The 56,251-nt window shown below is 70.5% G+C and carries 53 protein-coding genes (1 of these 53 cut by a window edge); 19 read left to right on the top strand and 34 right to left on the bottom strand.

The features are described 5' to 3' along the window. The 4 genes in view from Q9G87_RS53275 to Q9G87_RS53260 are tightly spaced (at most 45 nt apart) and all read left to right on the top strand, a layout consistent with a single transcriptional unit that may run on beyond the window. A protein-coding gene (locus tag Q9G87_RS53275; RefSeq protein ID WP_305924366.1) for a SigE family RNA polymerase sigma factor crosses the window boundary here: on the top strand, positions 1–297 show its 3' portion. 213 nt of this gene lie to the left of the window's left edge; the window shows 297 of its 510 coding nt (coding positions 214–510); its start codon lies beyond the left edge, outside the window; the stop codon is at positions 295–297. Beyond that, positions 294–1,484 carry a hypothetical protein gene (locus tag Q9G87_RS53270; protein WP_305924365.1) on the top strand — a complete coding sequence of 397 codons (1,191 nt, stop codon included), beginning with the start codon at positions 294–296 and terminating at the stop codon, positions 1,482–1,484. The genes Q9G87_RS53275 and Q9G87_RS53270 overlap by 4 nt, the downstream gene beginning before the upstream one ends. Before the next feature lie 45 nt (positions 1,485–1,529). Then, entirely contained in the window at positions 1,530–2,108 is a 579-nt protein-coding gene (locus tag Q9G87_RS53265) for a TetR/AcrR family transcriptional regulator (RefSeq protein WP_305924364.1), read from the top strand. Between the two features lie 11 nt (positions 2,109–2,119). Then, on the top strand, positions 2,120–2,884 hold the full coding sequence (locus tag Q9G87_RS53260) for an SDR family NAD(P)-dependent oxidoreductase (RefSeq protein ID WP_305924363.1): 765 nt from the start codon (positions 2,120–2,122) through the stop codon (positions 2,882–2,884). Positions 2,885–2,890: 6 nt separating this feature from the next. On the opposite strand, the gene Q9G87_RS53255 is transcribed toward Q9G87_RS53260, so the two are convergent. Next, on the bottom strand, positions 2,891–3,730 hold the full coding sequence (locus tag Q9G87_RS53255; protein WP_305924362.1) for a PhzF family phenazine biosynthesis protein: 840 nt from the start codon (positions 3,728–3,730) through the stop codon (positions 2,891–2,893). A 65-nt stretch (positions 3,731–3,795) separates the two neighbouring features. On the opposite strand from Q9G87_RS53255, the gene Q9G87_RS53250 reads away from it, so the two are divergent. After that, positions 3,796–4,788: a type 1 periplasmic-binding domain-containing protein gene (locus Q9G87_RS53250; protein WP_305924361.1), complete on the top strand. Its 993-nt coding sequence runs from the start codon at positions 3,796–3,798 to the stop codon at positions 4,786–4,788. 95 nt (positions 4,789–4,883) lie between these two features. On the opposite strand, the gene Q9G87_RS53245 is transcribed toward Q9G87_RS53250, so the two are convergent. Beyond that, positions 4,884–6,398, bottom strand: coding sequence for a golvesin C-terminal-like domain-containing protein (locus Q9G87_RS53245; RefSeq protein WP_305924360.1), 1,515 nt, complete (start codon positions 6,396–6,398; stop codon positions 4,884–4,886). 156 nt (positions 6,399–6,554) lie between these two features. Between Q9G87_RS53245 and Q9G87_RS53240 the strand changes: the two genes are divergently transcribed. From Q9G87_RS53240 to Q9G87_RS53230, 3 genes are all read left to right on the top strand, one after another. Continuing rightward, complete coding sequence (locus Q9G87_RS53240) at positions 6,555–8,498, top strand: family 10 glycosylhydrolase (RefSeq protein WP_305924359.1); 1,944 nt, start codon at positions 6,555–6,557, stop codon at positions 8,496–8,498. Between the two features lie 55 nt (positions 8,499–8,553). Beyond that, complete coding sequence (locus Q9G87_RS53235; RefSeq protein ID WP_305924358.1) at positions 8,554–9,645, top strand: sensor histidine kinase; 1,092 nt, start codon at positions 8,554–8,556, stop codon at positions 9,643–9,645. A 98-nt stretch (positions 9,646–9,743) separates the two neighbouring features. Beyond that, positions 9,744–10,889, top strand: a complete 1,146-nt coding sequence (locus Q9G87_RS53230) for a monooxygenase (RefSeq protein ID WP_305924357.1) — start codon at positions 9,744–9,746, stop codon at positions 10,887–10,889. Here Q9G87_RS53230 and Q9G87_RS53225 read toward each other — a convergent pair. The 7 genes from Q9G87_RS53225 to Q9G87_RS53195 all read right to left on the bottom strand — a co-directional run bounded on the left by Q9G87_RS53225 (position 10,886) and on the right by Q9G87_RS53195 (position 18,666). Beyond that, entirely contained in the window at positions 10,886–12,307 is a 1,422-nt protein-coding gene (locus Q9G87_RS53225; protein ID WP_305924356.1) for a pyridoxal phosphate-dependent decarboxylase family protein, read from the bottom strand. The genes Q9G87_RS53230 and Q9G87_RS53225 overlap by 4 nt on opposite strands. 81 nt (positions 12,308–12,388) lie before the next feature. Beyond that, positions 12,389–12,811 (bottom strand): hypothetical protein, encoded by a 423-nt coding sequence (locus tag Q9G87_RS53220; RefSeq protein WP_305924355.1) that lies wholly within the window; start codon positions 12,809–12,811, stop codon positions 12,389–12,391. Between the two features lie 38 nt (positions 12,812–12,849). Then, on the bottom strand, positions 12,850–13,173 hold the full coding sequence (locus tag Q9G87_RS53215) for a PadR family transcriptional regulator (protein ID WP_305924354.1): 324 nt from the start codon (positions 13,171–13,173) through the stop codon (positions 12,850–12,852). Between the two features lie 74 nt (positions 13,174–13,247). Then, positions 13,248–15,761 carry a glycoside hydrolase family 9 protein gene (locus tag Q9G87_RS53210; protein ID WP_305924353.1) on the bottom strand — a complete coding sequence of 838 codons (2,514 nt, stop codon included), beginning with the start codon at positions 15,759–15,761 and terminating at the stop codon, positions 13,248–13,250. A 138-nt stretch (positions 15,762–15,899) separates the two neighbouring features. Then, complete coding sequence (locus Q9G87_RS53205) at positions 15,900–16,496, bottom strand: GNAT family N-acetyltransferase (protein WP_305924352.1); 597 nt, start codon at positions 16,494–16,496, stop codon at positions 15,900–15,902. Between the two features lie 21 nt (positions 16,497–16,517). Beyond that, positions 16,518–17,996 carry an APC family permease gene (locus tag Q9G87_RS53200; protein ID WP_305924351.1) on the bottom strand — a complete coding sequence of 493 codons (1,479 nt, stop codon included), beginning with the start codon at positions 17,994–17,996 and terminating at the stop codon, positions 16,518–16,520. 37 nt (positions 17,997–18,033) lie between these two features. Beyond that, on the bottom strand, positions 18,034–18,666 hold the full coding sequence (locus tag Q9G87_RS53195) for a GOLPH3/VPS74 family protein (RefSeq protein ID WP_305924350.1): 633 nt from the start codon (positions 18,664–18,666) through the stop codon (positions 18,034–18,036). 237 nt (positions 18,667–18,903) lie between these two features. Here Q9G87_RS53195 and Q9G87_RS53190 point away from each other — a divergent pair, with 237 nt between their 5' ends. Beyond that, entirely contained in the window at positions 18,904–19,707 is an 804-nt protein-coding gene (locus tag Q9G87_RS53190) for an N-acetylmuramoyl-L-alanine amidase (RefSeq protein ID WP_305924349.1), read from the top strand. A gap of 54 nt (positions 19,708–19,761) precedes the next feature. Here the strand turns inward: Q9G87_RS53190 and Q9G87_RS53185 are convergent, their stop codons facing one another. Then, positions 19,762–19,947 (bottom strand): hypothetical protein, encoded by a 186-nt coding sequence (locus tag Q9G87_RS53185; protein WP_305924348.1) that lies wholly within the window; start codon positions 19,945–19,947, stop codon positions 19,762–19,764. Positions 19,948–20,223: 276 nt separating this feature from the next. On the opposite strand from Q9G87_RS53185, the gene Q9G87_RS53180 reads away from it, so the two are divergent. Further along, on the top strand, positions 20,224–21,042 hold the full coding sequence (locus Q9G87_RS53180; protein WP_305924347.1) for an SAM-dependent methyltransferase: 819 nt from the start codon (positions 20,224–20,226) through the stop codon (positions 21,040–21,042). Here Q9G87_RS53180 and Q9G87_RS53175 read toward each other — a convergent pair. Further along, positions 21,032–21,550 carry a Rossmann-fold NAD(P)-binding domain-containing protein gene (locus Q9G87_RS53175; protein ID WP_305924346.1) on the bottom strand — a complete coding sequence of 173 codons (519 nt, stop codon included), beginning with the start codon at positions 21,548–21,550 and terminating at the stop codon, positions 21,032–21,034. The genes Q9G87_RS53180 and Q9G87_RS53175 overlap by 11 nt on opposite strands. A 72-nt stretch (positions 21,551–21,622) precedes the next feature. Beyond that, complete coding sequence (locus Q9G87_RS53170) at positions 21,623–24,832, bottom strand: BTAD domain-containing putative transcriptional regulator (protein ID WP_305924345.1); 3,210 nt, start codon at positions 24,830–24,832, stop codon at positions 21,623–21,625. 142 nt (positions 24,833–24,974) lie between these two features. Between Q9G87_RS53170 and Q9G87_RS53165 the strand changes: the two genes are divergently transcribed. Further along, on the top strand, positions 24,975–25,796 hold the full coding sequence (locus Q9G87_RS53165; protein ID WP_305924344.1) for an AfsR/SARP family transcriptional regulator: 822 nt from the start codon (positions 24,975–24,977) through the stop codon (positions 25,794–25,796). A 57-nt stretch (positions 25,797–25,853) separates the two neighbouring features. On the opposite strand, the gene Q9G87_RS53160 is transcribed toward Q9G87_RS53165, so the two are convergent. The 8 genes from Q9G87_RS53160 to Q9G87_RS53125 form a co-directional block, all read right to left on the bottom strand. Continuing rightward, positions 25,854–27,722, bottom strand: coding sequence for an ABC transporter ATP-binding protein (locus Q9G87_RS53160; protein ID WP_305924343.1), 1,869 nt, complete (start codon positions 27,720–27,722; stop codon positions 25,854–25,856). Between the two features lie 5 nt (positions 27,723–27,727). After that, positions 27,728–28,273, bottom strand: coding sequence for a TlpA family protein disulfide reductase (locus Q9G87_RS53155; RefSeq protein ID WP_305924342.1), 546 nt, complete (start codon positions 28,271–28,273; stop codon positions 27,728–27,730). Between the two features lie 14 nt (positions 28,274–28,287). Beyond that, on the bottom strand, positions 28,288–28,803 hold the full coding sequence (locus tag Q9G87_RS53150) for a MauE/DoxX family redox-associated membrane protein (RefSeq protein WP_305924341.1): 516 nt from the start codon (positions 28,801–28,803) through the stop codon (positions 28,288–28,290). A gap of 14 nt (positions 28,804–28,817) precedes the next feature. Beyond that, a complete protein-coding gene (gene lepB, locus Q9G87_RS53145) occupies positions 28,818–29,261 on the bottom strand; it encodes a signal peptidase I (protein ID WP_305924340.1) in 444 nt (147 codons plus the stop codon). 286 nt (positions 29,262–29,547) lie between these two features. Beyond that, positions 29,548–30,750: a tetratricopeptide repeat protein gene (locus Q9G87_RS53140; protein WP_305924339.1), complete on the bottom strand. Its 1,203-nt coding sequence runs from the start codon at positions 30,748–30,750 to the stop codon at positions 29,548–29,550. Then, positions 30,747–32,087 carry an AAA family ATPase gene (locus Q9G87_RS53135; protein ID WP_305924338.1) on the bottom strand — a complete coding sequence of 447 codons (1,341 nt, stop codon included), beginning with the start codon at positions 32,085–32,087 and terminating at the stop codon, positions 30,747–30,749. The genes Q9G87_RS53140 and Q9G87_RS53135 overlap by 4 nt, the downstream gene beginning before the upstream one ends. Before the next feature lie 95 nt (positions 32,088–32,182). Next, positions 32,183–32,728, bottom strand: coding sequence for a GNAT family N-acetyltransferase (locus tag Q9G87_RS53130; protein ID WP_305924337.1), 546 nt, complete (start codon positions 32,726–32,728; stop codon positions 32,183–32,185). Then, positions 32,725–33,129, bottom strand: a complete 405-nt coding sequence (locus Q9G87_RS53125; RefSeq protein ID WP_305924336.1) for an ATP-binding cassette domain-containing protein — start codon at positions 33,127–33,129, stop codon at positions 32,725–32,727. The genes Q9G87_RS53130 and Q9G87_RS53125 overlap by 4 nt, the downstream gene beginning before the upstream one ends. Positions 33,130–33,225: 96 nt before the next feature. Between Q9G87_RS53125 and Q9G87_RS53120 the strand changes: the two genes are divergently transcribed. Further along, positions 33,226–35,223, top strand: a complete 1,998-nt coding sequence (locus tag Q9G87_RS53120; protein WP_305924335.1) for a zinc ribbon domain-containing protein — start codon at positions 33,226–33,228, stop codon at positions 35,221–35,223. 209 nt (positions 35,224–35,432) lie between these two features. Here Q9G87_RS53120 and Q9G87_RS53115 read toward each other — a convergent pair whose 3' ends face one another. The 3 genes from Q9G87_RS53115 to Q9G87_RS53105 all read right to left on the bottom strand — a co-directional run bounded on the left by Q9G87_RS53115 (position 35,433) and on the right by Q9G87_RS53105 (position 38,504). Beyond that, positions 35,433–36,200 (bottom strand): sulfite exporter TauE/SafE family protein, encoded by a 768-nt coding sequence (locus tag Q9G87_RS53115; RefSeq protein ID WP_305924334.1) that lies wholly within the window; start codon positions 36,198–36,200, stop codon positions 35,433–35,435. A 109-nt stretch (positions 36,201–36,309) separates the two neighbouring features. Next, complete coding sequence (locus tag Q9G87_RS53110; protein ID WP_305924333.1) at positions 36,310–37,527, bottom strand: MFS transporter; 1,218 nt, start codon at positions 37,525–37,527, stop codon at positions 36,310–36,312. Positions 37,528–37,550: 23 nt separating this feature from the next. Beyond that, positions 37,551–38,504 carry an NAD-dependent epimerase/dehydratase family protein gene (locus Q9G87_RS53105; RefSeq protein ID WP_305924332.1) on the bottom strand — a complete coding sequence of 318 codons (954 nt, stop codon included), beginning with the start codon at positions 38,502–38,504 and terminating at the stop codon, positions 37,551–37,553. A 72-nt stretch (positions 38,505–38,576) separates the two neighbouring features. Between Q9G87_RS53105 and Q9G87_RS53100 the strand changes: the two genes are divergently transcribed. After that, positions 38,577–39,497, top strand: coding sequence for an AEC family transporter (locus Q9G87_RS53100; RefSeq protein WP_305924331.1), 921 nt, complete (start codon positions 38,577–38,579; stop codon positions 39,495–39,497). 60 nt (positions 39,498–39,557) lie between these two features. Further along, entirely contained in the window at positions 39,558–40,277 is a 720-nt protein-coding gene (gene pyrH / locus Q9G87_RS53095; RefSeq protein ID WP_305924330.1) for a UMP kinase, read from the top strand. On the opposite strand, the gene Q9G87_RS53090 is transcribed toward pyrH, so the two are convergent. The 3 genes from Q9G87_RS53090 to Q9G87_RS53080 all read right to left on the bottom strand — a co-directional run bounded on the left by Q9G87_RS53090 (position 40,264) and on the right by Q9G87_RS53080 (position 41,991). Further along, positions 40,264–41,412: a methyltransferase domain-containing protein gene (locus tag Q9G87_RS53090; RefSeq protein WP_305924329.1), complete on the bottom strand. Its 1,149-nt coding sequence runs from the start codon at positions 41,410–41,412 to the stop codon at positions 40,264–40,266. The two genes, pyrH and Q9G87_RS53090, sit on opposite strands and share 14 nt — an antisense overlap. Beyond that, positions 41,412–41,546: a hypothetical protein gene (locus Q9G87_RS53085; protein ID WP_305924328.1), complete on the bottom strand. Its 135-nt coding sequence runs from the start codon at positions 41,544–41,546 to the stop codon at positions 41,412–41,414. Before Q9G87_RS53085 ends, Q9G87_RS53090 begins: the two co-directional genes overlap by 1 nt. A 280-nt stretch (positions 41,547–41,826) precedes the next feature. Then, positions 41,827–41,991 (bottom strand): hypothetical protein, encoded by a 165-nt coding sequence (locus Q9G87_RS53080; protein ID WP_305924327.1) that lies wholly within the window; start codon positions 41,989–41,991, stop codon positions 41,827–41,829. Between the two features lie 275 nt (positions 41,992–42,266). Here Q9G87_RS53080 and Q9G87_RS53075 point away from each other — a divergent pair, with 275 nt between their 5' ends. From Q9G87_RS53075 to Q9G87_RS53065, 3 genes are all read left to right on the top strand, one after another. Further along, positions 42,267–43,610 (top strand): helix-turn-helix domain-containing protein, encoded by a 1,344-nt coding sequence (locus Q9G87_RS53075; protein ID WP_305924326.1) that lies wholly within the window; start codon positions 42,267–42,269, stop codon positions 43,608–43,610. Further along, positions 43,607–44,212 (top strand): YdcF family protein, encoded by a 606-nt coding sequence (locus Q9G87_RS53070; RefSeq protein ID WP_305924325.1) that lies wholly within the window; start codon positions 43,607–43,609, stop codon positions 44,210–44,212. Before Q9G87_RS53075 ends, Q9G87_RS53070 begins: the two co-directional genes overlap by 4 nt. A 115-nt stretch (positions 44,213–44,327) precedes the next feature. Further along, entirely contained in the window at positions 44,328–45,143 is an 816-nt protein-coding gene (locus tag Q9G87_RS53065; protein WP_305924399.1) for an SAM-dependent methyltransferase, read from the top strand. A gap of 67 nt (positions 45,144–45,210) precedes the next feature. Here the strand turns inward: Q9G87_RS53065 and Q9G87_RS53060 are convergent, their stop codons facing one another. The 7 genes from Q9G87_RS53060 to Q9G87_RS53030 all read right to left on the bottom strand — a co-directional run bounded on the left by Q9G87_RS53060 (position 45,211) and on the right by Q9G87_RS53030 (position 53,651). Beyond that, positions 45,211–48,498, bottom strand: coding sequence for an ATP-binding protein (locus Q9G87_RS53060; RefSeq protein WP_305924324.1), 3,288 nt, complete (start codon positions 48,496–48,498; stop codon positions 45,211–45,213). A gap of 63 nt (positions 48,499–48,561) precedes the next feature. Beyond that, entirely contained in the window at positions 48,562–49,764 is a 1,203-nt protein-coding gene (locus Q9G87_RS53055) for a cytochrome P450 (RefSeq protein WP_305924323.1), read from the bottom strand. Positions 49,765–49,858: 94 nt separating this feature from the next. Then, positions 49,859–50,587 (bottom strand): class I SAM-dependent DNA methyltransferase, encoded by a 729-nt coding sequence (locus Q9G87_RS53050; protein ID WP_305924322.1) that lies wholly within the window; start codon positions 50,585–50,587, stop codon positions 49,859–49,861. Between the two features lie 38 nt (positions 50,588–50,625). Beyond that, complete coding sequence (locus Q9G87_RS53045) at positions 50,626–51,468, bottom strand: ABC transporter permease (RefSeq protein WP_305924321.1); 843 nt, start codon at positions 51,466–51,468, stop codon at positions 50,626–50,628. Continuing rightward, positions 51,465–52,433, bottom strand: coding sequence for an ATP-binding cassette domain-containing protein (locus Q9G87_RS53040; protein ID WP_305924320.1), 969 nt, complete (start codon positions 52,431–52,433; stop codon positions 51,465–51,467). The genes Q9G87_RS53045 and Q9G87_RS53040 overlap by 4 nt, the downstream gene beginning before the upstream one ends. Positions 52,434–52,446: 13 nt before the next feature. Then, complete coding sequence (locus Q9G87_RS53035) at positions 52,447–53,013, bottom strand: NADPH-dependent FMN reductase (RefSeq protein ID WP_305924319.1); 567 nt, start codon at positions 53,011–53,013, stop codon at positions 52,447–52,449. Between the two features lie 161 nt (positions 53,014–53,174). Beyond that, a complete protein-coding gene (locus Q9G87_RS53030) occupies positions 53,175–53,651 on the bottom strand; it encodes a hypothetical protein (protein WP_305924318.1) in 477 nt (158 codons plus the stop codon). A 189-nt stretch (positions 53,652–53,840) separates the two neighbouring features. On the opposite strand from Q9G87_RS53030, the gene Q9G87_RS61125 reads away from it, so the two are divergent. Continuing rightward, positions 53,841–54,029 (top strand): winged helix-turn-helix domain-containing protein, encoded by a 189-nt coding sequence (locus Q9G87_RS61125; RefSeq protein WP_371825975.1) that lies wholly within the window; start codon positions 53,841–53,843, stop codon positions 54,027–54,029. Here the strand turns inward: Q9G87_RS61125 and Q9G87_RS53020 are convergent. Further along, positions 53,995–55,017 (bottom strand): LacI family DNA-binding transcriptional regulator, encoded by a 1,023-nt coding sequence (locus Q9G87_RS53020; protein ID WP_305924317.1) that lies wholly within the window; start codon positions 55,015–55,017, stop codon positions 53,995–53,997. The two genes, Q9G87_RS61125 and Q9G87_RS53020, sit on opposite strands and share 35 nt — an antisense overlap. A gap of 219 nt (positions 55,018–55,236) precedes the next feature. On the opposite strand from Q9G87_RS53020, the gene Q9G87_RS53015 reads away from it, so the two are divergent. Then, on the top strand, positions 55,237–56,085 hold the full coding sequence (locus tag Q9G87_RS53015; protein ID WP_305924316.1) for a carbohydrate ABC transporter permease: 849 nt from the start codon (positions 55,237–55,239) through the stop codon (positions 56,083–56,085). The last annotated feature ends 166 nt before the right edge of the window (positions 56,086–56,251 follow it).

Genomic DNA, 56,251 nt, shown 5'->3' with positions numbered 1-56,251 from the left:
TGGCGGGCGGTCGGGCGGCGCGGCGAGGTGGTCCAGGCGAGCCTGCCCGAGTCGGCGGACCGGGACCTCAACCACCAGAGCGAGTTACGCATGGTGCTGCGGTCCGCGCTTGCCAGGCTGACCGTGCGGCAGCGCGCGGTGCTGGTGTTGCGGTATTTCGAGGACCTGCCCGAGAAGGACATCGCACGGACGCTCGGCTGCTCCGTCGGCACGGTCAGGAGCACCGCGCACAGGTCCCTGGCGCGTCTGCGCCAGATCGCCCCCGAGCTGGCACAGGAACTGGAGGTGGCCCGGTGACTCGACTGCTTCGCGACACGCTGCACGAGTGGGCCGACGAGACCCGCGTCCCGCACGACCTGGCCGACCGGGCGCTACGGAGGCGCGCCTGGAAGCCTGCGGGCGCGGCCGTGTTGGTGATGGCGCTGGTGGCCGCCGTCGCGGTATTCGTCACCGGACAGCGCGCACCCGAGGTGACGGTACGCCCCGCCGACGGCGTCACGCTCCCGGCCCGGCCCTCGCCGGCGCCGACCGATGTGCGGGCCGACACCGAGCACAGCCCGCCGACCGGGTTCATCGCCGCCGGCCGGCTGGCTGTTTCCGCGTACTACACCTACCGTCGCGAGCCGGTCGCGGACGGATGGGAGCGTGTGGAGCGGACGTGGTCGCTTTATGACCCGCGCACCGACGGCTACGAAAAGACCTCCTGGGTCTGGGTGGACGCCGCTCCCGGCCTGCAGGTCGCGGCCGTGTTGGAAGGGGATCTGCTCGGCAAGCGGCTGGGCATCCTCGACATGAACACCAGGCAGATCCTGAAGTGGTTCGACCTGGAGCATGCGGCGGCGGCCGTCTCCTGGTCCCCCGACGGCACCAAGGTCGTCGCCACCACCTACTCCGGCTACCCGGACATCGCGCCGACGGAGAACGAGAGCGTGGGTCCGGTCCCTGCCAGCGGCGCCCGCACCGGCTACTACATCCTCGACGTCGCGGCCGGCACGGCCGATTACCACCAACTGGCGCCGATGCCCGACGACGGGAGCCCGTTCAACATGAACGGCCGCCAGGACCTCGGCTGGACGCTGGACGGCGCCATGCTGTGGGCGCCCACCAGCACCACACCGGACCGGGTGTTCTACAGCCTCGACGGCCAGCCCCGCGACGCGCCCGAGGGCCAGCAGTACGTGGGCTACTCGTCCCACTCGGCCGTCTCGCCCAACGGCCGTCTCGTGCTCGGCCCCGACGGCCTGCCCACCATGATCACTGATCGTGAGACCGGCCGGATCGTCGGCCGCCAGAACGTGCTGCAACTGCACGCCTGGGCCGACGACGACAACGTGCTCGCGCTCGGTTGCGCCGGCTCGTGCGAGAACGAGTTCAACAACGGCCTGGTCCTGATGAGCGTCGACGGGAAGCGGATGACCCAGCTTGCCGCCAACCGGGACAGCAACAAGGACGGCGCCTGGCGCTGGGTGCTCACACCTCGCTAGGCTTATTTTTGACCGATCGTTCTCGATAGTGTTAGCGTTGCCGCTGTGGCACGGAGCAAGGAGTTCGACCCCGAGATCGCGCTGGGGAAGGCGCTCGAGCTGTTCTGGGAGCGCGGCTACGAGGCGACGTCGATGGCGGACCTCGTGGCGCACCTCGGCGTCGCGCGGGCCAGCATCTACGGGACCTTCGGCGGCAAACGGGAGCTTTACCTGAAGGCGTTGGAGCTCTACCTGGCCCGCCGCGACGTGGTGGCGCCGCTGTCCCAGCCGGGTCCCGCGCTGCCCGCGCTGCGTGCGTTCCTCGACTCCTACGTCGCGGAATGCCTGGCAGACGAGGCCCGGCGGGGCTGCATGGTGGTGAACACGGCCGTGGAGTTCGCCTCCCGCGACCCCGTCGTGTCCCGCAAGGTGACGGCGAGCTGGACGGAGCTGGAGACCGCGCTGGCCTCCACCCTGGTCAGGGCTCGTGCTCAGGGGGAGATCCCTGCGGGCAAGGATCCGCACGCGCTCGCCCGGTTCCTGCTCGTGCTGCTGCAGGGCGTCAGGGTGCTCGGCCGGGCCGACCCGGACCCGCGACGGCTGCGTGACGCGGTCAACCAGGCCATGACAGCCATCCAAATTTGAGAACGATTGGTATGGAATTGAAGAGATTCGAGGACAAGGTCGCGCTCGTTACCGGCGCCACCGGGGTCGTGGGCGGGGCGGTCGCGCGGGCGTACGCGAAGGAGGGCGCGGCTGTGCTGGTCGCCGGGCGCGACTCCGGGCGGCTGGCCGCGCTGGTGAAGGGGATCAAGGCGGACGGCGGACGGGCGAGCGCGTTCGCCGCGGACGTCACCAGATCCGCCGAGGCCGCCGCCATGGTCACCGCCGCCGTTTCCCGGTACGGCGGGTTGAACGTGGCCTGCAACGCGGCCGGGATCTTCGGCATGCTGGCGCCGGTGGCCGACTACGACGAGAACGTCTGGGACGACGTGCTCGCCGTGAACCTGAAGGGCGTGTTCCTGTCGATGAAGCACGAGATCGCCCACATGCGCGCGCACGGCGGCGGCGCCATCGTCAACGTCGCCTCCAACCTGGGCGCGCACTGGCGGCTGCCGGGGGCCGCCGCCTACGCCGCCTCGAAGGCCGCGGTGAGTCACCTGACCCGCACCGCCGCCCGCGACCACATCGCCGACGGCGTCCGCGTCAACGCCATCAGCCCCGGGCCGATCGACTCGCCGATGTCGACCCGCCCGGGCGAGACCCGCGAGGAACGGGACGAGCGCCTGCGCGGCGCGCTGCCCATCGGCCGGGTCGCCACCCCGGAGGAGATCGCCGCCGCTGTGCTGTGGCTGTCGTCTCCGGAGTCGAGCTTTGTCGTCGGCCAGGATCACGTGATCGACGGCGGCGCCACCGCCTGACCGGCGCTACGGGATGGGCACTGCGGTGCCGGAGACCTTGACGCGTGTGTCGCCGGGAATCGCGGTGCACGTCAGCAGGCTGGGCCGCCCCATGTCGACGCCCTGATGAATGGTGACGACGGCGCCGTCTTCGAGGTGTCCCAGAGCGCGTAGGTAGCCGGTGAAGGCGGCTGCCGCCGCGCCGGTGGCCGGGTCCTCGACCACGCCGCCGGGCGGGAACGGGTTGCGGGCGTGGAAGACCGTGGGGGCTTCGGCCCAGAAGAGGTGGACGGTGGTCCAGCCCAGTTCTGCCATGATCTTGCCAAGGGCTTCGAAGTCGTAGTCGAGGTCGGCCAGGCGGTCCCGCGAGGCCGCGGCCAGCACGAGGTGGTCGTTGCCGGCGTTGGCGACATGCGCCGGGTAAGTGGGGTCCAGCTCATCGGCCGACCAGCGCAGTGCGGCCAGTGCGAGCCGTACCTCATCTGCAGAAGCCAGGCGGGTGGAGGTGGGTGGGCTGGTCAAGGTGGCGGTGATGCCGCCGGCCGGGCCTGCGGCGATCTCCACCGGGACCGGGCCTGCCTGGGTGGCCAGGTGCACGGTTCCGGGACCGATCCGCTCGCCGAGCGCGACCGAGGTCGCGATCGTCGCGTGGCCGCAGAAGGCGACCTCCGCCAGAGGGCTGAAGTACCGGATCCGATACTGGCGCTCTCCCGTGGGAAGCAGGAAGGCCGTTTCGGAGTAGCCGACCTCGGCGGCGATGGTGAGCATCTCCGCGTCTGACAACCCCTGGGCGTCCAAGACCACTCCGGCGGGGTTGCCCCCGGAGGGAGTGGTGGTGAAGGCGGTATATCTCAGGACTTCGGTCACCCGACCATCATCGCGCCTGGTGCCCCCTGAACAGACGCCGAGGTCGATGATGTCAGGCTGGTGGTGTGCCGAACGTCGCCGACCGACGACTCCGGATCGGAGTGCCCCTGTCCCTGTCTGGAAAGTACGCCCGATTTGGTGAGCAGGTCGGGCTGGGGCTCGACATCTGGCGAGGTTTCCACCCGTCCATGGAGTTGATCGTCGAGGATGACCGAAGCGATCCGGAGGTGCTGGAGGGCATGCTCCGCCGGCTGTCGTCGCGGTGTGACCTCCTTCTGGGGCCGTACTCCACTCGGCTCATGCGCCGGGCGGGCCGGATCGCCGTGGAACTGGACCGGCTGATCTGGAATCACGGGGGTTCGGGCGATGACGTGGAAGCGGCTCATCCCGGACATGTCGTCTCGGTCCTTACGCCGACGAGCCGGTACGCCGAGCCCTTCGTGCGGCGCCTGGACCATCGGGACCCGCTGTGGATCGCCGAGGGCAAGGGGAGCTTCGGCCGGCAGGTGGCGGCGGGGGCGCAGGCGTGCGCGGATGAGCTCGGCATTCCGGTGATCCGGGTCGGGCCCGGGGACGCTCTTCCGGAGGGCGGCTCGTGGAATCTGCTCTGTGCTGGGTCGTTTGACGAGGACGTCGAGGTGATCGGGCGGGCCGGGAGTCCGCGGGTCGTTTGTGCCGTGGCAGCGGGCGTGCGGGAGTTCGGCGACGCCGTGGACGACCCTCGAGGGATCTACGGGGTCGGGCAATGGTTCCCGGGGAGCGGTGGCGAGGCCGCCATCGGGATGAGCGAGCGGGATTTCGTCGAGGCCTATCGGGAGCGGGCCGGGGTCCTGCCCGACTATCCCGCCGTCCAGGCCGCAGCTGCCGCGATCATCGCGACCCACTGCGCCGAGGAGGCGGGAAGCGCTGAGCGTGAGGAGTTGTGGGCGGTCGCCGGCGCGCTGGAGACCAGCACGTTGTTCGGCGCCTTCGCGATCGACCCGCGCACCGGCCTCCAGGTCGGCCATCGGGCGGTGCTCACCAGGTGGGAGGCTGATGGGCCTGTTGCCGTGGGCTGAGCGAAGGGCAGGGCCCGCACCCGCTTGGGCGGGCGCGGGCCGTACGAAGGGTGGGCCCGCACCTGCCGGAGCGGGCGCGGGCCGTATGAAGGGTGTCAGAGCCGGCTGATGCGGACCGCGTCGGCGATGACGAGGCCCGTGCCGGAAGTCCAGCGGCTCACGCCGACCACGTTGTACGTGCCCGCGTTGAGGGAGAACGTGCCGATGCTGCGCCACGCCCCGCCGCCGGAGCGTTGGTCGACGTACACGGTCTGGTTGCCGCCCGAGGCCGCCACGATGTACGGCGCCGAGCTGTTGTACCCGGGATCAGCCGGATGCCAGACCTCGACCCGGTACGTGCCGGCGCTGGGGATCGTCGCCGAGTACCAAGCCGGGTCGCTGGCGGCGACCGGGTCGGCGAAGCGATAGTCGGCGCCGTAGCGCTGGCTGGAGTAAGCGGAGGTGCCCCAGTTGGCGCTGGCGGTGAACTGCCCGGCCGTGGCGTTGTCGACGGTCGTCGTCCACGTCGGGGTGCCGCCGCCGGTCACGTAGTTCATGTACGTGGTCCAGTTCCAGTGCGAGCCCGGGTCGGTGTGGGTCGCGCCGGGCACCTCGTTGTGTCCGATGATGCCGGTCCTGGTCTTGGGGATGCCGTACTTGTCGCACAGGGCCTTGGTCAGGGCCGCGGAGGCCCGGTACATCGCGTCGGTGAACCACGAGGCGTCGTTGACAAAGCCCTCGTGCTCGATGCCGATGGACCGGGTGTTGTAGGTCCAGTTCCCCGCATGCCAGGCGATGTCCTTATCGCGGACCATCTGGGTGATGGCGCCGTTGGAGGACTTGATCACGTAGTGCGCCGAGACATTGGCGCTGGGGTTCTGGAACCAGGAGATCGCCCCCGCGTACGAGCCCTGGGTGACGTGGACGATCACCCGGTCGATGTTGTAGCTGGACTCGCGGCTGGAGACGGTGTAGTTGCCGGAGTTGGCCGGCACCCAGGCGGCCGGCGGGTAGTCGGGGCTGGCGACCTCGGCCTGCGCGTTCAGGTCGCGGGCCTGGGCCAGGTCGCCGCGGTCGGCGGTGACCTCCTGCGGCTTGACCTGCACGCCGCGGGCGTCGATGCCGAGGCCGAGCTGCTCGTACACGGCGTCGGCGTACAGGCGGGCCAGCTCGGGCGAGGAGGCGTTGCCGTACTTGGCGACGGCCTTGTACCAGCGGCCGAGGTCCTTCCTGGCGGTCTCGTCGAGGCCCAGCGCGTCGGCGTGGGAGCGCAGGACTGCCGCGCCGCCGAGGATGTTGGCCTCATCGTCCTTGCGCAGCTTCTCGGCCGGGAGCTTGGTGAGCTCGGCGGCCTTCTCGAGCGAGTGGTTGGTCGGGTTGCTGACCAGGTGCATCAAGCCGTAGCCGGCGCTGGCGCTGGGCTCGCCGTTGTGGCCGTCGAGGTGGGTCTCGGCGTAGGCGAGCGCGACGAGCAGGTCGCGCGGCACGTCGTACTCGGCCGCCGCCTTGGCGAAGGCGGCGGGCAGCGGGGCCTCCTTGGCCGCGGCCATGGTGGGCTGGCCTGCGGCGATGAGGAGGACGGCGAGAATCGAGGTGGCCAGGGCTGCTAATCGCGTGCGGGCGAGAGTCATGGGTGCTCCTCGTTCACAAGGGTGACGGGAGCAACGTATGGCATGTCCTGACTGATGTCGATAATTGACATTACTTAGGAGTTAGGTGAAACTTTCCACCCACAGCTTTTGTGAAGACTATTGCGCTTTAGTGTCATAGCCCTGAAACTTCCCTTCGTGACCGCGCTTCTGCGTACCGTCTTAGCGGCGCTCACCGCCGCACTCGTCAGCATCGTCACTCCCACCGCCTCCGCAGCCGCCGCCGCCTGCACGATCGATCCCGCCACCCCCAAACGCCAGCTCAGGGCCATGTGGATCTCGTCTGTCGCGAACATCGACTGGCCCAGCCGCACCGGACTGAGCGCGGCGGCGCAGCAGGCCGAGTTCCGCGCCTGGCTGGACCTGGCCGTCGCCAAGCGCATGAACGCCGTGGTCGTGCAGGTCAGGCCGACGGCCGACGCGTTCTGGCCGTCGCCGTACGAGCCGTGGTCGCAGTGGCTGACCGGCACTCAGGGCGGCAACCCCGGGTACGACCCGCTGGCCTTCATGGTCAACGAGGCCCACGCCCGCAACCTGGAGTTCCACGCCTGGTTCAACCCGTACCGGATCGCCAACCACGACGACCCGACCAGGCTCGTCTCCACGCACCCCGCGCGGCAGAACCCGTCCTGGCGTTTCGCCTACGGCGGCAAGCTCTACTACAACCCGGGCATCCCGACGGTACGCGACTTCATCGAAGACGCGATCATGGACGCCGTCTCGCGTTACGACCTCGACGGTGTGCACCTCGACGACTACTTCTACCCCTATCCGGTCAGTGGCCAGAGCATTCCGGACACGGCCACCTACCAGCAGTACGGCGGCTCGTTCGGCAACATCGCCGACTGGCGGCGCAACAACGTCAACCTCCTCGTCCGCGAGCTCGACCAGCGCATCCACGCCGCAAAACCGCACGTGTCCTTCGGGATCAGCCCGTTCGGGATCTGGCGCAATTCCGGCACCGACCCGCTCGGCTCGCGCACCTCGGGGCTGCAGTCGTACGACTCCATCTACGCCGACAGCCGGCAGTGGGTGAAGCAGGGCTGGGTCGACTACATCGCGCCGCAGATCTACTGGCACATCGGCTTCTCCACCGCCGCTTACGAGGTGCTCACCGCCTGGTGGTCCGACGTCGTACGCGACACCGGCGTGCAGCTCGTCGTCGGCCAGGCCGCCTACCGCGCCGGCGCCTCCGGCCAGGACGCCGCCTGGCAGGACCCGGCCGAGCTCAGCGACCACCTCACCGACAACAGGAAGCATCCCGAGGTCGTCGGCGACGTCTACTTCAGCGCCAAGGACGTCAAAGCCGACCGGATCGGCGCGATCACCAGGCTAGTCAACACCCACTACACCAAGCCCGCGCTGCTTCCGGCCCGCGGCTCGGCCGCCGCCCCCGCCGCGCCGGTCATCACCTCCGCCACCCAAGGGACGAACGGCGTCCAGCTGACCTGGAGCGGCTCGGGCACTTCGTACGCCGTCTACCGCGTCGCCGGCTCCCCGTCGGCCGCCGACCCGTGCTTCTTCGCCGACGCCCGTAACCTGATCACCACTACGAGGAAGACCACCTTCACCGACCCGCCCGCCGGCGGGACGCAGACCTACTACGTGACCGCGCTCAACAGGACGCACCAGGAGAGCGCGCCCAGCGCCGGCCGGGTCGCCTCCGGCGGCTCGGGGTACAGCGTGGTGATCGACAACGCCGAGTCCGGCTTCACGGCCAGTGCCAACTGGGGGACCTCCACGTACTCCACGCAGGTGCACGGCAGCGACTACCGGTTCGCCGACCCGGTCGCGGCCAGCGATCCCGCCTGGTTCCAGGCCTCGATTCCGAGCGCGGGCGACTACCGGGTGGAGGTGTGGCATCCGGCCAACGCCGGCTACAACAGCGCGACGCCGCACATCGTGGCCGCGTCGGGGGGCAACCAGACGGTCACCGTGGACCAGCGGTCGGGGGGTGGTGCGTGGCGCAGCATCGGCACGTTCTCCCTCAACGCGGGCACGTACAACGTGGTCGGCGTGAGCCGCTGGACCTCCACGACCGGGTACGTCATCGCCGACGCCGTCCGCATCACCAAGCTCTGATGCCGGGGCATTGAGGAGGCTGGGCAGGCCGGGTCGGCGATCGTACGATGAGCCGGTGGACGGTGCCCGTCCGCGGCCTGCCGACGTGGTCGCGGTCCTGGTCGCGGCAGGCTTGACGCTGGCGATCGACTCCGCGGGCCCGCTTCTGCCGATCCTTCTGGCCACCGCGCTGCCGGTGTTGTGGATGCGCCGCGCGCCGCTCACCGTGGCGTGGATCTGCGCGGGCACGGCGCTCGCGCTGCCCGTGCTGTGCCTGCTGGCCCCGTCCGTCGTGCCGCCGCTGTACGACGTACTGGTGTGGCCGCCGTCGTGCGCGTTCGCCGGGTATGCGGCGATGCGCTTCGCCAGGCATCGCCGCACCCTGCGGTGGCTGCCGGTGATCACGCTTGCCCTGGCCGTGTCACTGCTCGCCGGGTGGCCGGCCGCCGCGCCCCTCGTCCTGCGTACCGAGGCCGTGATCGCGCTGGCGGTGATGTACGGCCTGTACACGGAGGTCAGGGCACGGCTGGAGCGGGTCCTGGCCGAGCGCGCCGAGTGGGTGGAACGCGAGCGGCTGGCCGGCGAGATCCACGACGTCGTCACCCACCGCGTCAGCCGGATGGTGCTGCAGGCCGGGGCCCTGGCGGCGGCCTCGGCCGACGAGCGCGGCCGGGCGGCGGCGGAGGAGCTGCGCGCCACGGCCGGCGAGGCGCTGGAGGAGCTGCGTCACATGGTGGCGTTGTTGCGGCGCTGCACCGGGGAGGGCTTCGATGTAGGGCTGCCGCTGCCCGACCTGCGGTCGCTGACCTCGGAGTCGGCCTGCGCGGGGGTGCCCGTGGAGCTGGTGGTGAGCGGGACGCCGGTGCCCGTCTCCGGCGCGGTGGGGCGGACGGCGTACCGGGTGGTCCAGGAGGCCCTGGCGAACGTTCGCGACCACGCGCCCGGCGCGGACGCCCGGGTGGAGGTCCGTTACCTCGCGGGCGTCGTGCGGATCAGCGTACAGAACACGCCGCCGGACAAGGAGGCGACCGCGTTCGGCTGGACGGACGTGGGCGGTCTGCACGACGTGCGGCAGTGGGTCGAGCTGGCCGGCGGCACGCTGGAGGCCGGTCCGGTGGTGGACGGCGGCTTCCACGTCGAGGCCACCCTCCCCATCTCCCCACCCTGACCGACCACGGTCTGATGGGCGACGTCATCCCAACGAAGGAGCAAAAGGGTTCCAGGGAAGGATGCCCGGCGGACCTAGGCCAGGCCAGTGTGATTTCCATGAACCGACTAGCCCGGACGGCCGCCGTCCTCGTCGTGGCCGTCCTGCTCGCCTCGTGCGGCGCGTCCACCACCACGGCCACCACCCCGGCGGCCGGCGGGCACTCCAGCCATTCTGGCCACACCGCCGCGTCCACGCCCACCGCCTCCCCGCTGCGGGCCGGCGAGCGGTTCGTCTCACTGACGATGGAGGAGCCGTACACGCCGGGCCCGCCCAACGGCGGCACGGACGACTACCGGTGTTTCCTCATCGACCCGAAGCTGGCGAACCGGATGTTCCTGACCGGCGCCCAGTTCCAGCCCCAGAACACCGACCTCGTCCACCACGCCATCTTCTTCAGGCTCAACCCCGAGCAGGCCGCGAAGGCCCGCGAGCTCGACGCCGCCACCCCGGGCCAGGGCTACACCTGCTTCGGCGACTCGGGCGTCGACGAGGCGTCATGGGTGGCCCACTGGGCGCCCGGCACGAACGAGACGCTCCTCGACGCGAAGTACGGATACGAGCTGCCGCCGGGTAGCCAGCTCGTCATGCAGGTTCATTACAACCTGCTGGGCGTCGACGGCAAGCCGGGCACCGACCGTTCCGGGATCCGGCTGCGCCTCACCGAGCAGTCGCTGACGCCGCTCGAGACCGCGCTGTTCCCCGCCCCGGTCGAGCTGCCCTGCACGCCGAAGGAGTCGGGCCCGCTGTGCGACCGGGCCGCCGCGGTGAAGGACGTCATCGGCAGGTTTGGCAAGGAGATCGAGGATCAGCTGACCGAACTCGCCGAGTTCTGCCGCCCGGCCAGGCCGGGCCCCACGCAACACTGCGACCTGCCCATCGGGGGCCCCGCCACCGTACACGCCCTGGCCGGCCACATGCACCTGCTCGGCCGCGCCATCAAGGTCGAGCTCAACCCCGGCGCGCCTGGGGCCCGCACACTGCTGGACGTCCCCGACTACAACTTCGACGACCAGTCGCTGCGCGTGCTCCCCGCGCCCGTCCAGCTCAAGAAGGGCGACGTCGTCCGGGTGACCTGCACCCACGACGCCGGCCTGCGCGCCCTGCTGCCGCAACTCCAGAAGCAGCCGCCCCGGTACGTGGTGTGGGGCGACGGCACCAGCGACGAGATGTGCCTCGGCATCGCCATCGTGTCCCTCACCTAGGATCCGTAGACCACCGACAGGAACCGGACCAGGACCGCCTCCCTGCTCGCCGCCGGCAGCGCGTCCAGGACCGTGTTGACCACCGCCATCTCCGGCTGTCCCGCCCCTGGCCGCAGGTCCACCCCCACGGACGCGGCCAGGTCGGCGAAGGTCGCGTCGTCTAGTGCCTCCAGATCCAGGCCCGCCACCAGCTCGACCAGTCCTTCGGGCAACACGACGGGCCCGCGCTCCTTGGCGGCCGCGGCCGCCTCGGCGATCACCTTCAGCATGGCGTCCACCCCGGCCAGCGTCACGCCGGTCACGGTGATGTGCAGGTTGGCCGGGATGCCCGCGTACGACAGCTGCGGCTGCAGGAACCAGCCCCGCCTCCGGGCCTCGTCCGCCAGGACGAACACGTCGATTCCGTCCCCGGTGAACGCCACCAGCGACGACTCGGGCTCGCCCAGCACCCGCAGCCCGGGGATCGCGGCGATGCCCTCGCAGAGCCGGGTCGTGGCCTCCAGCGTGACCCGGCCGAGCTCCTCGTACCCCTGCCGGCCCAGCGCCTGCAGCGTGGCCCAGGCGCCGCCGAGGGGGCCCGCCGATCTGGAGCTCTGGACGGTCGCGTTGATGATCGTGTAGCCGGGCCAGCCCGCCGAGGCGAAGTACGCCTTGCGGCGCATCGCGGGATCGGCGAAGAGAACCACCGAGGCGCCCTTGGGGGCGTACCCGTACTTGTGGAGGTCGCAGGAGATGGACGTGACGCCGGGCACGGACAGGTCGAACGGCGGGATCGCGGCACCGGCCGCGCGCAGCCACGGCAGCAGCCACCCGCCCACGCACGCGTCCACGTGGCAGGGGACGCCGGCCGCCGACGCCACGGCGGCGACCTGCTCGATCGGGTCGATCACACCTTGCGGGTAGGACGGCGCCGAGGCGACGACCAGGATCGTGTCGTCGTCGATCGCCTGCTCGACGTCCGCCGCCCGCACCCGGTACGTGTCCAGGTCCACCGGCACGGCGACGACCTCGACGCCGAGGTAGTGGGCGGCCTTGTGGAAGGCGGGGTGGGCGGTCACGGGGACCACCAGGTTCGGGCGCGAACGCCCGCCCAGGTCGCGCGCCGCCTTCACGGCCAGCATGATCGACTCGGTGCCGCCGCTGGTGAAGATGCCGTGCCCGCCTCCAAGCAGGTCGGCGACCGCGCCGACGACCTGCCGCTCCATCTCGACCACGCTCGGGAACGCGGTCGGGTCGAGGCAGTTGACCTCCAGCATCTCGAAGTACGCCCGCGCCGCCGCGTCGTTGACCTCGGCCCGCCCGGTGTCGTAGACGTAGGCGGTCACCTGGCCGCCGCGCACCGGTAAGTCGTGCTCCTTCATCCTGGCCACCTCAGCCAGCAGGTCCTCGGCGGTCCGTCCGGTCAGGGGGAGGTTCACGGGAGCTCCTTCGTGGTGCGGCCGTGCGCGAGACGGCGAACGACCGAACATAATTCCGCCGCGCTCTCCCGGTCAATGGTCTCAGTCCGGCGCCCAGTACTTCTCCATGATCTTGTCCAGGTGCCGGACCACGGGCCGCCAGCTGGCGGGCAGCGTGTAGCGAGTGGCGTGCCGCCCCATGTAGGCCAGCCGGTACGCGATGAAGTCCGCCCCCGGCGGCCGCGTTTCCGACCGGCCGATCCGCAGATCCTTCAGGTCCGCCCGGAGCCTGCGCTCCTCCTTGGCGGTGAGGCACTTGTCGATGGTCGGCCCCGTGCGGCGGTCCAGTCTCACGCAGCCGTTGCCGTACACGATCACGTGGTCCTGGAGCCCCGCGAAGCCGCCCTCCTTCCTGAAGTCGACCAGCACCTTCTTCTGCGCGGGCACGGCCATGGCCGGCGCCGCGGCCGCGCTCACGGCCAGGACGAGCACCGGCAGGAGCATGACTTTCCAGATCCTCCTCATGCATCCTTGGACGCGTCGCGGCCGCGAATGGACCGCCGTCATGGAGTGGAGGGACGCAGGACGAGGGACGCGGCCGCCTGCATGCGTCTGGCCTCGGCCTCCACCAGCGCCTGGCCCTCGTCGGTGATCCTGAAGTAGCGGCGGTTGCGGCCGTTGACGACCTCTTCGCGGTCCACGGCGATCACGCCGCGCTCGTTCAGGCGCTCCAGGATGCCGTAGAGGGTGCCGACCGACGGCTGGACCCGGCCCCCCGACAGCTCCTTGATCGACTTGCTGATCGCGTGTCCGTGCAGCGGCCCCGCGCGCAGGGCGGTGAGCACGAAGTACATCGGCTCGCTGACTTCAGACGTTCCCCTCGGCATAGCTGACCTTATTCCGTTGAACGGAGCGTCTGCAATGCCTGTGCCCGGCGGCCCGCAGGCCGCCGGGCGGGCGATCATCGGCAGCGGTCGCCGTTGAGGTGGAACACCTCGGGTGCCGGGTTCGGTCCCCACGGGTTGGCGCCGGTGAAACCGAAGGTCACGGACTTGCCCGGCCTGATCTGGTTCTGGCCTTTCGCCGTCACCACCGAGCCGGACTGCGACAGCTGCGCGCCCCAGTCCTGCCGGACCCGCTGGCCGCTCAGGAAGGACCAGCGCAGGCTCCAGCCGTTCACGGTGTGCCTGCCGGTGTTCTCGATCACGACCTGGGCGGTGAACGTGCCCGAACCGTGCGCGGTGTAGCGCACCCGGCAGTCCGAGCGCTGCCCCTTGTCGGCCAGGAAGGCCGACACCCAGGCCAGCGGGGAGTTCCAGTTGATGGTCAGCTCGTTCGTCGACCACGACTCGATGTGGTCGATGTAGCAGAACTGCGGCTTGCAGCCCTGGAGCAGCCGCTGCGCGAGCGGGTCCTGGATGCTGGAGTTCGGGCCGCCGGACAGCGTGCCGCGCGGCGGGTTGGGCAGCGCGGGGTCGAGCTGGTGGGCGTACCAGCGGCTGTGCTGGTTCTTCGAGGCCACTTCGCCGTAGCCGGTCACGTACGACTGGTTGAGCGCGTTGCGGCCCAGGATGTAGTCCATGCCCTCGCGCACGGCCGACCGGTACTTCTCCTGCCCGGTCAGGTCGAACGCGGTGGCCATGACGACCATGTTGTTCAGCACCAGGTTGTTGGAGCCCCAGTCGAAGTCCGGCGGGTTGTACGGCAGGCCGTACGGGTGCGCCTTCTGGATCGCCAGGTACTTCTCGGCCCCCTCGATCACCGACTGCCGCACCCGCGCCCGGTCGGGCAGCCCGTTGGGCACGGTCGCCAGGTCCAGGCGGCCGAGCTGGGCGGTGTTGCCCCAGTCGAAGCCGCGATCACGCCAGATGTCGCCGGTGTGGTGCGGCGAGGCCAGGACGAAGTCCTTGAACTCCTTCTCGCCTGTCGTGATGTACAGCTCGGCCGCCGCCCAGTAGAACTCGTCGGTCACGTTGTCGTCGTTGTAGGCGCCGCCGCCGGTGCCGTCGTTCGGGTCGGCGTACTTGGCCGGGTTGGCCTTGGCGGCCGCCCACGCCTTGCGGGCCGCCTGGAGGTTCTTGGCGGCGAACGCGGCGTCGTACGGGGCGAACAGCCGGGCCGCCTGCGCCGCCGTCGCGGCCAGGTTGAGCGTGGCGGCCGTCGAGGTCGGGTGCAGCTCGCGCAGCTGCGGGTCGAGGTGCGGCAGCAGCGGGAGCCCGGTCCAGTTCTGGTCGTGGATCTTGTGGTGCGCCATCCCGGCCGACGGCTTGCCGTCCGGCACCTGCATGCTCAGCAGGAACTCCTGCTCCCACCGGGCCTCGTCCAGGATGTCGGGCCTGCCGTTGCCGCTCTCGGGGATGTTGAGCTGGCCGTCCTTGAAGGCCGCCTTGTCCCGCTCGTACGCGGCCATGAGCTGGTAGACCGAGATGCCGCCGTTGACGACGTACTTGCCGTGGTCGCCGGCGTCGTACCAGCCGCCCTTGACGTTCAGCGAGTAGTCGCAGACGCCCGGCTGGCACGGCACACTCACGTCGCCCTGGTTGGGCGCCACGCCGACATGCCCGGCCGGCCTGCCGTATCCCGGCCGGAGGTTGTCGAGGATCTCGATGCCGCTGCGCTGGGTGTAGTAGAACTTCAGCGCGTCCGCGGGCAGCTGGTCGTAGATGCCGGTGTCGATGTCGAACGGCCGGCTGGTCTCACCGTCCGCCGTGATCGTGTAGTCCTTGCCGGGCTTGGGGTATCCGCTGAAGTCCAGCGTGTGGACGTTCTGCCCCGAGCTGGAGTCCACGCCCCTGGGGGTGGTCTTGCCCTGGGCGACGGTCTCCTTGGCGGCGTTCTTGAGCTCCCAGTCGAGCGCGGTGGTCGCGGTGGTGACCACGGTCGCCTTCTTGGGGCCCGTGGGGAGGTAGCCGACCATGTTCACGCGGACCCGCGGGCCCGTGTCCGGCTCGTAGACCTCGGGCTCCGCGCCGCCCTTGAGCGACACGTCGTCCATGCAGAACCTCCAGGGCTCGGCGCTGCCGCCCAGCTGGAACACGACCTGGGAGTTCGGCAGCGACGCGGGAGCGGTGAACGTGTAGGAGTAGGAGTTGCCCGAGACGCTCATCTCGGGAGCGGCCGACAGATACTGCGTCCACGGGTCCACGGGAAGCTGGATCAGCGCCCTGCCGACCTTGGCCGGGGTCGCGGAGGCATAGAACTTGTAGGCGTACGTCTCGCCTTCCACCAGCGGGATGTCGTTCTGGCCGATGATCACGTCCCACGGGTTGGCGGTGCCGCCGGGGATGTCGGCGCAGAGGCGTCCCTCGTCGACGGCGAGCGTGACGTTGGCGGTGCCCCACCAGGGGGCGGTTCCGGCGTCGAAGGTGCCGTTCACGATCTGCTCGGGTCCCTCGTCCGCGGCGTGCGCCGCCGTGGCGGGGGACAGGGCGACCATGGTGAGGAGGGCCAGTAAGGCGGCCCGGCTTCGTGTCATGGAGGTCCTTCGGGGGGTTGGGAGCGCTCCCATTAGAGCGATCCGATCCTCCTTTCCCACCGCCGCCGCGTCAACGGGTCCGCACCATCGGTCCTTGAAGACTGTGAAAGTTTCACGATCGGCCGCGGCCTTGCCGGGTCACGAGCCGCCCGGTCGCCACATCGGCCAGAACATCGTCCCGTCCGGCAGCGCGAACGGGTCGCGGACCTGATAGCCGTGGCGGGCGTAGAGGTCCCTGCTGCCGGTGCTGCTGGCCTCCAAGTACGCCGCCACGCCGCCCATCCGGCCGTGGTGGTGCCGCAGCAGCGCCGAGCCGAGCCCTTGGTTCTGCCGGTCAGGATGCACCGCCAAGAACGCCAGGTAGTGGTGCGGTTCCGCCGGATGGTGCTCCTCGAACAGCGCGTCGAGCACGCGGAAGTGCTCGACCCACTCGCCTGCGCACTCGGCCAGCCGGCGGTCGTAGTCGGGCGGGGCGGGCAGCGGCGCGGTGTGGGGGAACCAGACGGCGGCCGCGTGAGCGTCGTCGATGAGGTGGATCTCGCCGTGCTCGAGGGCGTGGTCCACGAAGATCCGGAAGTTGGCGGTCAGGATCTTGTGCCGCTCCCTGCGGTCGGGCACGAGGTAGCTCACCACCTTGAGCTGGGCGAACGCCGTCGCGATGAGCTCGGCTACCTGCGGCGCGTCCTCTTCGGCCGCGCGCCGGATGTCCGGGCGCATGACGAAGGTCTCTCCCATGGCCTATCCCCTCTCGTCAGATCAGGTGATGTCCCGGGCAGTGGCCGCCTTGGCGCCCATCCCCACGTGAGAGTAGACCGCGGGTTGCCTGGACCGCAGCCTGATCGCCCACAGCAGACCCACGACGGCGGCGACGCCGTAGACCGCGGGCAGGATCCAGGCGAGCGGGTCACCCCCGGGCACGCCCAGCAGCGTCGCGAAGTTGTCCAGCGCCAGCCACACCATCACGGCCAGCGCGATCGCGGCGGGCACCGGAGCGATCAACCGCCGCCCGATCGTCTCGCCGCTCGGCTCGCGGAGGAAGAACGCGATGATCGCGACGGACGTCACGAAGATCAGCAGCAGCACGCCGAACCCGCCGAACGAGCCGCCGTAGAAGAACAACTGCACCAGCGGGTCGAGCCCGAGCAGTGCGTAGACGGCGATGACGACCAGCCCGAACACGCTCTGCGCGATCGAGCCCGCCTTGGGCGCCCCGCTGCGGGCCCGCGTGCGGCCGAAGACGGCAGGCAGCACCCGCTCGCGCCCGAGCGCGAAGAAGTAGCGGGCGGTGGTGTTGTGGAAGGAGATCATCGCTGCGAACAAGCTGGTCGCGAAGAGCACCCTGGCGATGTCCACCACCGTGCCGCCCAGGTGCTGCGCGGCGAGCACGAAGATGGTGTCGGCCTGGTCGCGCTGCGCTGTGGCCACGATGTCGGCCGGGCCGGTGGCGACCGTCATCGCCCAGGACGACAGCGCGTACAGGCCGGCGATGATCGCCACGGCTGAATACGTCGCCAGCGGCACGGTACGCCGCGGCTCGCGGCTCTCCTCCGAGAACACCACGGACGACTCGAACCCCACGAATCCGAGCGTCGCGATCACCAGCAGCGCCCCGACGCCCGGCTCGAACAACGCGCCAGGCGACAGGGCCTCCATGGAGAAGCCCGCCGGCGCCGGGTTGAGCAGGTCGGCGAGGTCGAACAGCAGGATGGCCGCCACCTCGGCGGTGAGCAGAACGGCCAGCAGTCGGCCGTTGACGTCCACCCGCATCACGCCCAGTGCCGCCACGAGCGCCCAGGCGATCAGCGACACCACCCACCAGGGTGGCGTGAGGCCTGCCCACCGTTCGATGAGCGGGGTGGTCGCCGCGCCGAAGGCCCCGTACAGCCCGACCTGCAGCGCGTTGTACGCGATCAGCGCCACCCAGGCGGCCGCGATGCCGGCCGGGCGGCCGAGCCCGCGGGCGACGTAGGTGTAGAAGGCGCCGGCGTTGGCCATGTGCCGCGCCATCGCCACGTACCCGACCGAGAACACCGCCAGGACGATGCCCACGACCAGGAACGCGATCGGCAGCCCGGTGATCTCGGTGATCGCGTACGCGGTGGTGACCACCCCGGCGACGACGGTGAGCGGCGCCGCGGCGGACAGGACGAAGTAGACGACCGAGGGTGCGCCGAGCCGGTCGGCGGCGAGTGCGCCGGTGATCGGGTCGGGCACGACAGAGTGCACGGTGCGCATCGTGTTCCTTTCTGGGGTCCGTGGGGGGTCGGGCCGGTCAGATGCGGTACGTGAGGACGGCGTCGCCCACGGCGGCGCCGACCTGGCGGCTCAGGTCGCTGAGTGGCTGGGGCATCGCGGCCAGCAGCGTGGTCAGGTAGTGGCGGGCGGCCCGCCGGCCGGACGGCTCGTCGAGCACGGTGTCGGTCAGGTCGCACGCGTCCACGAGCGTCGCCAGCGCCATGTCCTGCGGGGACAGCGGCTGGCGCCGGGCCAGCCCCAGTCGCAGCCGCGTCGCGGGCCACATGGCGCGGCTGAAATCGGTGGAGAAATAACGGACTTGTTTGCGCTTGAGTAGTTTTGGGGTTTCACGTTGGAGCAGTCCGGCCGTCTCCAGCCGTCCGCTCACATCCGCCACCGAACGTTGTGCCAGATATGCGAGCCACGTACGTATGTCTGTGTGGTGTGCGGAATTGATCATTTCGGACAGCGCGTTATCGGCCACCTTCTCCTGGACCGGCCGCGGGTCGACCACGCCGAGGCGCACGCCGCGCACGGCGATCCGCTGCGCCAGCACCAGCTCCGCGATCAGGGCGCCGGCCAGGCCGAGCGCGATTCCCTGGAGGTGCATGCGCGGTTTGCCCGAGCCGGTCGTATCCCAAGCGACGAGGAAGAAATCATCGGCAAGCACCTTGAATCGGTCCGCTCATTATCACTCGTTGGGGATGACTGGCTGAGGGCGCGGCGAGGGTGGCCGCCAGCGAGAATATCTATCAAGAAGGCCATCGCCCGGGTAGGCCCATTTATTGCAAGTCCGGATATTGACGGAATTAACGCTCAATGTGCCTATTTATCCGGTCGGGGATGCGAATGGCCCAGGTTGGCCGCGTAGTGGGCGGGCCGACAAGCGCCCGGTACGGTCGGGACCATGCGCGCGTACCTCGTGGCACTCACCACGCTGGCGGCGCTGTCCACCGCGTGCGGCGGCGTCGTGCCCACCGCGCACGAGACGGCGCTGCCCGCCGGACCGTCTCCCGCAGACTCGCCCGGCACCCGCTCGCCCGCCGCACGGGCGCTGGACGGGAAGGTCGTGGTGCTCGACCCCGGACACAACGGCGGCAACGCCGCGCATCCGGAGGAGATCAATCGCCAGGTCGACATCATCACCGGTCGCAAGGCCTGCAACACGACCGGCACGCAGACCGACGATGGATTCCAGGAGCACGCCTTCACCTGGGACGTCGCCGGCCGGCTCAAGCCGATCCTGGAGCGCATGGGCGCCAAGGTCGTGCTCACCCGGCCCAACGACAAGGGCGTCGGCCCGTGCGTCACCGAGCGGGCCGCCATCGGCAACGAGGCCAGGGCGGACGCCGTCCTGTCCATTCACGGTGACGGGGCCGAGCCGAGCGGACACGGGTTCCACGTGATCATGCCGGGGCTGCTTCCCGGGCACAACGACGACGTCGTCAAACCGTCCCGGCGGCTCGGGTTCGCCGTGCGCGACGCCTACCGCAAGGGCACCGGCATGCCTTACTCCAACTACCGGGGCCGCGACGGGCTGGAGACCCGGACCGACCTGGGCGGGCTCAACCTGTCCAAGCGACCGGCGGTGTTCATCGAGTGCGGCAACATGCGCAACCCCGGCGACGCGGCCAAGATGTCCGATCCCGCCTTCCGCCAACGCATCGCCACCTCCCTGGCCAACGGCATCAAGCGCTTCCTGACCGAGTAGCCCCGTACGCCCAACGGCTGCATCGGCGGGCCGACCTCGACGGCGGAAGAGCCCTCAGCCGTCGCGGCAGAGTGGCTTGCCTCCCACCACGCACGCGATGTCGCCGAGCTGGCAGCTCAGCAGGGTGCCGTCCATGCCGAGCACGAGCACGAGGTCGCGTCGAGATGGATGTGCCAGCATGACCCTGCCGACCACGCCATTGTCCAAGACAACGGTCGGGCGGCCTGCCGCGATCTCCATGCCCTCGTGACTCCTCTCCGATGCGGAACCCTCCTCACCAGGATGCACAGGCCGGTGTCCAAAGCGCATCGGCCATCCGGCTGTATTTACGGTCATCCTCGGCGTTACAATCCCGCCCCGGCGACCACCGTCGCGCGCACGCCTCAGGCGATCTCCTTAGCCCTGCCAGGTGGCACCTCAGTAACGAGAACGTGTTCTCTTCCGGCTGACCGTCCTGCCGGAGGAGCCGAGTAGGATTGGTGCCACGTAGCACCTGGCAAAGGAGACGGCACACACGTGACCGAGCTAGAACGCGTTCCGCCCGGCATCGACCCGAGTGTCCCGAGTTCTGCCCGGGTGTACGACTACTTGCTTGGTGGCAAGGACAACCTCGCCATCGACCGGGCGGTTGCCGAGAGGGTTCTCGCGGTGGCCCCGGACACACGCCTGGTGGCCAGGGCCAATCGGGTCTTCCAGGTCGAGGCCGTTCACCACCTGGCCGCGCTGGGCGTGCGGCAGTTCATCGACCTGGGCACCGGCATCCCGACCTCGCCCAGCATCCACGAGACCGTCCGCAAGGTCAGCCCGGCCTGCCGGGTGATCTACGTGGACTACGACCCGGTGGTGCGCATGCACGCCGAGGTGATGCTGGCCGACGCCCCCGGCATTGCCTCCATCCAGGCCGACCTGCGCCGCCCCTCGGACATCCTCGACGACCCCAACGTCACCGGCCTGATCGACTTCGACCAGCCGGTCTGCGTGCTGATGGTCGGCGTGCTGCACTTCGTGATGGACGCAGAGGATCCCGCCGGCATCGTGGCCACCTTCAGGGAGCGGATGGCGCCCGGCAGCTTCCTGATCATCTCCCACGCGATGGCGGAGAGCGACCCGGAGGCGATTGCCCAACTCCAGATGGCGACCGCCGGGACGTCGGCCCAGGGCAGGTTCCGCGGGCACGAGGAGGTGCTGCGGCTGTTCGACGGGTTCGAGCTGATCGGGCCGGGCCTGGTGCCCGTGCACGAGTGGCAGGTCGACCCGGCCGACGATCGCCTCCCGCTGCTGGACGACAAGCCGCGGCTCCTGATCAAGTGCGGGGTCGGGCGGCTCAAAGCCTGATCCCCCAGTTGCGCATGTCGCCGCCGACCGCGGCCAGCTCGCCGGCCAGCACATACGCGCCCACCACCGCCAGGCCGGTGCCGAAGCCGCCCAGGGTGTTGCCGTACGCCGAGTCGCCGAGCAGCACCACGCGACCCTTGCTGTAGCGGTCGATCCTGACCTGGCTGATCGAGTCGAGGTAGACGTCGCCGGCGCGGTGCACCGCCTTCATGACGGCGGGAACCTGCCAGCCCACACCCGCATAGACCCGTGCCAGGATGTCCTTCTGCTGCCCGGCGTCGTAGCGGTCGTAGTCCAGCCGGTCGGAGGCGAAGTCGGACTCGGGGCCGAAGGCCAGGCGGCGCACGGCCGAGTGGATCCCGTCCGCGCCCACGACCAGGTCGAACCTGCGGGGCGAGGAGCGCTCGAAGGTCACGTGCACGCCGGTCGGGGTCTCGGTGTTCGCGTCGACGATCTCCTGGTCCGTGCCGCCGGTCTGGAGCCTGCGCACGTCGTCCAGGATGCCCATGCGGGCCAGGACCGTACGGTGGGTCTCGCCCTTGAAGTCGACGGCCTGGCCGCCGAGGCGCAGGACCGGGGCCTACCGGCTGACAGCCGCCGCACCCCTTGTCAGCACCGACAGTGCGTCGTCTTGCCCCATGGCCGCGCCCTTGGCGTACGCCGCCGCGAACGCCTCCGGACCGAGGACGCGGGTGGCGGCGGCCGCGACCTCGGCGACGTCCCGGTCCCCGGCCACCGTCGTGCCCCGCAGCGCCACCGCCACCCCGAGCAACACCGCCGCCTTCTCACCTGCCTGTGGCGAGGCGCCGGCGAAGAGGGCGTTTCCAGCGAGACCCTCGGCGACGTCGGCGAGGTCGGTCACCAGCGGTGAGGCCAGCGCCGCGGCCAGCGCCTCGTGGTGCCTGCGGCCCGCCTCCGCCACGTCACCGCGGGCCTGCGCCAGCCGCCCGAGCGCCGTCAGCACGCGTGACCTGCTGCCCGTGGCGGTGAACACGCCGCCCTCAGAGGAGACCTCCAGCGCGGCGGCCAGCCGATCGTCCGCACCGGCCAGGTCGCCCTGCCACCGGGCGATCTCAGCCAGCCGCAGCTGAACCTCCGCCGTGAGCCCCGGCCTGCCCATCGCCCGCGCCAACTCCTCGGCACGCTCGCAGTCGGCGCGTGCCGCCGACGCGTCCCCGGCACGCAGGCGAGCGTCGGCCCGCCGCCTCAGCACGTCCACCAGCTCATCCAGCGCGCCGAGCTCTTCGAGGAGTCCGATCGTGTCCTTCCACAGCCCCATGGCGCGTGCCCAGTCGCCACGCCAGCTCGCGATCAGCGCCAGCGAATCCAGCGCCTGCGCCTTCCCCCAGCGCTCACCCACCGCGCTGAAGTCCGCCAGCACCGTTTCCAGCTCCCGCTCGGCGCGCCCGACCGCCCCGTTCAGCAGTGCCAGCAACGCGTTGCCGAGCGCTTCCAGCGCCCGGCTCCACGGATCGGCGCTTATCCGCCGACGCCGCCCGGCCGCTTCCGGCTCGGGCGGGCCCACGATCATGCCCCACAAGGCGGGGCCGAACCGGGAGCGCATCGGCCGATCCAGCGAGCCGATGATCGCCCGTGCCCGCTCCCAGTGCGGCGACCCGGTGTCGGGCAGGGCGTGGAGCACGGTCAGCACGTACTCCTCGCCGAGCCCGGCGGGCGGCTCCGGCCCGATCGTGTCGAGGAGGCGTACGGCGGGCGCGGTGGCCTGATCACGCCGCCCGCTCAGCCACCAGTACATCGCCAGCGCCGCCACCAGCCGCAACGCCGTCGCTGCGTCGTGCTCCACGCTCCAGCGCAGCGCCGCTCGCAGGTTGGCGTTGTCGGCCGACAGCCGGGCCAGCCAGTCGAGCTGTTCGGCCCGATAGAGGTGCTCGTCGGCGCGGCGCGCCAGCTCCAGGAACCAGGTCGCGTGGGCCTGCCGCAGCCGTTCCTCCTCGCCTGCCTCGGCCAGCCGCTCCGCGCAGAACAGGCGGATGGTGTCGAGCATCTGGTAGCGCTCGCCGTCCGTCTCGACCAGCGACTTGTCCACCAGGCCCGCGAGCGGCCCGGTGGCTTCCTCACCACAGACCCGCTCGATCGCCTCGAGGGTCGCACCCCCTGCGAACACCGAGAACCGCCTGGCCAGCTCCTGCTCCTCGGCGTCGAGCAGGCTCCAGCTCCACTCGACGACCGCGCGCAACGTCTGGTGGCGGGCGGCGGCCGTGCGGTCGCCGCGCGAGAGCAACCTGAACCTGCCGTGCTCGGCCAGCCGAGTGGCGATCTCTTCCACGCCGAACGTCCGCACCCGGGCCGCCGCCAGCTCGATGGCCAGTGGCAGGCCGTCGAGCGCTGCGCAGATGCGGAGCACCGCGTCCACGTTGTGCGGTCCGACCGTGAAGCCCTGCCGCACGGCCGCCGCCCGGTCGGCGAACAACCGGACGGCGGGGTAGCGGTACGGGTCCTCGGCGTCGGGCGGAGGGGTGGGCAGGGGCGCCAGCGGGACCAGGTGCTCGCCGGTGATGCCCAGTGGCTCCCTGCTGGTGGCCAGGATGGTGAGGCGGGGGCAGGAGGCCAGCAGGCGGCGGGCGAGCGTGGCCGCCTCGGTGATGACGTGCTCGCAGTTGTCCAGGATGATCGTCAATTCCTGCTCGGCCAGCGCCGTCACCAGCCGTTCGGCGGGATCAGGCGGCTCAGCGGCATGGGGAGACCTGGCGGTGACGGGCGGCCGAAGCGCGGACTCCCGCAGCCCGAGCGCCCCGAGCACCGCCGCCGCCACCTGCCCCGACCCGTACGCCCCCGCCAGGCGGCCTGCCGGTCCCGCGGCGTCGACCGGCGCCAGGTGGCCGGTTGGACCCGTGGCGTCGACCAGCGACAGGTCCACGAAGCACGCCTCCCGACCGGGTCCGGCTTCGATGGCGAGGCGGGTCTTGCCCGTGCCGCCGGGGCCGACGATCGTCACCAGGCGGGCCTCGCGGAGCGCGTCGAGGCGGGCCAGCTCCTCCTCTCGCCCCACGAAGCTGGTCAGCTGGGTCGGCGGCGGCGTCCGGGCGGCCCGTTCGCGGTGCCGTTCGCCCCGCAGGATCTCCAGGTGCAGGGCCGCGAGCTCGGGCGACGGATCGGCGCCGAGTTCGTCGGCGAGGAGCCGCCGCGTGTCCTCGTACACCGCCAGTGCCTCCGCCTGCCGACCGGCCGCCAGCAGCGCCCTCATCAGCAGCCCCCGCGCCCGCTCGCGCAGCGGATGGGCGGCCACCAGCTCCCGCAGCGCCCCCACCGGGCTGGCCTCCGGGAGTGCGAGCTCGGCCTCCAGCAGGTCCTCCAGGGTCGCCAGCCGCAGCTCCTCCAGGCGCCGTGACTGCGCGGCCGCGAACGGCGCGTCGGACACGTCCGCGAGCGCGGGGCCCCGCCACAGGTCGAGTGCGTCCCTGAGCAGGGCTGCCGCGCCCGCGTACAGCCCGTTCGCGAGCAGCCGCCGCCCCTCGCGGACGAGCCGCTCGAACCGGTGCGCGTCCACGTCCTCCCGGTCGACGGCCAGCCGGTAACCAGCCCCGTGGAACTCGATCAGGCCGGTGGGAAGGCGGCGGCGAAGCCTGGAGACCTGCGCCTGAACGGCGTTGGCGGCGCCCGCCGGCGGGTCGTCGCCGTACTGGCCGTCGATGAGCCGTTCGACGCTCACCGTCCGCCCCGCGTCGAGCAGCAGCATCGCGAGCAGGGCACGCGGCCGGGCGCCGCCCACCGCGACTGCGTCACCATCGGGCGATCGCACCGACAGCGGCCCTAGGATGCCGAACTGCACGACGCCGATTGTCCCTTATGCCGGGGTCTACGGGTGAAAGTTTCATGTCGTCCAACCCCGGGTTGACAGAGCATTGACACATGATCGACACCTACGTAGCGTGTCGTGGGAGCGCTCCCAAAATCGTCTGTTCGGGGGGAACATGGGTCTTCGATTCGGCATCCTCGGACCGGTACGGCTGTGGCGAGACGGCGTTGACGTGCCGCTGGGGACGACGAAACAGCGGCTCATGCTCACCCGGCTCCTGCTGGAGCCGAACCGCGCGATCTCCCACGACCGGCTCTTCAGCGCGCTCTGGGAGGACAGCCCGCCCAGGTCGGCGCTGGCCAACGTACGCAGCTACGCGAACCTCCTGCGCAAGGACCTGGACGGCCGCCTGCGCGCGCACCCGCCCGGCTACCAGCTCACCGTCGAGCCCGGCGAGCTGGACGTCGCCGACTTCAACGAGCTGGTACGGCAGGGGCGCGGCGCGATGGGCGGCGACCGATACGAGGAGGCGCTGGGATACCTGACCGCGGCGCTCGCGCTGTGGCGGGGCGCCGCCGCCGACGACCTGCCCAGGACGGTCGGGGTGGCCGCCCAGCTCGACGCGCTGGAAGAGCAGCGCTACCTGGCGATCGAGGAGTGCGCGCGAGCCCGGCTGGCGCTCGGCAGGCACAGTGAGATCATCGGCGGTCTCCGCGAGACGCTGGCGCTGCAACCCACCAGAGAGCGCCTGTGGGGGCACCTCATGCTGGCGTTGTACCGCACCGGGGACGTGGCGGGCGCGCTGACGGTGTACGCCGAGGCGCGGCGGGCGCTCCACCGCGAGCTCGGCATCGAGCCGGGGCCGGAGCTGGCCGAGCTGCACCACCTCATGCTGAACCGGGATCCGCGCCTGAGCGGCCCCGCGCTGGGCTGGCGCGGCCGCCGCCCCCGTTGCCACCGCCGTCCCGTCCGGCTGCGCTTCACCGGCCGTCGCTGACGCCCGCCGCCTGCGCCCTCACCCGCGACCCGTGCGCCCACGCACGAGCCGCAGGGGTCAGGCATCGGCGGGTTGGTAGCCCTGGGCCTGCAGGTCGAAGAGCTTCCGGTAGAGCCCGTCCATCCTGATCAGCTCATCGTGCGACCCCTGCTCGGCCACCTGCCCGTCGTCGAGCACCACGAGCACGTCCGCCTCCCGCACCGCCCCGAGCCGATGCGAGATCAGCAGGCTGGTACGCCCTGCCCGGTGCTCGCGCAGCCGGTTGTGGATCTCGTGCTCGGCCTCCGCGTCCAGCCCCGAGCTCGGCTCGTCCAGGATCAGCAGGTCGCGCCCCTCGCGCAGCACCGCCCGGGCCAGCGCGAGCCGCTGCCACTGCCCGCCCGACAACACCACCCCGGCCTCCGGGTCGGGCCCGAAGAACATCCTCGTCAGCATGGTGTCGTAGCCGCGGGGTAACGCGCTGAGCGTTTCGTGGACGCCTGCCTTCCTGGCCGCGGCCTCGATCCGGGCAGCGGAGGCGGCGGGCTTGTCGCGGCCCGCCACGTCGCCGATCGCGATGTTCTCGGCGGCGGTCAGGTCGTACTCCATGTAGTCCTGGAACACCGCGCCGATCCGGCAGCGCAGCTCGGCGGGGTCGAGGTCGCGTAGGTCGACGCCGTCCCACAGGATCGCGCCCCGGTCCGGGTCGTAGAACCTGCACAGCAGCTTGACGAGCGTGCTCTTGCCCGCGCCGTTCCTGCCCACCAGCCCGACCGCGGAGCCGTACGGGATCGTGAAGCTGACGCCGCGCAGCGACCAGGGATGCTCAGGGGAGTAGCGGAACCACACGTCGCGGAGCTCGATGCCGTGCCGCAGGGTGGGTGGCACCACCGGCCTCGCCGGCATCGGCAGGTCGGGCCCGGCGGCGGTCACGGTCAGGTAGTGGTCGAAGGTGAGCAGCTGCTGGTGCGCCATCGTCACCTCGCCGACCAGCCCGGCGAGCGCCGCCTGCACGCCGACGATCGAGGTGGCGAGCAGGGCGATGTCGCCCGCGGTGAGCCGGCCCTCGACGGCGGCGAACAACGCCCAGATCAGCCCGCCGCCGGAGATCACGCCCGACACCAGCCCGAGTCCGCCCTCGAGGCCCAGCTCGCGGCGGTCGAGGCGGCGGCGTTCTGAGTCGGCCGCGAGCCGTTCGGCGTTCATCCTGGACCTGAAGTACCGGCCGGCGCCGAACAGGCGCAGCTCCTTGGCGGCCCGCACGCTGGACAGGAGCTGCCGGTAGAAGAACTCGCGCCGTTCCATCGGCCCGATCCGCCACATCATGGACGCGCGCTGGCGCGACAGGCGCAGCTCGGCGGCCAGCGCGGGCAGCGCCGCCACCAGGACCGCGCCGGCCAGCAGCGGGCTGATGACCAGCAGTGAGCCGAGGAAACCCAGCACCGTGACGAACCCGCGGCAGACCGCCAGCGCCCCCGAGACCACCGCGCTCGGTGCGGCGCCGCCCGACGTGTGGGCCAGGCTCATCCGGTCCAGGAACGCGGGGTCCTCGAACTTGGCCAGGCCGGCCAGGCGTTCCACGCCGGCGAAGAGCCGGTCCTGAGCCAGGCGGCCGGTGCGGCGCTGCAGCTCTTGGCGCAGGTAGCCGGAGACGTGCGGGAGCGTGATGGCCGCCACGCCCGCCACCGCCAGCCCCGCGCCCACCGTCACCAGCGCGGACGAGCCGGCCGTCCGGTGCGCGATCACGTCCAGCGCCGACTTGGTCAGCCAGGCGGCGGCCACGGGCACGGCCGCTTCGAGCAGGGCCAGCATCGCGTACGCGAGCACGTGCCACCGGCCCGCCTGCCAGGCCAGCCCCAGCGCGCGGGCGAGCGCCGCCGGGCTGGCCTTCATTCGCACGTCCGCCACGGGTGCGGCGCTCTCCGGGAAGATGGTCTGCGAGGTCACGGCCGTTATGCCCGGGCGAACGAGAAGACCTGGTTCAGCCGCAGCCCGCTGGCCATGATCCGGCCGCCGCCGCCCACGATCGCGAAGACGGGGAATGCCTGCACCTGCAGCGCCGACGTGAGCGGCCCGCCCATGTCCTCGACCACCACCCGGGCCACCGGCTCCAGCTCTGTCCGCAGCGGCCCCGACTCTCCCTTCTCATCGACGATCACGGCGAGGACCTGCTGCGGACCCCCGGGGAAGCGCTCGGCCGAGGCGAGGAAGTCCGGCATCGCCTCGTGGCAGGCGTCGCAGCCGGGAGAGAAGACGCCCACCAGGACCGGCTCCGTGATCAGGTCCCGTGAGACGGCGGCTCCGTCTGTGGCGATGGTGTCGTACGGCGGCGCCACCGCGCCCTCACGCAGGATCGCCTGCCGCCCGTGCCCGTCGTCGGAGCGGGCCGCGAGGGCCTCGGAGTGCTTGCGCAGCCGGCGGATCACGCCGACGGTCAGCGCCAGATTCACCAGGCAGAGCACGCCCAGCAGGATGACGAGCGTGACGATATAAGGCATGGCTGACCTCCAGGTCAGGCAGTCGGGCTGAACAGGTCGATCAGGTCGTCGCCGAGGGCCACCACGATCGCGGCGACCGCTCCGGCGGCGACGGCGGTCAGCATGGCCGCCACGTCCCCGGTCACGGGCGCGTACGTGAGGAGTCCCAGGGCGGACACGGCCATGAGGATGAGGTTGCGTGCCAGGTGGCCGCGGCCGAGTGGCCGGTCGGAGGCGCCGAAGCACGCACACGGGGTGCGCTCGGCCCGCCGCAGCGCGGCCGCGATCGCGCAGGTGAACGCCGCCAGCAGGCCCAGCGCCAGGGCGAACCCCGCCCGTACGGTGCCGGGCACGGCGACGAGCACCACGATCGCGAGCTCGGCGGCCACCACGGCCGCGGCCGCCACGCGGACCGGCGGCCACGGCGGCGCGAGCCTGCGGGTCGCGGCCAGGAAATCGGCGTATGCGCTCCTGCCGCGCAGCTTGCTCGCCGCCGACACGAGGAACAGCAGGGCCACCAGACTGCGGCAGCCCAGGGCGACGTACTCCACGGAGCTTTCCTCCACTAATGCAGACGGCGGAGCGCCACTCCCAGCAGGGTGCCGGCGTCGATGAAGCCGCACTGCCGGGAGTCGAAGCTGGCCGACGGGTTGTCACCCAGGACGACCAGCCGGTCCGGCGCCACCCGGTGCTCCGGCACCACGGCCTGGACCGAGTCCGGGACCGGGTCGCCGGGCAGCGCCACCACGCGCTTGACCATCCAGCGCCGCTCGGGCGGCGGCGGCTCGCCGATGCCCAGCCAGTCGGGCGTCTCGAACACGACGACGTCCCCGACGGAGATCCGGGCCGGCCGCGTCCGCCTGACCAGGAGCCGGTCGCCCGCGTGGAAGGTCGGCTCCATGCTGAGGCCGGACACGACGACGACGGCGAACCGACGGCGGAGGACCAGCAGGGCCACCAGAACTCCGGCGACCGCAAGGAAACCGAACGTCCACGCGAACATGGTCATCTATGTGGACGTCAGCCGCAGGTGTACTGCCAGGCGCCACATGACTTGCCGGTACCGCAGGAAGCGCCGTAGGCGCAGCACCTGCGGATCAGGCACGTGGTGCCCTCCCACCAGCACGGACACGCCGCCTGGGCCGAGTGCTCCGGGACCACCTTGGCGAGAAGCCAATCGCTCAACTTTCCGATTCTCACGCGAACCGCCCTTCGTCTGGCGTTTTGGGGATCACCGGAAAGGTTAGAAACGGGCCTGACAATGCACGTACCAAGCACGTACGCCGCGCATACATTCAGGAGAGCTTGGAAGCGTCCCCGTCCAGGAAGAAGCGCCGCACGCCGGCCGCCACCCAGATCGTGCCCAGCCCGGCGTACGTGCTCAGCAGCGCGATGGCCGGCGCACCGGCGATCACCGCCGTACCGGCGGCCGCCACCAGCAGGCCGGTCCAGCCGTAGAGGACCACGCGCCCGCGCGGCGAGCTGGTGTGGGTGGTCTCCTGCACGGCGGTGACCAGAGCCATGACCGCTGCGCCTGCCGTGCCGACGGCCTCATGGCCGAGCGCGATGCCAAGGGCGAGCACCCCGGCCCCCGCGAGCACCAGGGCGCAGCACGCGATGGCCACGCGGGCTTCGACGCCCTCGAACAACAGCTTGGTGGCCCTGGCGCGGGCCAGCCGCACCACGGTCACCGACTCGCCGACCCACGCCGCCCAGTGCAGCAGCGCGATGAGCACGAAGACGGCGATCAGCGGCGGGACCACGGGCAGCAGGAACACCAGCCGCCAGCCGCCGCGGTAGCGGCGCCGCAGGTTCGAGAGCATGCGCTGGAGCGGGTTGCGCTGCTTGAGCGCCTTCACCAGGAGGTCCCTGGCCGGGCCGAAACCGGGGTCGAGGCGGAGCACCTCGCGGAAGGAGTCGGCGGCCGCCCGGGGATCGCCGAAGGCCAGCGCCGCCCGGCCGGCCGCCAGATGCGCGGTCGCGCTCTCCGGGTCCAGCCGTACGGCCTGCGCGGCGGCGGCCCTGGCCGGCCCGGCCTCGCCCAGCTTGGTGTGGGCCATCGACAGCAGGCTCACCAGGTCCGGCACCTCAGGATCGATGGCCAGCCCGCGCTGGGCCGCCTCCGCCATCCGACGCCACTGGCCCTTGATCATGTGGGCGCGGGTCAGCAGCTCCCAAGCCGACGCCTGCTCAGGGGACTGCGCCAGGGATGCCTCGGCGGCGGCGATCGCCGGGTCTGCCAGGCCGATGCGGTAGTACACCTGGCCGGCTATGTAGTGCGGATACCAGTGGCCGGGGGCCAGCCGCACCGCCTCCTGCGCGGTGGCCACCGCCTCGGCCGCCTTGCCCTGGCGGACCAGGGCGAGGGCCAGCAGGCAGTGCGCCATGTCCTGCTGCGGCTCGACGGCGAGCACGCCGCGCAGCTCCCGTTCGGCGTCGGCCGCCCGGCGCAGCTGCAGCAGGGTCCTCGCGCGGCCGATCGCGTCGTCGACCTTCACCGTTTGCCCTTGATCCAGGGCATCAGCTCGTCCCAGGCGCCGGATTCGTTGGCGTGCAGGACGTAGTTGCGGGCGGTGGCCAGCCACTCGCGTACCGCCGTGGGCTTGGCGCCCTTGGCGGCGGCCAGCAGGTCGGCGGTCGACATCGGGATGGGGCGGCCCGCGCTGATCGACTGCTGGAGCTTGACCTCCACCGCCCGGTCCACCACGCCCTTCAGGTCCGCGCCGACCAGGTGCTCGGTGGCCCGCGCCACCGCGTCGAAGTCCATCTCGGCCAGCGGCTTGTCCCGGCAGAGGATGCGCAGGATGGCCGCGCGGGCGGTGGCGTCCGGCGGCGGCACGAACACCATCTGGTCGAACCGGCCGGGGCGGCGGAAGGCCACGTCGATGTACCAAGGCGCGTTCGTGGCCGCCAGCACCAGGACGCCTTCGTTGGCGTGCTGGTCCACGCCGTCGAGCTCGGCCAGGAACTGGTTGACCAGCTGCCTGGTGTGCGCCTGGCGCATGTCGGAGCGGCGGGCGGCCAGCGCGTCGACCTCGTCGAAGAACAACACGCACGGGCGGTTGCGGCGGGCCAGGTCGAACGTGGCACGCAGGTTGCGCTCGCTGGAGCCGACGTACATGTCCAGGATGTCGGCCAGGCCGACGTTGACGAACGCCGCGCCGAGCTCGCCTGCGGCGGCCCTGGCCAGGTGGGTCTTGCCTGAGCCCGGCGGGCCGTACAGCAGGACGCCGCCGCCTGCGCGCTTGCCGTACGCGGCGAAGAGCTCCGGCTGCTGGATCGGGAGCAGCAGCTTGACCCGCAGCGATTCCTTGACCGCCTCCATCCCTGCCACGTCCGCGAAGGTGAGCTTCGACCGCTCCACCTCCTCCTCCGAGGAGTCCGGCGGTGCGGCCGGGGGCGGGGGCGGGGGCGGGGAGGAATGTCCCGTGGTCGCGACGGTCAGCCGCTCGGCCAGCTCCGGGTCGGCGACCGACGGATCTCTGGAGATCGCCTCGTAGTAGCGATAGGCCGCCTTTCCCGTCTCACCCTCGCCGAGCAGCGCCCGCGCGGCGATGATTCCCAGCCGCGGTGGATAGCCGGGCGAGGCCAGGAACGGCTCCAGCGCCGACAGAGCCGCGCCGTACGCGCTCTGCCGTACGAACGCCTCCGCCAGACCCGCCGTGATATCCGCGTCCTTGGGCGCGAGCACGAGCGCGGCGCGGAACTCGGCCTCGGCGTCGGCCAGGTAACCCTTGGCCAGGAGCTGCTCGGCGAGATGCCGCCGGAGAGGGAGGTTGTCCGGTGACAGGCGCGCCGCCTCGCGGAGCGCCTGGAGGCCGGCATCGTCGAGCACGTGCCCGTCCCTTCTGTCGCGGAAGTCCCGTCGTTACCAAGCTACGCAGGCTACCGGAGGTGGTGCCGGCTGGATCGAAAGGACCGGGCTGCTGCTCAGGCCGCTCCCGCTACTCGCCGCAGTGGAAGCTCGAAATGGAGCGTCTGGTGATGCTCGGGATCGCCGTCGCGGTCGTCGAAGACCGGCTCGGCCAGCGAGCGCCAGAACGCCTCCGCCCCCGGCACCCGGGTGTCGGTGTGCAGGTAGATCGACCGGTAGTCGCCGCACTCCGCGACGAAGCGGCAGGCCTGGCGGACCAGGTCGCGGGCCAGGCCGCGCCGGCGATGGGCCGGGGCCACGTACACCCGGTAAAGCTGCGCCGTCGTGCCGTCCGGGTAGAGCCTGGCCAGCCACTCCGGGTGGGGCGGGCTCTTCGGCCCCTGCGCGCGCACGGCCGTGGTGCCGACCACTTCGTCGCCGTGCAGGGCCACGAGGAGCGTGTGCCTGCACGGCAGGAGGTACGTGCCCTCCAAGTCGATCACGTCCCCATGCCATTGAGGCTGGTAGCCGTAGCCGAAGTCGCGATAGAAGGTGTCCAGCATGACCTGCCGCGCGCCGTCGAGGTGGCGGGGCAGCGCGGGCTGGATGACGTAAGGGTTCATGATATTTCGTCCCATGTGAGCCGGCCGTCGTCGAGCGTGGCGACGCGGTCCGCCAGTCTGGCGACCACATCCATGTCATGACTGATGAGCAGCAGCGTCAGGCCGAGGTCGCGACGCAGCTCGTCGAGCAGGTCGAGGATGGCGGACTGGACGAGCGCGTCCAGGCCGGAGGTGATCTCGTCGCAGACGAGCACGCGCGGGCCGGCGAGCAGGGCCCGGGCCAGCGCGGCGCGCTGCAACTCGCCGCCCGACAACGCCGACGGGCGGCGTCCGGCCGTCTGCTCGCCGAGGCCGACGCGCTCCAGCAGACTGCCGGCCTGCGCCGTGGCCTCCTGCGTGGTGGAGCCGCGTAGCCGCGCGGTGGCCAGTTCTGGCCGTGCAGGTCGGGGTGAGATAGGCATCAAATCGTTCACATGTTCTACCCGAGAGGGTCAATTGTTGGTAGTCTTTTGGTCACTGACGGTGAAAGCTGGAGTGTGCGGGGGCGGGGTGGATGCATGAGTAAGCTCACCGCGACGGCGACCTGCACCGCCCATCGCGCGATCGTGGAGCAGACCGGTCAGCTTGTCCCGCAGCCGCTGCTGGCCCAGCGGGTGGCCTGGCTGACCGGCCTGGCGCGGGAGCTGACCGCCGAGATCGTGGCCGCCCGGTGGAGTGCGGCGGATCTGGATGCCCTGGCCTCTGGGGTGGGGTTGGACGGGCGCGCGTTGCCGGCCAAGGGCTGGATGGCAGCCCGCAGGCTGGGCTGGGGCGTGAGTCCGGCTGCGGGCGTGCATGTCTGTGATCGGATGCTGCGGTGTGCCCAAGAGCAGGCGGCCCGTCTGCTGCGGCTGGCGCTGCACCGCCGCGAGCTGGTGGCGGCGATCGTGGCGACCTGGCCGCGCGACCCGGGCAAGCGCACCGACGCCGAATGGGCCGCGTTGCGGGCGGTGCTGCCGGAAGGGGCAGGCGCGGCGGAGATCCGTAACCGGACACGGCAGATCCGCGCCTACCGCGATGCGCACGACGGCCAGTTGCCGACGGACCTGACCGAGTTGGAGGGGCCTCCGGCGTGTGCGGCGCAGATCGTGCTGGCCGCGGCCGACCGGCAACTGGCCACCCTGGAGCGGACCGGCGAGCACGCCGCCCGGTTGCGGGTGAAGCTGCCCCTGACCGCCTCTCCCGCGTCCGGGAGGGACTGGGCCTGGCACGTGCTACCGATCGCTCTGCCGCCGACCGTCCCGAGGGAGGCGAAGCTGTGCGCCCCCACGCTACGGGTGGCCAAGGGCCGGGTGCGGGTCGATCTGCCGTTCCTGACCCCGATCGGCTTCGCGCCGGCCACCGGTCATGTGATCGGGTGCGGCTTCGACTGGGGGCTGAACACCCTGCTGACCGGCACGATCGGGCATCTGACGGCCGGCGGCCGGGTGGTCACCGATGGGCGGCCGCTGGCCTACGACGCGAGCGGCGTGTCGGCCAAACTGCACCGGCTGCGGGCCGAGCGCGAGCACCTGGCCGCCAAACGCAAACACCAGGAGCGGCTGCTGGCCGGTATGACGCCCGCCGATCCCCGCTTTCCCGCGTTGGCCGCGGCGTATGAGGTCATCGCGGTGGAGCATGAGCGGGTGTGCGCGCGCATCCGGAACCTGAACAAGGCGCTGGCCTGGTCGGCGGCCCGCTGGGCACTCGACCAAGCCCTCGCCGCCGCGGCGACGGTCATCTACCTGGAGAACCTAGCCACCCTGGAAGCACGCGGACGCCGAGGACGCGCGAACGCACGGCTGTCGGGACAGGTACGCGGGCAGATCGTGGAGGCGATCCGGCACCTGGCGGCCAAGCACAGCATCGCCGTGGTCACCGTCCCCGCGCGCGGCACCTCCAAGTACTGCCCCCGCTGCGGTAACGGCGCCTCGGTGCTGCAGCATTGTCCGGCCCCGGATCGGCTCGCCGAGCGGGGCTGGGCATGGGCGTTCTGTCCGGCGTGCGGGCTGTCGTGTGATCGCGACTGGGCAGCGGCCGAACGCATCCTCGCGCGCGGCCTGCTCGGCCAGCACGCTACCCGCACCGACCGCACCACCGGGACCCGCACCATCCGGCAGGTGGTGGAGGGCAACGTGGCCCGCGCCCGCCGCCCTCGCAAGGCGACCCGGGCCGCCCGCCGCGCCCGCCGCACCCGAACCGACCTGCACCCCCGCCCAGCCGCCCGGGACAGAGCCAAGAACCGCCCCACCCCGAAACGCCCCACCCGCACCCCGAAGAACAGTTCGATGACGTCCAGCCGTGTGCCCGACCGGCGCACGGTGCCCGCCCCACCCCCCACCAGGGGTGGACAGCGTCCGGCGGGCCAAGCACCCCAGACGACCCGCCCACCCGCGGGACGTACAGGGCTTGTACGCGATCCTCACCAGCGGACCGGCTTCCACCGCGTCGCGGCCACCCCCGTACTCCCCCTGGGACAGTACGCAGACAGCCCGCCACGGCCACGCCTGCCCGATTTGCCGGAAATACTCAGGTAGATACAGGGAATCGCAGACGCTCTCCTGAGCCCCGCCGCCCGCGAACGCCGCCCGCAACCTTCCACCCCTTCGGGGCTGCGACGACACGGTCCCGGATTCAGATGGGACGGCACATCCGGCGAGGACGATGGCGGCGGAGGAAAGGAAGGCACGACGATCGGGGTGCATAGCCGACAATGGTAACGATTTTCATTTATGCCGCAAGCTCTCTAGTCTGTGAGGAGTTTCACGATCGCCACGACGCCGATGCAGACGATCACACCGCGCAGGACCGGCTGTGGCAGTCTCCGCCCGACCCTGGCCCCGAGGAAGCCGCCCGCCATCGAACCAAGCGCGACCAGCAGCACCGCGAGCCAGTCCACGTCGGCCACCACCGCATACAGCACGGCGGCCACCGAGTTCACCAGCAGCACGAGCACGTTCTTCGCCGCGTTCAACCGCTGCAGGTCATCGGCGAGGAGGATGCCCATCACGCCGAGAAGCAGGATGCCCTGCCCGGCGCCGAAGTAGCCGCCGAACATGCCGGCCGCCAGCGTGCCCAGCCACAGCCACGGCCCGCCGTGCGCACCGGAGCTCGACGCGGGGTTGAGCTCCGGCGCGTTGAGCAGGCGGCTGAGCCTGGGCTGGATCAGGACCAGCGTGCAGGAGATCGCGATCAGCACGCTCACGATCAGGTTGAAGCTGCTCTCAGGCAGGTTGAGCAGCAGGAAGCCGCCGATCAGTGAGCCGATGGCCGAAGCGGGGGCCAGCTTGAGCAGGCGCTCGCGCTGGCCCTTCAGCTCGGGCCGGTAGCCCATGACGCCGGTGAAGCCGCCGGAGACGAGGCCGATGTTGTTGGAGACGTTGGCGGTGATCGGTGGCAGGCCGACGGCCAGCAGCGTGGGGAACGTGATCAACGATCCGGACCCCACGACGGTGTTGATGGCCCCGCCCGCCACGCCGGCCGCCAGCACCGCGGCCATCTCCCAAGGTGTCATGCCGGGAGACTCTAGAGGACGTCTTATTGAATAAGACGATCGCTCTCGACATATGAGACTCGGAACGCCGTGAGCGCCCGAGGAGTCCGGCGCGCTGACCGGGTGACGGTCACGGTGCGGCGACGGCCTCGGCCGCGGCCTTCGCGTGGCGGGCAGCCGGTGACAACCACGCCAGTGCCACGGCCGTCGTCGCCGCGACGAACGCGGCCAGGACCGGGGCCACCGGGCTGATCTCGTACAGGGCGGTGGACAACAGCGGCCCCACCACGAACGTCGACCCGATGACGGCGTTGACCAGCCCGGAGATCGAGCTCTGCCCCTCAGGCCCGACGAGCAGGCCCGGCGCCGCAGCGACCCCCGGCATGGCGAGCCCCAGCCCCACGCCGAGCAGCCCGAACGCCACGGTGATCAGCCACAGGCTGTGGGCGACGGCGAGCAGCCCGAACGCGGCCACCGCGATGGGCGCCCCGACCCGGATCAGCCGGAGCGCCCGCCACCCCAGCGCCGGCACGAGCGCTCCCTGCACGCCGACGATCACGATGCCCGCCACGGCGAGCGCCAGGCCCACGCCGCCCGCCGTGGCCTGCGGATCCACATGCAGGCGGTCGGCGATCAGGAATCCCAGGATCACCTGCACGAGCCCGAGCGAGAGGAAAACACAGAAGCCGATCGCGAACAACGGCCACAACCGCGCATCCCACAACCGCGGCCGGGGACCCTCGACTCCTTGGGGCGCTCTGGCAGGCTCACGCCGTACGACCACCAGCACCCAGACCGCCAGCAGCAGGCAGATCACCGGCGACACGTAGAGGGGCAGCAGCAGCGAGGCCACGGCCAGCACGCCGCCACCCGCGGGCCCGACCACCAGCGACAGCCCCTGCGCCGCACCGACCAGCCCGGTGACCCTGGTCCGATCGGCCTCCCCAGTCGTGACGAGCCCCGCCACGGTGAGGGCGGCGACAGGCAACGCGGCAAGCCCGAGGCCGAACAGAAGGCTACGAGTGGCGATCATCAAGGCGAACGTGACCGGCGGCGGCACCACTTCTTCCAGCCCGAGAGTGACCGCCACGGCGAACCCGATCAGGCCGGCGCCCGCAAGCCCGAGCCCGCTCAGCAACACCGTACGCAACCGCATCCTCCGCATGGCCCGCCCCCACATCGGGCTGGCCACGGTCAGGGTGGCCGCGGAAATCGTGATCACCAGCCCGAGCTGCGTCTCCGTCAGCGCCAGCTCTCGCGCCAGCGGCGCCAGCACCGGCGTGAGCAGCTGCTGCGCGGAGAAGACGGCGAGAATCGTGACGAGCAGAGGAGCCATGGCCTTCCGCATGCTCGGACCCCTTCCGGTCAGCTTCAGGTGCTGATGACGCCCGATCTGGCCAGCCAGTTCACGGCCTCGGAGATGGCCTCGAGCGGCGTGTAGCGCGGCCGGTGGCCCAGCAGCCGCTCGGCCTTCTCCATGCTGCAGTGCGGGCTGTAGGAGATGTGGTCGAGCGTGACCTGCGCGTCGAACTCGGACACCGTGGCCCGCCACTGCTCCCACGGCAGGTACGTCAGCCGCGCCTCCCGCCCGAACCACCCGGCCACCGCCTCGGCGTATCCACGCAGCGTCAGCGCGCTCGTGGCGACCGCGTGGAAGCTCTCGCCCACGGCCACGGACGGATTGGCGATCGCGTCCATGAAGATGCGCGCCACGTCATCGGCGTGCACGTGCTGTACGGTCTCCAGGCCGAAGTTCGGCAGCGCCAGCTCTTCCCCGTCCGCCAGCGTCTGGAAGACGGCGGGATTGACGTTTCCGGCAGGATTGACCGGAACCCACCCAGGGCCGGTGATGTGCCCGGGATGAATGATCGTCACGGGGAAGCCATCCCGATGGGCCCGCTCCAGCAGATATGCCTCGATGGCGGCCTTCTTCCGGCCATAGTCCCCGAGCGGCGCCTTCGGCCGATCCTCGGTCGTCGGCACCTGCGCGCTCGGCCCGTGCGTCCAGATCGTCCCGCAGTGCAGGAACTGCCGCACCCGCCCGTGGAGCGCTTCGGCGAGGTGCCGCGCGCTGTCCTCCTCGAAGCAGATGAGGTCGATGACGACGTCGCCCTCCAACTCGACGATCCGCCGCCCGAACGTCCCATCGGCATCCTCCGCGTCCCGGTCGGCCGTGACGGTGGTGACCCGCTGCCACGCCCCGTGCGGGCTGTAGGGGTCCCGCTTGCCCCTGCTCACCGCGACCACGTCGTGACCTGCTTCGACGAGCCTTGGGACCAGATAAGTGCCGATATGACCGCTGGCGCCGATGACCACTACACGCATGGACGCAGCGTAACCCGCACCAGAGCAACCCGATACGCTCCTTAACGTCCGATTTTCGGAGGTCAGTTCAGCGTGTCGGGGGTTGTCGCGGCGTTCGCCGCCCTGGTGTCCGTTGCCGTGCTCGGCTACCTCGTCGGCGCCGGCGGCTTACTGCGTGCCAGCGACGAGCTGGTCCTGTCCCGGCTGGCCTTCTTCGTCGCGACACCGGCACTGATGTTCGCCACGGTCTCCCGCGCCGACCTGGCCACGCTCCTGTCACCGGTGCTGCTGACCGAGGTCGTGGCCGTGGTGTGCGTGCAACTGGCGTACGTGCTGGTGGCGAAGCTGCTCTGGCGCAGGGACCGCCGAGAAGCCACGATCGGCGCCCTGGCCTCCTCCTACGTCAACGCCGGCAACCTCGGCGTCCCCATCTCCATCTACGTGCTGGGCGACGGCGCCCTGGTCGCGCCCATCCTCCTCTTCCAGCTGATCGTCATCACCCCGATCTCCTTCCTGATCCTCGACAAGGGAGCCAGATCGATCCGCTCGGCCCTCCTGCTCCCGTTCCGCAACCCCCTCACGGTGGCCTCCCTCCTGGGCCTGGCCTGCGCCCTGACCGGCCTCTCCCTCCCCGTCACGGTCATGCGCCCGATCGAGCTGCTCGGCGGCGCCGCCATCCCCGTCGCCCTGCTCGCCTACGGCCTCAGCCTGTACGGCTCCCAGCACGCGCCCACCGAGAAGAGCGGCGGCCTCGGCTGGGACATCGGTCTCGTGGTCGCGCTGAAAGCCGTCGTCCAGCCCGCGATCGCGTACCTGACCGCCCGCTTCGCCCTGGGCCTCGACGACAGAGCGTTGCTGGCCGCCACGTTGTTCGCCGCGCTGCCCACGGCGCAGAACATCTACGTGTACGCGGTGAACTACGACACGGGCCGGCGCCTGGCCCGCAGCGCCGTCCTCATCACCACGGTCCTGTCCATCCCCATCATGACCACGATCGGCGCGGTTCTGGGCTGAGCCTGCGGGCTACCCTTGCCAGGGTCGCCGATCGTGCGGCCGGCTGGAGGCGTGGGAATCGTGGGCCGTTATGCACGTGTCGTAGTCAAACTCAGCGGTGAGGCGCTGGCCGGGCCTTCGGGCTGGGGCGCTGATCCGGCGAGTCTCGCCCAGCTCGCGGACGAGCTGCTCTCTGTGCATGCACTCGGCGTGGAACTCGCCGTCGTGATCGGCGGCGGAAACTACTTCCGAGGCCGGATGTCCGAAGGATGGGGCATCGGACGCGCCGAGGCCGATAACATCGGCATGCTCGGTACGGTGATGAACGCGCTGATGCTGCGCGGTGTCCTGACCGCACGATCCGAGTCGGACGTGCGAGTGATGACGGCGGTGCCGATGCAGAGCGTCGCCGAGCCGTTCATCCGGCTACGCGCCGACCGCCACCTGCGGCGCGGCCTGATCGTGCTGCTGGCAGGCGGGATCGGGCAGCCGTACGTCACCACCGACTACCCAGCGGTCCAGCGGGCGCTCGAGCTCGAAGCGGACGCGCTGCTGGTCGCCAAGCGCGGCGTGGACGGCGTCTACGATCGCGATCCGAACCTCCACCTCGACGCCAAACGCTTCACCACCCTCACCTACAAGGAGGCGCTGGCGGCCGGGGTCCGGGTGATGGACCAGAGCGCCTTCGTCCTCGCTGACGAGCAGGGCCTCCTCATGCACGTCTTCGACGTCGCCGAGGTGGGCGCGATGAGCGCGATCTGCCAAGGCGAGGACATCGGCACCCGCATCACCCGCGATTGAGCACCTGATCGGGTGTGTCCAGCCAAACGCACTGCCCTTCCGAGGTCACCGTCATCCCGAACCGGTCACGTCCGGGCTCGCCCCAGCCGACCCATCGGAAGTAGGCGTCGGTCACCTCCTCCCACAAGGCACGGTGGCCCATCTGGTAGACGGTGTGGTCGGGGTTGCCGCGTTGGTGGACGGCCACTGCCCACTGGCCGGGGTCGGCCGGGTCCATCACGTATGTCAGAAATCGAGCCTCTTCGCGGATGATGTGCGCGTACAGGCCGGTGATGGCCGCCATCGCCAGGTCGGCGCCGGGCGGTGCGAGTCCGATGGTGCGGGGGTGCACCTGGGTCGGGTGGCGTCGACCGCTGCCGTCATCGGCGGCATACGGCAGGGGCCGCTGGGAGCGCATCATCATGTATGAGGCGTAGCCAGGAAAGCGGCCGATCGCGGTGCCGTCCGGCAGGGTCACGAGCCGCAACACGTGATCGTCGCCAAAGCCGGGGCAATACGGGGCTACGATGACCCCTCCCGGCCGGCACTGCTCGATCCACGCGTACGGGACTGTTCGGATACCGCATGTGACGTGTACGCGATCGTACGGTGCTCGCTCGGGACAACCCTCCGCGCCATCGCCGACAATCAGATGTGGCTGCACGCCCACTGCGGCGAGATTCTTGGCGGCCTGCTCGGCCACGGCCTCATCTATCTCCATCGACATCACGCTTCCGTGCGGGCCGACCAGGTGAGCGAGCAACGCGGCCGTCCACCCCGTGCCGGTGCCCACCTCCAGCACCCGGTCGTCAGGCTCGGGGTCGAGGAGTTGCAGCAGGTGCGCGACCGTGCTGGGCGCTGAGGAGGAGGACGTGTAGTCCCCTACGCGGGCCCTGATGTCGGTGGTGCCATCGTCGAGCTGGGTCACGATGGGAGCCCGGGAGTAAACGGTGTCCCACCAGGTCTCGGGATCGCTGTCCCGATCGATGACGAATGCCTCATCAGGACTGCCGGGCGTGGCCAGTGCCACATCAGGGATGAAAGGGTGGCGAGGCACCGCGCGGAAGGCTGCAACGACGAAGCCCTGGATGTCCTCCAGCCTGCTGATGTACTCGACCAGTCGCTCGATGCGCTGTGCGGTGGCAGCCTCATCCACTATTTCTTGCCTCCCTTGCCCTTGTCGTCCGCGTGCTTACCGCCCGACTCCTCGTGGTGGTCAGGCGTGACCTTCCTGGGATCGGCCTGGAACGGCTGGTCCTTGGGGCTCTTGGGGTCCTTATGCTTGCCCATGCAAAGGCTCTCTTTCGGCTAATGCAAAGCTCTTCGTGAGCGTACGGCTACGCTATGGATTGGGGAAGGCGGAATCGGCTTCCTGGAAGCTGATGTCTGGGTGGCGGCCGCTCCTGGCGGCGCATTTCCTGCGCCAGGTGCCGGAACAGCTCGGACAGCGTGGCACCGCAGCGTACGTTGGAGAGCCCGCTGTCGTCAGGCACCAAGATGGCGCGAAAGGCGATGTAGCCGCCTCCAGCACCTTCCATGATCTCCCAGCCGGGGAACCTCCTGGTCGTCGTCACAGCGCCCACCAACTGGGTCCGCGACTTTCATGGATCACGAGAGTCTTCTCCAAAGGGTTGTCGTTGGCCAGCGGCATGGCGCAGGCCAGGCGTCGCGGCAGCGCTCTGGCAGGACGCCCGGACCTGCGCCGGATCGTGCGGTGCAGCGGGGAAGTCGTCACCGGGCCGCTCCGCACGTAGCAGAGCCGTGCAGCAGATTCGGAGCTGAGCCGAGCCGCGTTGACTCGCATGGTGGTGTCGACGGGGTCGAGTGAGGCTGCCATGAGGTCGTTCCCCTACTGGGTGAGAGGCTGTGCGCGGCTTCGTCGCCGCTCATTTGAGCTGCGGTGATACCTGTGCAGCATGCGCTCCTTCAGGGCACGATGGAGGGGCACACAATGCGTGCCCACTTGTGTGCTCACAGCATGCCCACGCGCCGACCGAAAGGGATCATCAGGTGGAAACACCGGATCTCTCGCTTCCGGACCTGCTGAAACACTTGCGGGATGCGGCTGGAATGACGCAGCAGCAGTTGGCGGATGAGCTGTGCGCCATCACTGGCACGTTCACGCTCACCCGGCACGAGATCGGACGGTGGGAGCAGGGCCGAGTGCGGCCGCGTGCCTGGCTCCCCGCTCTGGCAGACCTTTTCAAGGTCGATCTGGAGACGCTCCGAAGAGCGCCGAATAGGAAGGCTTCGGTCGCTCCATACACTGAACCCACTGACGATGTGGAGCAGGTGGGCGAGGTGCTACGCCGGACGTTCCTGAGGCAGGGGATCGCGGCCGCCAGCGTGCCCGCCATGTGCTTGCACCGGGAACAACGCATCATCCAGGCCCTCGATGCAATTGCCGGGGAACCACTCGGCGGTGTTGTGGATGGCATCGGCGAACTCATCGACCACTACGCGGTGACGATCTGCACTCTTCCCCCGGCGGACGTGTACGACGAACTCCTCACGGTCAGGACATATGCGAGCCGCATGCTCCAGCATGTGGGATCAGTTTCGTCCCGTACCGACCTCGTGCTTGCCGTCGGTTGGCTGTCTCACCTGCTTGCCGTGGCCGCCTGCGACATGGGCCAGCACGCGTCAGCCCGGGTGTGGTGTTCCGACGCCGAGCGCCGCAGCCGGGAGACACGACATCCTGAGCTGGCGGCATGGGCCCTTCTAACCCGAGCGATGGTCGCGTGGTATCATTGGCAACCGCGCCAGTCGGCGATCCTCTCCGTCAAGGGCCAGAAGAACGCCTCTGAGGGCACGGTCGCTTACGCCAAGCTGGCCTCGCAGGAGATGCGCGCGGCGGCGATGGCTGGCGACGCCGACCGCATGACAAGCGCTCGACGTCGAGCGAGCAAAGCGATCGCGGTGCTTCCCGCCGATGCCCCTGTGACAGGTGCCTTCTCCATCAATCTGGCGGAAGACCCGCCGTACACCGCAACGTCTCTGCTGTTCGCAGGCCGCAATGAAGAGGCTGTGGTCGCCACCAACCGCGTGATCCAGACCGTCTACCAGCCGGAGGCGTGCCAACGTGGCGAGCACCCATCCGGCTATGCGCGCTCGCTGCTCATCCTGGGACTGGCCCAGGCCGGTCTTGGCCGCTTGGATGAGTCCGTAGCCGCAGGCCAAGCCGCGCTCGCAGGCAGCCGCCCGGCCTGGCCGACCATGGTGCTCGCGGGCAAGCTCGACAAGGTCCTGACACAGCAATTCCCCCAGGCTCGCCAGTCCGCGGAATACCACGCCCGCTATCTGGAGGCAGTCCGCGCTCCGGCAGGACGTCGACCTTGTGAGGATCGCGAATGACCGACGACGCCATCACTCCGGAGCAGATCGCTGTCATTACTGCGTTCGTCGACATCGAAGCCCCTCCTCCTGAGGGCCAGCCCACCGCGCATATTCTCTTCGGCACCAACCAAGTCCAACCCGTCGATATCGCGGCCGAGCGATATCACCGAGGGCTTGCCCCCCTCATCATCTGTACGGGCGGGGTCAATCGCCACAACGGCATTGTCGAGGGACGTACCTTCCATCGCCTGTTGCTCGATCGCGGTGTGCCCGACGGCGTCATCCGGTACGAGGATCGATCCATCAATACCTGGCAGAACGTCGAGCTGGCGCTGCCGTTCCTGCGCGAAGCGCTGACGGCGGGACTTGCTATCACGGCCGTCTGCAAGTGGTATCACCGCCGTGCGATTCATGCGCTGAAAGCTCTGGTGCCTGACATCGGCGGCTTGTACGCGATCACGTGGGAGCCTCGCTACGCGGGGAAACCGGTCACTCGGGGAGACTGGCCCAGCATTCCTGACGGCAGGCGGCGGGTGCTTCGTGAATGGGAAGAGGTGCCGCGGCGCGTCGCGGAGGGCAGCTTCAAGGACGCGAATCTCGCTGACGGGGCGTGGCACTGACTGCCCAGAGACGCCAGGTCTTCGGGCTGGGCGGATCCCCGGACGTGACCGCACCGGATCAGCTTGTTCACCGGCAATAAGCACATTCGAGACTATTGGCGTGGAATGATGTTTCATTGTGAGTGACAGCAACGCCGCCGCGTCGGCTTGGGCCCGCGTCGACACCACCGTGCCGCACTCTGCGAGGGTGTGGGACTTCCTGCTGGGCGGCAAAGATCACTTCCAGGTGGACCGCGAGGCCGGCCAGACCCTGCTGCGGTTGTTTCCCGACTTCGCGATGGTCGCCCGGCTGCAGCGCGAATTCCTCATTCGTGCCGTGCGCTACCTGGTGAAGGAGGCCGGGATCCGGCAATTCCTGGATATCGGCACCGGGCTGCCCACGGCGAACAACACGCACGAGGTCGCACAGGGGCTCGCGCCAGAATCGCGCGTGGTTTACGTGGACAACGATCCGATCGTGCTGGCGCACGCCCGGGCCCTGCTCACCAGCACGTCAGAAGGCGCCACGGCCTACATCGACGCCGATGTCCGCCGTCCCGACCTCATTCTGGGGCAGGCGGTCAGGACGCTGGACTTCTCCCGGCCGATCGCGCTCATGATGCTGAGCATCGCAGGGCAGCTGACCGACGATGACGATCCGCAGGGCATCGTCGACCGGCTGTTGGAGCCCCTCGCCGCCGGAAGCTATCTGGTGCTGAGCGACGGCACGAACACCAACCCGGCCCTGATCGAGGCGGTCTCCGCGTACAACAAGAGCGCCGCCAACACCTACCAGCTGCGCAGTCCGGAGCGGATTGCCGGCTTTTTCACCGGCCTGGAGCTGGTGGAGCCCGGCGTGGTGTCCACGCCGGAGTGGCGGCCTGAGCCGGACCGCTGGGACGATCCGGCCACTGTGGTGAGCGCTGTGTGCGGAGTGGCCCGCAGACCATGAGCCCGCGGCAGTCGATGGATGTTCCGTCCTCAAGACATCCCGTGCCATGACACGCGGCGCTGGGCGCTCAGAGGCGCCAGGTGGTCTCGTCCTCCGGCTGGTAGCGGCACGTCGACCCGGTGGAGATGGAAGCGCGCAGGTGGGCGGCCAGCTCGGGGTGGGTGTGATCGAGTTTGCGAAGCACGTCGCGGATCCTGGCCGTGACCGTCTTGCGGGCCCGCTCGGCCTCGTCTCCCAGGCGGCGGGTACGGCCGCCGAGGCCCGCCGCCGCCCGCAGCTCCTCCAGCAGCGCCGCGCGCTCCCGGTCGAACTCGGCCGCTCGCCCGTCGTCGCCCCGCTCCACGGCCCGGTCGATCTCCTCGTCCAGCTGGGTCAGGCGACGCCGGTAGCGGGTCTTGGCCTCCTCGTCGAGCACGTCGTCGCCGCCCATCCTGCGGGCCGCCACGACGAGCTCGCCGCCTTCCGGGTCCAGCAGGTGTACGGCAGGCACGTCCTCGCCCGGGCGGCTGAGGAGGGTGTGCAGGTCGCGTAGGCCTTTCGCGTCCGGCATGTGTGCGGCTCGGCCGGCGAAGACCAGCGACCAGACTGCCCCATCCCGCCGGAATTCTGCGCTCGGCGCGTGCTGCGCCGGGTTTCTCGGCCGGACCGGCAGGGGTGTCCAGGCGTTTCCGAGCAAGCCCGGCGCGTTGTCCTGGCCGGCGACGTGCGGGCCGTCCCACGGCAGGGTGGGCGGCTGGGTCTGGCGCGGCGGGCGTACGGACTCCAGCACGTGCGGCATGCCCAGCTCGGCCGCGTCCCGGCGGACGCCGTCCAGGAGGGGTTTCGCCGCTTCCACGTCGCCGGGCGACGCACGGGTGAGCAGCGTCTCGGCCAGGTGCGCCCGGGCCAGGACCGACCACGGCCGGGCCTGCATGCGGTCGGCGGAGCGGTAAGCGGCGGTGAGGTTGTCGACGGCCGCGTCCCAGCGGCCCTCCGCCGCGTCCACCATGCCGAGCCACAGGTCGTAAGGCCCGCTGATGTCCCAGCCCAGCAGCGCCACGGCCCATTGACCGCGGTGCGGGGACAGCGCGGCTCGGGCCGTGGCGCACAGCTCCGAGTCCTGGGTGGCCGCCGCCAGCTCGGCCTGCAGGCGCAGCCGGAGCGGCTGAGACATGCGGTCGCGGGGCTCGCTGTCGGCCAAGTGGCGCAGGGCGAGTTCGACGTCGCCGCTCTGCAGCGCCGTCAGCGCCTCCAGCAACCCTGGGCACGGGTGGCTGCTGCCTCTGAGCTCGTTGAGCATCTCCTCCTGCTCCTCGAGCCGGCCTTGTAGCCACGACATCGCCCAGCGGTGGTGCCGCAGCATGTAGACCATGTGGCCGTGGTGAGTGTCCAGGCGGACGTCCGACAGCAGTGTCTCGGCTTCGGCGAAGCGACCGGCGAGGGCCGCGATGATGCTTTCGTCGATCGCCGCGGTCATGACGAAGTGCGGTTGCTCGGTACGGCGGCCCTTGGCGGCGTAGTCGTGGAAGTGGTCGAGGTAGCGGGGGTCGCCCTGCTCGATCATGGCCACCCAGCGCAGCGCCCTGGCGAAGTGCTCCAGCTCGGGGTCCGAGGTGCGGCGGGCGAGGGTGACCAGCTCGCCGGTCAGCGCCACACGTTCGGCGGCGGTGCCCGGGCCCCAGATGATGTCGTGGTGCGCCCACAGGCTGAACGCCAGCGCGTCGTCGTCGCCTCCCTGCCTGGCCAGCTGGGCGAGGCGGACGACCAGGTCGAGCGCGAGCCGGTCGTCCGGCGCCGGGCCGCCGACCAGTCTGGCGTGGGCCTGTCTCAGCCGGTCGAGGGCCTTGTCACGGCCGTAGTGGGAGCGGAGGGTCAGGGCGACGCGGGCGGGCAGCTCGGCGTCGTCGAGGTCGTCGGCGATGGCGGCGGCCTGCTCGAAGAGGCGCTGTGCCTCGTCGCCTGCGCCCGTGTGGTGCAGCTCCTTGCCGAGCTCGAGTGCGACGATCGCGTGGGTGCGGGGATCGGCGGCGGCGCTCACCTCGTATGCCCGCCGCAGGTGGCCCAGCTGCTCCTCGCCCGCCATCCGGCCCCGCGCGTCCCGGGCCGCGGCGAGCAGCAGGCCCGTCGCCCGGCCGGGGTCGATGTGGTCGCCCGCCAGGTAAGCGTGCCTGGCCAGGTCGCTCGGCAGGATCCTGCCCGCGAGGCCGGAGGAGTCCGCGAGGCCGGGTGCGCGATCGAGGGCGGTGACCACTGCGGCGTGCAGGTCGCGTGGGTCGGCCAAAGAGTCGTAGAGGGTCTCGCGGACCAGGTCGTGCGCGAAGGCGAACGCGCCGCCGCCCTTGGTCACCACGAGCCTGGCCACCACGGCCAGCTCCAGCAGCCGGTCCACGTGCGCGACCGGCGCCGCCACGGTCGCGGCCAGCACCTGCCGGTGGAACTCGCGCCCCAGCACGGCCGCCGCCGGCAGCAACTCGGCGACCGGCCGCGGCAACAGGGAGAGACGGCGCAGCAACGCGTCGCGGATGCCGGGCGCGACGGCGGTGGCCGAGCCGCCGCTGCGCCACAACCGGGCGGTCTGCTCGACGAAGAACGGGTTGCCGCCCGTGCGCAGATGGACCTCGGCGACCAGGTCAGGCGGTGGCTCCTGGCCGGCGGTGCGGGCCATGAGGGCCGCGACCCCCGCCTCGTCGAGGCCGGTGAGTGTGATGGTGGTGGCCTTGGCGACGAGCGGTGACAGCAGGTCGCGCAGCGGGTGGTCGACCGGCTCCACCTCGGCGTCGCGGTAGGTGCCGATCAGCAGCAGCCGCTCGAACCAGGTCTGCTGGGCCGCGAACTCCAGCAGCCGCAGCGAGGCGGGGTCTGCCACGTGCAGGTCGTCGATGACGATCACGACCGGGCGGCGTTGCGCGAGCGCGACCAGGGCGGAGGTGACGGCGTCGTAGAGCCTGAAGGTGTCGGGAACCTCGTCCCCGCCCGGGGTGACCGTGAGGAAGGGGGACTGCCCCTGCCGAGCCTGGTCACCGTCCGGCATCGGGGCCTCGCCGAGGAGGGCGGCCAGGCTGGCGCCCGCTGCCGCCTGCGCCGCGGCCCACTCCTCCGGCTCGGCCCCGCGGCGCAGGGCCCGGATGACCTGGGTCCACGGCCAGTAGCCCGGGGCGCTGCCGGAGTCCCAGCACGCGCCGCCCACCACCAGCGCGCCCTGCCGCCTGGCCTCGCGCGCCGCGCTCGTGACGAGCGTGGTCTTGCCGATGCCCGCCTCGCCCGTGACCAGCACCAGGCCGCCGTGGCTACCGATCAGCCGGGTGATCTCGGCACGCAGCAACGCGGCAGGGTGGTCCCTGCCGATGAGCTCGTGTGTGGCGGCGTCGATAGGCATGACGGTTGTTCACGCTACCCGCCGCCACCGACAAAGCCACCGACCAAGCCACCGGCACATCCGCTACCAGGCGACCTCCAGGGAGGACAGGCCGTAGACGATGCTGGACGAGCGGAACTGCGGTGTGTTCTCTGTCGGGCGCAACCCGGGGAACCGCCGGAACAGCGCCGGGAATGCGATCTTCAGCTCCATGCGGGCGAGCGGGGCCCCCAGGCAGTGGTGGACGCCGTGACCGAAGGCGACGTGGCCGGGCAGGCCGCGTACGAGGTCGAACTTGTCCGCGTCGGCCATGAGCCCAGGGTCGCGGTTGGCGGCGGACAGGGCGCAGATCACCAGGTCGCCGGCCGCGATCTTCTTCCCGCCGAGCTCGACATCGGTCGTGGCGACCTTGGTGGTGCCCGAGTTCACGATGCTGAGCCAGCGCAGCAGCTCCTCCACCGCGCCGTCGATCCACTCGGGCTCCTTCTTCAGCAGCTCCAGCTGCTCGGGGTGACGCAGCAGCGCCAGCGTGCCCAGGGAGAGCATGTTGGAGGTGGTCTCGTGCCCGGCGAACAGCAGCAGGCTCCCGATGCCGATGAGCTCGTCGGTGGTCAGGTCGTCGCCGTGCTCGCGGACCAGCATGCCGAGCAGGTCCTCGCCCGGGTCCGCCTGGATGCGCCGGACCAGGTCCTCCATGTAAGCGCGCGCCTGGAACTGCAGCCCCACCCGCTCCTCGGCGGGCACGGTCATGTCGAGCATCCTGCTGGAGCGGTATTGGAAGCCCTCGCGCTCCTCGTACGGGACGCCGAGCAGCTCGCAGATCACCAGCGACGGGATCGGCAGCGCGAACGACGACACCAGGTCGGCCGGGGACCCGGCGGCCTCCATCGCGTCCAGGTGGTCGTCGATGATGCGCTTGATCCGCGGCTCCAGACGGCGCATGCGCCGGATCGTGAACTCGGGGGTCAGCATGCGCCGCAGCCGCGTGTGCTCTGGCGGGTCCACGCCGATCAGATTGCCCGCGTTGATCTTGGCGAGCTGCTCCTTGGTCAGCTCCGGCGCTCCAGGGAGCCGGGCAATGGTCTGTGGTGCGATCTTGAATCGCTCGGCGTCGCCGAGCACCTCGCGTACATCTGCGTACCGGGTCACGAGCCAGGCCTCCGCCCCGCCGCCGTACACGCTGGGGACCCGCTTGACCCCCTCCTCGTCACGTGCCGCCGCCAGCTCCGGAGCCGGGTCGAACTCCACCCGCCGCATGTGCAGCGGCATCGCCGAGGACTCGGTCATGGGGAACCCCTTGATGATCGTCGTTGGTCGCGTAAACCGTAACAACCTCGGAGGGGCCGTTCCAGTGTGATCGCCGATCAGATATGAGACCGAATCACGTCTTCCGCCACACCGATACATGGCTGCGGCTCTCGCCGGTGAAGGGCTCCCGTTTCCAGCCGGCCCAGCGCTCGTGCAACGTCATCCCGGCCAGCCGCGCCATGAGATCCAGCTCCGCCGGCCACACGTAGCGGTGCGGCGTCGAGCGGGTCTCGAGCTGACCGTCCACCACCCAGTAGTGATGGGAGTACGCGATCTGCGTCGCGACGTCGTACTCCTCGAAACCCAGGTGCTCGGGCGTCACGGTGAACGGGTGGACGGTCTGGCCGGGCGGGAGCCGGCGCAGCTCGGGGACGTACACCTCGATGACGAAGCAGCCGCCCGGCTCCAACTGCGCCGCCACCGAGCGGAAGCACTCGACCTGCTCGTCCTGCGTCGTCAGGTTGGTGATCGTGTTGCGCACCAGGTACGCCACCTTGAAGGGCCCGCTCACCCTGGTGGTCGCGAAGTCGCCGATCGTCACGCCGACGTTCTCCGAGCCGGGCGCGGCCCGCAGCCGCGCCGCCATGGCCGGGGACAGCTCGATCCCGTGCACGGGGACACCGCGCCGGCTGAGCGGCAGGGCGATGCGGCCGGTGCCGACGCCAAGTTCGAGAGCGGCGCCGGATCCGGCAAGCTCGACGAGGAAGTCCACCACCGGATCGACCACCGCCGGGTCGAACAGTTCAGGCCACTTGGCTTCGTACGTCTCCGCGGTCCGTTCGTCGAAGCTGTTCTCTGGCATAACCCATCTGTGCCCGGGGGACCGGGCACAGACGCGGCTTACTTGCGGTTGTAGAGCCGCATGGTCAGCGTGCCGAAGACCGCGATCAGGACACCTGAGGACACCAGGACCCACGTGATCTCACCGGCGTCCGGCGTGCCGCCCATCAGGGACCGTACGGCGCTCACCAGGTGGGTGATCGGGCTGGCGTTCACGAACACCTGCAGCCAGCCCGGCATGGTGGACGGATCGACATAGACGTTGCTCAGGAAGGTCAGCGGCATCAGCACCAGCATGCTGACCCCCATCACCGACTTCTCGCTGCGCAACAGCAGCCCGAACATGGTCCACAACCAGGAGAACGCGAACGAGAAGGCGAGCAGGAGCAGGATTCCGCCCACCGCGCCGGTGACCCCGCCCAGCGGGCGGAAGCCCAGCACCAGCCCGACCGCCAGGATGACGACCGAGGCGATCGTGTACCGCAGCAGGTCGCCCAGCAGGTAGCCGACCATGGTGGATGGCCGCCAGATCGGCAGGGTGCGGAAGCGGTCGAAGACCCCCTTCTCGATGTCCTTGTTGACCTCCACACCGGTGTACATAGTGATCATCACGACGCTCGTCACCATGATGCCCGGCAGCAGGAACTGTAGGTATTCGGTCGGCGACCCGGCCAGCGCGCCGCCGAACAGGTACGTGAACATCAGCGTCATCATCAGGGGGAACGCCGTCACGTCGAAGAGCTGCTCGGGCACGTGCTTGATCTTCAACATCGCCCGCCAGCCGAACGTGACCGACGCCGACCAGGCGCTCGGCCGCGGCGGTCTCGCCCCCGGCGCCAGGACCGTGCCCAGGGCGTCGGCCGCGGGCGCGTACGTGGTGCCGCTCTCGGTAGTTGTGCTCATGCTGCCGCCTCCTCGGTGGCGCGGTGGTCGGTGAGGGCCAGGAAGACCTCGTCCAGGCTGGGCTGGCCGAGGGAGAAGTCGTCGACGACGATGCCGGCCTCGGCCAGCCGGTGGAGGGCACGCGAGGCCTGCTCCGCCTCGTTGCCGCTCCCGGTGACGCGCGCGGTCAGGGCGACCGGGTCGGACTCCAGGTAGACGGGCGCGTCCAGGGTTTCAGCCAGCACCCGCTCGGCGTCGGGGCGGGTGGCCGGGTCACGCAGCCGTACGTGGACCGAGCCCGCGCCGACGGACGACTTCAGCTCGCCCGGAGTGCCCTCGGCGATGACCCTGCCGTGGTCGATGACCGCGATGCGGCTCGCGAGCCGGTCGGCCTCCTCCAGGTATTGCGTGGTCAGCAGCACTGTGGTGCCGTGGGCCACGACGATGCGGACGATGTCCCAGACGTTGTTGCGGCTGCGCGGGTCCAGCCCGGTGGTCGGCTCGTCCAGGAAGAGCAGGTCGGGCGTGTTGAGGATGCTGGCCGCGATGTCGATGCGCCGCCGCATGCCGCCCGAGTACGTCTTGACCTGCCGCCCCCCGGCCTCCGCCAGCCCGAACGCCTCCAGCAGTTGTGCCGCCCGCTCCCTGGCGGCGGGCTTGCGGTGGCCGAGCAGGCGGGCGAGCAGGATCAGGTTCTCCTCGCCGGTCATCTCCTCGTCCACGGAGGCGTACTGGCCGGTCAGGCTCACCCGGCTCCGTACGGCGTCCGCCTCGCGTACCACGTCGTGCCCGAACACGCTCGCCTGACCGCCGTCCGGTTTCAGCAGCGTGGCCAGCATGCGCACCGCGGTCGTCTTGCCCGCGCCGTTGGGGCCGAGCACGCCGTACACGGCGCCGGCCGGCACCTTGAGGTCGAGTCCGTCGACGGCCCGGGTGTCGCCGAAGGTCTTGACCAGTCCTGAGGTCTCTATCGCCAGCATGATCATCCTTTCCCTGAAGTCACGAGACGTACGGCTGGGCGCGGCGGGCGTCCCGCAGGGCGCGGCCCCACCACGTGAGCTGGTCGAGCATGGCCGCGATCGCACGCAGCCGGTCGTCGGTGTCGCGGGGCCGCCCGCATCCCTCGAAGCCCTCCCCGAGCAGGTCCAGCCCTACCCAGTCGCGCATGGTGACGGCGTGCAGGGCGCAGAAGACTGTACGGAGCTGCTCGACCGCGTAGAGTCCGGCCGAGCCTGAGCCGTAGGCCACGAATCCGACCGGCTTGGCCTGCCACTCGTCGTAGGCGAAGTCGATCGCCTGCTTGAGCGAGGCGGGGAAGCTGCGGTTGTACTCGGGCGTGACCACCACGAACGCCTCCGCGCCGCCGACCGCCGCGGTGAAGCCACGCATGGCGGGGGTGGCGGCGGCCGGATAGCAGCCGGGAAAGGCGTACCCGGCCAGGTCGAGCACCTCGACCGCGAGGTCCTCACGGCAGCGGGCGCGCTCGGCGAACCAGTGCCCGACCGCGTCGCCGACGCGCCCGACCCGGGTGCTGCCGATGATCACCGTTACCCGCAACGGGCTCATGGTCCGCCCCCTCCCTTCTGCGCCGTCACTCTCCAGGCGCGAGAAAGGCCGCTAGATCAGATCTAGCGGCCTGGAGGCACACACAATGACCCCGCCGAGACCAGCAGGGGAGAGGGATCCAATGGGCTGGTCTCGGCGGGGTGGCTCGGAAAGGGGTGCGGTCATCGCCCGTCGTGGTGGCGGTCGTCACGCGGCTTCTTGGCGTCGACCACGGTGAACGAGGCGGTGGCGACCTTGTTGCCGACCTTGACGGTCACGGTCTTCTTGCCCGGCTTGGACTTGGCCGGCGCGGTCAGCGTGAGAGTGGCGCGGCCGCCGGACAGCGCCACGCGGTACGTCTTGCCCTCAGGGCTCGTCACCGTGGCCCTGCCCGAGGAAACGCCCTTGGCCACGATCGTCACCTCGTAGGTGTCGCCGGCCCGCACGCGGCCGGGCTCCACGGAGACCTTGACCGCGACCCGGCGCTTGGCGTCCTGGTCCCACGCCGGGTACACGTTCACGGGCTGCGCCGGATCCAGCGTCGTGATCGTCACTGTGGGCTGGGGCTTGGGCGTGTCCGCGAGGGCGGCGCCCGAGAACGGCAGGGTGAGCAGGGCCGCACTGACGAGGGTCACGGTGAGGGGCTTGGCGAAGCGCACGAGTTAACAATCCAATCCGGGACGGACCTGGCCGAACATCTGTATTCAGCTCCCGAAGGCCGTCCTCATGCCGAACACTCTGCAAGCCGAATCTAAGAGCGATCTGTCACGACCATATGAATCGCATGAGCGCAGCTCGTGGCCCTGACCTGTATTCCGTGATCTCCACCACACGACTTCTCTCATGCGATTTTCAGCTCTTTATCGGGTTCTTTCTCAGGATCCGCGCGAGGCTCGGGAAACGGGCCCGTACGCTGCTCACAGGCAATTTCCTACCTGCGCCGCAAGATCGACAACGAGCATGGGCCGATGATCCATACGGTGCGTGGCGCGGGCTACATGCTCAGACCCGCGGGGACCCACCCGTGCTCGATCTGATGACGAGGGCCGTGGGCAACTCCGTGCGGGTCGCGGGCGCGCCGGACAGCAGCGCGGTCAGGGCAGCGGAGCCCAGCTCGGGCCACGGCTGGCGGACGGTCGTCAGGGCCGGTGAGACATGCTCGGCCGCCCACGAGTCGTCGTAGCCGACCACGCTCACGTCATCGGGCACATGGAGCCCGTGCTCGCCGAGGGCCTGGTAGACCCCGACGGCCATCGAGTCGGAGCAGGCGAAGACGGCGGTCGGCGGCTCGGGGAGCGTGGCGAGCAGTTCCCGGGTGGCCCGCGAGGCACCCTCGGTCTGGAAATATCCGCACACTTCCCACCGCGGGTCCACCCGTAGCCCGGCCGCGGCCATGGCGTCGCGGTAGCCGGCCAGCCGCTCGGCCGCGCACGGCACCCCCGGGCGGCCGGTGACGATGGCGATGCGCTCGTGTCCGAGGTTGATCAGGTGCTCGGTGGCGGTCCTGGCGCCGGCCCGGTTGGCCGAGACGACGACCGGCACCCCGGGCGAGGGCTTGCGCCGGGGGTCCACGATCACCGTCGGGATTCCGCGGTCGGCCAGCCACGTCCGCTGCGTGGCGGTCGGCGACGTGCGCACCAGCAGCACGCCCGCGCTGTCGCGGGCACTGATCCGGTCCAGCCAGGCAGGCGGCGGCTGGCCGTTCTTGGTGCGGTCGACCACCGCGGAGACCACCAGGTCCACGCCCAGCCGCCAGGCCGCGTCCTCGACGCCGCCGAGGATCGCCAGCGCGTACACCGAGTCCAGGCCCTGCAGCATGACGTCGACCAGGCTGCCGCGCGCCGGCTTGACGCGCTGTCTGGGGTAGCCGCGCCGCTCCAGCACCTCGGCGATCAGGCGGCGGGTATGGGGGGAGACGTCGGATCTGCCGTTGAGCGCTTTGGAAACGGTTGCGACGGACACGCCGGCCTCACGGGCGATCACCGCTAGCTTGGGAAGCGGCTGGGGCTGGTCGTCGGCGGTCATGTCCCCACTTTCCTCCGCGCGCCGGGTAAAAGGCCAGGCCATGAGACCGAAAATTTCGAGATTTCGGCATTTGCCCTGATGGTGGCGCCGGCGCGCTTCCACGCCATTGACGTTGCGGTCGTGCTACCGCAACGTTTCCTGCAACCGATTGCACCCCTGCCCCCGAAGGAGTCGTGCACGTTGGCGCCACCACGCCGAGCGGGACCTTGGACACCATATGTGCTGATCGCGCCGTCGTTGATCGCGATGCTCGGGTTCCTCGTCTACCCGATGGGCAGCGTGCTGTACTACAGCCTCCAGCACTACAACGTGACCAAACCCTGGGACAACGGCTTCGCCGGGCTGGAGAACTTCCGCACGCTGCTGTTCGAGGACCCGATCTTCTGGCAGAGCCTCGGCTTCAGCGTCAAGTGGGTGGTCGTCGAGGTCGTGCTGCAGTTGCTGCTCGGGCTCGCGCTCGCGCTGATCGTCAACGAGAGCTTCGTCGGTCGGGCGTTGTCACGGGCGCTGGTCTTCTCCCCGTGGGCGGTCTCCGGGGTGCTGACCACCGCGATCTGGGTGCTGCTGTACAACCCGTTCACCGGGATGTCGCGCTATCTGGCGGACATGGGGTTGATGGAGTATGGGGCGGCCCCGCTGGCGAACCCGGATACCGTGTTCTGGGCGGCTGTGCTGGCCGAGCTGTGGCGTGGGGTGCCGTTCTTCGCCATCCTGCTCCTGGCCGACCTGCAGTCGGTGTCGAAGGACCTGTACGAGGCCGCCGCCGTGGATGGCGCGAGCCGGTTGCGCCGATTCCTGCACATCACGCTGCCGCATCTGCGGGACGCGATCATCCTGTCCACGCTGCTGCGCTCGGTGTGGGAGTTCAACAACGTCGACCTGCTCTACACGCTGACCGGCGGCGGTCCCGCGCACCAGACCACCACGCTGCCGCTGTACGTCGCGCAGCAGGCCGCCCAGTCGCACAACTTCGGCTACGCGACCGCGTTGACCACGGTGGCGTTCCTGATCCTGACCTTCTTCTCCATCGCCTACCTGCGGCTGAGCAAGTTCGGAGCCAAGTCATGAGGGGGGCGCGCCGCTGGCAGATCTACGTCCCGCTGGGCCTGTACCTGCTGTTCACGCTGGTGCCCTTCTACTGGATGCTGGTCTTCGCGTTCCGGCCGAGGGGATCCACGTCGATCCTGCCGTGGCCGATCACGTTCGAGCACTTCGACACGGTCTGGAATGGGAT

Origin of the sequence: Nonomuraea turcica (assembly GCF_030718205.1) — a bacterium.
Lineage (GTDB): Bacteria > Actinomycetota > Actinomycetes > Streptosporangiales > Streptosporangiaceae > Nonomuraea.
This window is presented reverse-complemented; position numbering and strand designations above follow the sequence as displayed.

What these genes read in the sequence shown, in the direction of transcription:
- Q9G87_RS53035 (WP_305924319.1), bottom strand. Translation starts at nt 53,013, where the DNA reads ATGAGCCCGTTGCGGGTAACGGTGATCATCGGCAGCACCCGGGTCGGG.
- Q9G87_RS53165 (WP_305924344.1), top strand. Translation starts at nt 24,975, where the DNA reads ATGGGTCTTCGATTCGGCATCCTCGGACCGGTACGGCTGTGGCGAGAC.
- Q9G87_RS53155 (WP_305924342.1), bottom strand. Translation starts at nt 28,273, where the DNA reads ATGCCTTATATCGTCACGCTCGTCATCCTGCTGGGCGTGCTCTGCCTG.
- Q9G87_RS53055 (WP_305924323.1), bottom strand. Translation starts at nt 49,764, where the DNA reads ATGACCGAGTCCTCGGCGATGCCGCTGCACATGCGGCGGGTGGAGTTC.
- Q9G87_RS53050 (WP_305924322.1), bottom strand. Translation starts at nt 50,587, where the DNA reads ATGCCAGAGAACAGCTTCGACGAACGGACCGCGGAGACGTACGAAGCC.
- Q9G87_RS53020 (WP_305924317.1), bottom strand. Translation starts at nt 55,017, where the DNA reads ATGACCGCCGACGACCAGCCCCAGCCGCTTCCCAAGCTAGCGGTGATC.
- lepB (WP_305924340.1), bottom strand. Translation starts at nt 29,261, where the DNA reads ATGACCATGTTCGCGTGGACGTTCGGTTTCCTTGCGGTCGCCGGAGTT.
- Q9G87_RS53190 (WP_305924349.1), top strand. Translation starts at nt 18,904, where the DNA reads ATGCGCGCGTACCTCGTGGCACTCACCACGCTGGCGGCGCTGTCCACC.
- Q9G87_RS53125 (WP_305924336.1), bottom strand. Translation starts at nt 33,129, where the DNA reads ATGCCTATCTCACCCCGACCTGCACGGCCAGAACTGGCCACCGCGCGG.
- Q9G87_RS53130 (WP_305924337.1), bottom strand. Translation starts at nt 32,728, where the DNA reads ATGAACCCTTACGTCATCCAGCCCGCGCTGCCCCGCCACCTCGACGGC.
- Q9G87_RS53070 (WP_305924325.1), top strand. Translation starts at nt 43,607, where the DNA reads ATGACCGACGACGCCATCACTCCGGAGCAGATCGCTGTCATTACTGCG.
- Q9G87_RS53230 (WP_305924357.1), top strand. Translation starts at nt 9,744, where the DNA reads ATGAACCGACTAGCCCGGACGGCCGCCGTCCTCGTCGTGGCCGTCCTG.
- Q9G87_RS53220 (WP_305924355.1), bottom strand. Translation starts at nt 12,811, where the DNA reads ATGAGGAGGATCTGGAAAGTCATGCTCCTGCCGGTGCTCGTCCTGGCC.
- Q9G87_RS53085 (WP_305924328.1), bottom strand. Translation starts at nt 41,546, where the DNA reads ATGGGCAAGCATAAGGACCCCAAGAGCCCCAAGGACCAGCCGTTCCAG.
- Q9G87_RS53115 (WP_305924334.1), bottom strand. Translation starts at nt 36,200, where the DNA reads ATGACACCTTGGGAGATGGCCGCGGTGCTGGCGGCCGGCGTGGCGGGC.
- Q9G87_RS53200 (WP_305924351.1), bottom strand. Translation starts at nt 17,996, where the DNA reads ATGCGCACCGTGCACTCTGTCGTGCCCGACCCGATCACCGGCGCACTC.
- Q9G87_RS53245 (WP_305924360.1), bottom strand. Translation starts at nt 6,398, where the DNA reads ATGACTCTCGCCCGCACGCGATTAGCAGCCCTGGCCACCTCGATTCTC.
- Q9G87_RS53105 (WP_305924332.1), bottom strand. Translation starts at nt 38,504, where the DNA reads ATGCGTGTAGTGGTCATCGGCGCCAGCGGTCATATCGGCACTTATCTG.
- Q9G87_RS53185 (WP_305924348.1), bottom strand. Translation starts at nt 19,947, where the DNA reads ATGGAGATCGCGGCAGGCCGCCCGACCGTTGTCTTGGACAATGGCGTG.
- Q9G87_RS53175 (WP_305924346.1), bottom strand. Translation starts at nt 21,550, where the DNA reads ATGGGCATCCTGGACGACGTGCGCAGGCTCCAGACCGGCGGCACGGAC.
- Q9G87_RS53210 (WP_305924353.1), bottom strand. Translation starts at nt 15,761, where the DNA reads ATGACACGAAGCCGGGCCGCCTTACTGGCCCTCCTCACCATGGTCGCC.
- Q9G87_RS53215 (WP_305924354.1), bottom strand. Translation starts at nt 13,173, where the DNA reads ATGCCGAGGGGAACGTCTGAAGTCAGCGAGCCGATGTACTTCGTGCTC.
- Q9G87_RS53045 (WP_305924321.1), bottom strand. Translation starts at nt 51,468, where the DNA reads ATGAGCACAACTACCGAGAGCGGCACCACGTACGCGCCCGCGGCCGAC.
- Q9G87_RS53260 (WP_305924363.1), top strand. Translation starts at nt 2,120, where the DNA reads ATGGAATTGAAGAGATTCGAGGACAAGGTCGCGCTCGTTACCGGCGCC.
- Q9G87_RS53110 (WP_305924333.1), bottom strand. Translation starts at nt 37,527, where the DNA reads ATGCGGAAGGCCATGGCTCCTCTGCTCGTCACGATTCTCGCCGTCTTC.
- Q9G87_RS53120 (WP_305924335.1), top strand. Translation starts at nt 33,226, where the DNA reads ATGAGTAAGCTCACCGCGACGGCGACCTGCACCGCCCATCGCGCGATC.
- Q9G87_RS53040 (WP_305924320.1), bottom strand. Translation starts at nt 52,433, where the DNA reads ATGATCATGCTGGCGATAGAGACCTCAGGACTGGTCAAGACCTTCGGC.
- Q9G87_RS53060 (WP_305924324.1), bottom strand. Translation starts at nt 48,498, where the DNA reads ATGCCTATCGACGCCGCCACACACGAGCTCATCGGCAGGGACCACCCT.
- Q9G87_RS53205 (WP_305924352.1), bottom strand. Translation starts at nt 16,496, where the DNA reads ATGGGAGAGACCTTCGTCATGCGCCCGGACATCCGGCGCGCGGCCGAA.